Origin of the sequence: Bradyrhizobium sp. Tv2a-2 (genome assembly GCF_000472425.1) — a bacterium.
GTDB lineage: Bacteria > Pseudomonadota > Alphaproteobacteria > Rhizobiales > Xanthobacteraceae > Bradyrhizobium.
In genome coordinates this window covers 168,966-224,914 of record NZ_AXAI01000005.1, presented here as the reverse complement: position 1 = coordinate 224,914, position 55,949 = coordinate 168,966, and the positions used below count along the sequence as shown (strand labels likewise).

The window sequence follows — 55,949 nt, the reverse complement described above, 5'->3', positions numbered from 1 at the left end:
CCGGGGGGCGCTGCCGCGCACAGCCATGCGGAGCACCAGCATGAACACGCAGCGGGAGCCTGGGGGCCGCAGGACGGGTTGGAGCGGAATGCTTACACCGCGGCGGCGAATGTCCTGACAGCGATCGGTTTCTCGCTGCTGCTCGCCGCCATATTCGCCATGCGCAGCGGCAATGCGGCTGGCCGTGTGTCATGGCACGAGGGTCTCACATGGGGACTTGCGGGCTTTGCGGTGTTCACGCTTGCGCCCGGCCTGGGCCTGCCGCCTGAACTGCCCGGCGTGCCGGCTGCGCCCCTGTTGTCGCGGCAGATCTGGTGGGTTCTGGCGGCCGCGGCGACTGCTGGAGGCTTGAGCCTGATTTTCTTTCGCCGCTCCGTGCCCGCGTCGATCGCGGGGCTGCTCCTCATCGTGCTGCCCCATATCGTCGGAGCGCCGGAGCTGGAGCACATCGAAACCAATGTGCCGGCCTCGCTGTCACACCAGTTCGTCGTGGCGGTGACGCTGACGAGCCTGATCTTCTGGTTCATCCTGGGCGGCGTGACCAGCGTGGCGTTCGCGCATTTCGACCGCGCGAATCCGGACGCTGCGCCGACTTGACCAAGATCGTCCTGGAGAAACGTTGGGGCGCCTCCAGCTATGCGCCATTTGCCTCCCTCTGCCGGACCGAGTGTCCCAACTGACACACGCACGTAATCTCCGTGTCAGGAAAGACCGACGCCGCTTGACTCCCTTCGGAACCCTATTCAGTCTAAAGCCCGGTAGTGCCCGAAGGGCTAATCAAGGGAATGCGGTGCGTCCGTTAACACGGACAATGCCGCAGCTGCCCCCGCAACTGTAAGCGGCGAGCCGACGACCATTTAATGCCACTGGGATCATGTCGGTCCTGGGAAGGTGGTCCGAAGCAGCGACCCGCGAGCCAGGAGACCTGCTACCAGCAATGGTCATGCGCGAACGCGTCGGGCGGGGTGCTCCGAAGCGTTAGGAGTGCCGTGCGGGTCTGCTGCATCAAGGGCGAAGGGCAGATTGTCGCGGCCAGCGTGTGACGGGTCTATTGTTCGCTGTCGGGCACAATCGTGTCGATTTCAAAAATCTCTGTCTGGCATACGCCAGTACACATTTCTGCGCGTTCTCTTCACTTGGCTTCATCAAAAAGGCGCTGGCTGTCCGGCTCCGCGCTGCCGCTCGGAATCCTTCTGGGCCTTGCTGCGGCATCGAAACCTGTGTCTGCACAGACCTCGCAACCGCTCAATCCCGTCATTGTCGCGCCACCTCCTCCGAAGAGCAACGTCACGCGACGCGGCCCCGAGACCCGCGGCGCGCCAAAACGCGTGCAGCGGACGGCGCGGCAGGTCCCGCCCAAGCCGGTGCCGGTGCCGGTGCCGGCCACGCCGGCGCCAACGCCGCTCAACAGCAATGTGGTGGCAGGCAGCGCAAGTCATCTCGGCCTGACCGCGTATCAGATGCCCGCGAGTGTGGAAGTCGTCAGCCAACCACAGATGCAGGAGCAGGGCTACCGCACCACCACCGAAACCGCGCAAGGCGCGGTCGGCGTGCTCTCCGGTGACGCCGGCGGGGCGCCGGCAGGATTTTCCATGCGCGGCTTCACCGGCAGCCAAGTGAACGTGCTCTACAATGGCATCTGGATCGGCCCGCAGGCCATCACCTCGCGTGTGATGGACACGGCCAATCTGCAGCAGGTCGAGTACCTCAAAGGGCCGTCCTCGATCATGTCCGGCCTCGGAGCGATCGGCGGCGCCGTCAATTTCGTCAGCAATCAGCCGGCCACCGGACCGATCAGGAGCGAGCTCGACGGCTCGATCGACTCGCTCGGCACCTACCGCACCCATTTCGGCTCCGGCGGCAGCACCAATATCTCGGGACTCGATTACCGCTTCGATATCAGCTCTTCGAAGGTCAACAGCTTCATCGACGGCGACTACGAGAATCTCAACAACGTCTCGGGGCAGCTCAATTACCGCCTCACCGACTCGTTCAAGGTCTTCGGCGCCATCGATTACAAGCGCGATGACGGCCACGTCTATTGGGGCACGCCGCTGACGACGACGACGTTTTCCGGACCGTTCTCCACGCATAGCGTCGTGGCAGGGTCGGCGATCAACACTTTCGACGGCTCGGTTATCGCGCCCGTGACCGTGGACTCCCGGACGCTCACGACCAGCTACAACGTCGCCGACAATTCCATCGGCGCACATGAATTGTGGCTGCGCGGCGGCTTCGAATGGAACGTCAACGAGGACATCACGATCAAGAACCAGGCCTATGATTACGGCGCCAAGCGTCACTGGTTCGACAGTGAAACCTATGCTTTCAATACCGGCACGTCGTTGATTGATCGCGACCGCTTTTTTGTAAATCACAAGCAGCAGGTCATTGGCGACAATACCGACCTGATCTGGAATTCGTCCTTCTACGGCATGGAAAACCGCTTCGTGACGCAATTGTCGGTGAGCCGGAACGAGATCCAATTCGCCCAGGAACAAAACCCAGACGATTATCCGTTCGACTCCGTGACCGTGGTCAACCCGGACCCAGGGCTTTACAGCATGACCCCGGAGCCAGGCATCCGTAACAGCCGTCTGGATGACGCCGCGATCACGGTCGAGGACCGTCTGAAGATCACCCCGATTCTTGCATTGATCGGCGGCGTCCGTGTCGACGATCTGTCGTTGTCACGCGACGGCATCAATTTCGACGGAACGCTGCCCGCCGGCCAACCCTTCACCACGACCTGGAATCCGGTGTCTTACCGCGCCGCCGCAACACTTGAGCCCGTGAAGGGGCTGATGTTCTACGGCATGTACGCGACGGCTTACGATCCGGCCGCGGCGGGCATCTTCTCGGTCACGCCAGGCACTTCGCTGGAATTGACCAGCGCCAGGATCTTCGAGACCGGCGTCAAGGCGCTCTCGGATGACAAGCGAGCCGAATTCACCTTCGCGGCCTATGACATCCAGCTCAAGAACGTCTATGTGGCGCTCACCAATGCAGTCTCCACCCTTGCCGGCGAAGTCCATACCCAGGGTGTCGAGCTCGCGGCGGCAGTCCGACCGGTCGACAACGTCAAGATCTGGGGCAATGTCGCCGTCACGCAGTCGCGATATGGTGATTTCGACGTGTGGACCGGCAACACGCCATCGAACATCGCGCCCATCATCATCAACGCCGGCGCCTCATACCGGTTCGACAATTGGCGTTGGCCGGTCGAGGTCGGCGGATCAGTCCACCATGTCGGGCAGCGCTATCTGTTCGAGGACGATCTCACGGCCATGCTGCCCTATACCACGGCCGACCTCTTCGCGTTCGTCGACATTCCCGGCAGGGATTTATGGTGGCAGGGCGTCGAGAAGATGCGAGTGACATTTCGGGTGCGAAATATCACCAACACGGTCTACGCCGTCTGGTCAGACCCGGGCTATCCAGATCAGGTTTATCTCGGCGCCCCCCGGACGTTCGAACTGTCTGCCTCGGCGAAGTGGTAACGCTGTTGGCCCAGCGGTGCTCTGCTGTCTATTTTTCGACAGCAGTCGTGCAGGATGATCTGCGTTCGTGAACGTGCGCCGCGGTGCTATTCGCCATCAGCCGCGTGAGTGCCCATTCCCGCTCGCTGGATGCGCCGCATAGCGAGCCTCCATCAGGTCGAAGTCCTGCTTGCCGACCAGCCTCTGGCGCTCGGCAAATGATGTGACGGCGCCCTCATCGAGGATGCCGTTCTGCTTCAGCACTGACAGCGTCGACTGCATGCCATGCACGGCTCCCTGCAAGGCGGCATTGGCGTAAAGCACCAGGCTGAAGCCCACTTCGGCCGCCGCTTTCTGATCGATAATGGGTGTCTTGCCACCAAGCACCATGTTGACCAGCTGAGGCGCCTTCAGGCGGCGCGGGATCGCCTTGAGGTCTTCGAGGCTTTGGGGCGCTTCGATGAATGTGACATCCGCGCCCGCCTCGATGTAGCGGCTGGCCCGCTCGATGGCCGCCTCGAATCCTTCGACAGCGCACGCATCAGTGCGAGCGATGACGACCAAGTCCTGGCGTCTTGTGTCCACCGCGGCTCGTATCTTGCCCACCATTTCCTCCGGGCTGACCAACTCCTTGCCATCAAAGTGGCCGCACCGTTTGGGCGCATGCTGGTCTTCGATCTGGATCGCACTGGCGCCTGCTTGCTCCAGAATGCGAACCGTGTGGGTGACGTTGATGGCGTTGCCGAAGCCGGTGTCGATGTCGACGACCAGCGGCAGGTCGATCACACACCGGATGGCCATCACATGATCTGCTACCTGGGTCAGGTCGATGAACCCAAGGTCCGGCAGGCCCAGGTGCATATTGGTAAGTCCGGCCCCGGTCAGATAGACCGCCTTGAAGCCCAGATCGGCGATGATCCGCGCCGCGAGCGCATTTGGTGCGCCGGGCAGAATAACGCCCTTCTCCTCGCGGAGCATGGCTCGAAGCATCTGGATGTGAGAGGTCGACATCGTGTCTCTCCTGTTCGCGGAAGCGGCTGCGGTCCACACCAAATCTGATCCAATATATGATGCATCCGCCTGTCGTCACCGGTGGCCGCAATTTCATCGCCTCGTTTCTTGATGCGCGAGAATGCGGGCCGATGGCTCGGCCGTCATTGCGAGGGGCGAAGCGACGCGGCAATCCAGCGTCGCTTGGCGTGGCTCTGGATTGCTTCGCTTCGCTCGCGATGACGGGGGAGAGAGTTGGGTCGATGACAACGCCCGGCGCTTTTGCCGGGATGCCGGCGCGTCAGGCGCTACCCTCATCCACGCCCGGGTTCTCCAGACTGAACGTCTCCGACTGCTCGTCATAGGCGAACAGCTCGGCGTAGCGGCCCCAGGAAACGATGGTTTTCAGCGTCTCGTCGGCATATTCCTCCGACATGTAGTCTTCCAGCTCGTTGCGGAAGCGTGCGGCGGGCGCGGTGTGGGAGGGACGCTCGTCGAGCACGCGCTTGATCAGGCCCATGACGGGCACGAAGGCGACCAGGTGCTCGGCAAAGAGTTTTTTGCGCGCGTCGGTCTCGAGATTGGCAAAGCGCTTTCCCGCCTCGGTGAGCACGAGATCGCCCTCCTTGAACTGGGCGAAATGCAGAAGCTGCAGCGACTCGCCGAGATGCAGGATCTCGTCGGCCTCGAGCTGCAACTGGCCGGCCAGCACCGGCAGGTCGGCATGGCCGTTATAGGGCTCGGCCGCCAGCGTCTCGATCAGGCCGGACAGCACGTTGGAGGAGACGTGATCGAGCACCAGGCCGACGCCGACATTGGCCTGCATGTTCTCCATGGTCGGCGGTTTCGTCGGGCGCTGGGTCATGCGCTCATAGAGCGTGTCGACGAGCTGGCGGAACACCGGATCGAGCCGGTTGCGGGGATGTGGCAGGTCGACCTTGTATTCGGCGGCGACGCGGCCGGGATTGGACGAGAACACCAGGACGCGGTCGCACATCAGGACCGCTTCCTCGATGTTGTGCGTCACCATCAGCACCGACTTGATCGGCAGGCGGCCGTCGATCCAGAGGTCGACGAGGTCGGTGCGCAGCGTCTCGGCGGTGAGCACGTCGAGCGCCGAGAACGGCTCGTCCATCAACAGCAGGTCCGGATGCACCACCAGCGCGCGCGCAAAGCCGACGCGCTGGCGCATGCCGCCGGACAATTCCTTGGGGAAGGCGGATTCGAAGCCGTCGAGGCCGATCAGGTCGATGGCAGCGATCGCGCGCTTGCGCCGCTCGGCGGCCTCGATGCCGAGCGCCTCCAGGCCAAGCTCCACGTTCTGCAGCACGGTCAGCCAGGGAAACAGCGCGAACGACTGGAACACCATGGCCACGCCGTTCGGCGGGCCCTCGATGGTTTCTCCACGGCAGGTGGCCTTGCCCGAGGAGGGCGCGACCAGGCCGGCGATGATGCGCAACAGCGTCGACTTGCCCGAGCCGGAACGGCCAAGCAGGCCCACGATCTCACCCGAGCGGATGGTAAGGTCGACCTTGTCCAGCACCAGCAGATCCTCGCCGGATCCTTTCGGGAACGAGCGGCTGACGCCACGGATATCGATCAGGGTGGACTGCTGCTTGGTTTGGTCGAGCATGGAGAAGTCCCTCACATCAGCCGAGGCGAAGCCGGCGCTCGCCGAACGCATAGAGCGGGCGCCAGAACAGGCGATTGGTCAACGTGACCAGTATGCACATGATGGTGATGCCGAGCACGACGCGCGGAAAATCGCCGGCCTCTGTCGCCTTAGCGATATAGGCGCCAAGGCCCGTCGCCGACAGGTGGGTGTCGCCCCAGCTCGCGACCTCCGCGACGATGGAGGCGTTCCAGGAGCCGCCTGACGCGGTGATGGCGCCGGTGACGTAATAGGGGAAGATGCCGGGTAGGATCACCTTGATCCACCAGCGCCAGCCGGCGAGATGAAGGCTGGAAGCGGCCTCGCGCAGATCGCTTGGGAAGGCGCTGGCCCCGGCGATCACATTGAACAGGATGTACCACTGCGTGCCCAGGATCATCAGCGGGCTCAGCCAGACGTTGGAGTTGAGGCCGTAGCGGACAATGATGAAGACGAAGACCGGGAATGCGAGATTGGCGGGGAAGGCCGCGAGGAATTGCGCCAGCGGCTGCACCCGCTCGGCGAGCTTCGGACGAAGCCCGATCCAGACGCCGATCGGCACCCAGATCAGCGTGGCCAGCGCAATCAGCACGATCACCCGGAGCAGGGTGATGAGCCCATCCCTGATCGCGTCATAGACATCCGAGGGCTGCAGGCTGGCGGAGAGATAGATGTAGGCCTTGTAGGCCGCATAGCCGGTGGCAATGCCGACGATGGCGAACCACAGCCCGTCGATCACGCGTGACGGCGCAGCACCCGCCTTGGCCGGCAGGCGGAGCGCCCCGGGCCATTCAATGTTGAGGTTGGAGAAGGTGCGGTTGAGCGCCGCAAAGGGCAGGGTCAGTGTCCGCAACGCGCGGGTGCGGCGGAACAGGTCGAGCATCCAGGAGGTCGGCGCATCGCCCGAGGCGGTCTGCTCGAAGCGGAACTTGTCGGCCCAGGCGACGATGGGGCGGAACAGGAGCTGGTCATAGGCAATGATGACGAGCAGCATGGTCAGGATGGCGTAGCCGATTGCAGTGAGGTCGCGCTTCTCGATCGCCGTCGCGACATAGGAGCCGACGCCGGGCAGCGTGACCGTGGTGTTGCCGACGGTGATCGCTTCCGACGCCACGACGAAAAACCAGCCGCCCGACATCGACATCATGGCGTTCCAGATCAGCCCCGGCATCGCGAAGGGCACGTCGAGCCGCCAGAACCGCTGCCAGCCGCTCAAGTGGAAGCTCTTGGTGGCCTCGTCGAGATCCTTCGGCACGTTGCGCATCGACTGGTACATGCTGAAGGTCATGTTCCAGGCCTGGCTGGTGAAGATCGCGAACACGCAGGCAAGCTCGGCGCCGAGCACCTTGCCGGGAAACAGATTGAGGAAAAACACCACGGTAAAGGTGAGGAAGCCGAGGATCGGTACCGACTGCAGGATGTCGAGCAGTGGAATCAGCACCATCTCGGCGCGCCGGCTCTTGGCCGCGACCGCCGCATAGATGAAGGTGAAGACCGTCGAGCAGACGATGGCGAGCAGCATCCGCAGCGTGGTGCGCAGCGCGTAGACGGGCAGGTGCACCGGATCGAGCGAGACGGGTGCGGTCTCCAGCGCCGACAGCGGCAGCGTGGTCTGCTCGCCGCCGTAGACGATCAGCACCATGGCGCCGATCGCCAGGATCAGGGCAACGAGGTCCCAGATATTCGGCCGTGGCGCCTGCGTCAGCACGGCGATGCGAAGATCCTGCAGCGTCATTGGTCGTCCCGTTCAGAATTCGCCGTGCAGGCGGCAGGCGAAGATCGAAACCGGCCCGCGGTCGGCGTTATAGGCAGGATTGTTGACGAACTGGTAGTCCGCGGTCACGGAGAAATTCTTGGTCATCTGGTAGGCGTAGTAGGCCTCGAAGATCTGCTCAGGGCGATAATTGAGCCGTCCGTCTCCGATCAAGAGACCGAGGCCGCCGGCGGCGAGAAAATCGCGATGCCCAGCCGAGAGCCCGTTGACTGCCCCGCCGATGCCGACCGTGTCGTTCGGGCGGCCCCAATAGCTGCCCTTGATCGAGACCCCGCCCGACAGGCTGCGGTCGATATCGGTGAAGGACAGGATTTCGTTCTGGCCATCGTTCCAGCTCGCGCGGGCAAACACGCCGACATCCTTGGCAACCTGCTGCTCCAGATTGGCATAGAAGCCGTATTTCGGATTGACGTGGCGGATGCTCGCCATCACGGTGTTGATGTCCTGGGCCGGGTCGGTCGCCTCGATCGCCAGTGCCTGATTGTAATTCCCTGTCACGCCCTGGTTGCCGAAGGCGCCAACTCTCACTTTGCCGGGTTGGTCGAAAATGGTGTGGCGTTCCTCGAACTCGACAATCGCGCCGCCGGTGTCGAAGGTCAGGATGTCGCTGTTCGGCTGCGACGGCACCTCGACATAGGCGCCGCGGATCGCCCAGTCCTTGCGGTTGAACTCGACATAGGCGCCGCGGGTGTAGCCGGGCAGGTCGGCGGGGAAGTCGTAGGCAGCGGATTCCCACAGTGCCCAGTTCATGAAGTCCGCGCGCGGGTCGTGTGCATAAGTGTTGTTGTCGAAGAAATCGCCGATCGCAAACCGCCCGACCACCAAGGTCACGCGGTCGATGTCGCGTTTGCCCGCGAGCTGGTTCGGACCGTCCGCGACGTCTTCCTGCTCGCCGCCAAGGCCCCAGGTCTGCTTGAAATAGTAGCGCTGCGGGCGAATCTTCGGGAATGCGGCGCCGGCCTTCTGCGCCTCGCCGTTAGGGAAGCCGGCAACGCCGAGCGTACCGTTGAGGCCAAAACCCTGTGCGAGCTCCGGATCGAAATAGAACTCGCCGCCGTCCCACAGCCTCACGCCGAGGAACGCGGTCGTGGTCCATGTCGCCTGCAGCTGCCCGCCGCCGGGAAGGCTGTTCTGCCCCGCATAAGGCGAGCGGAACGCCGGATAGCCCTGCGGCAGGAACGTGGTCTGCGCATGCACGTTCCAGTCGTCGGATTCGGGCAGCCGTGGCTTGGCGTCGCCTGCGGCAGGCTTCCACAGCGTATCGCCGAACTGATAGTTGAGGCCGATCTTGGCGAGATGGATGCGCGGATCGACATTGATGCCCGGCAAGCCGAAGCTGGAGAGGTCGTAGGCCTGGCGGGCGAGGTCGATGTAGTCGTATTCGAGCTTGGCGGTCCAATTGCCGCTGACCGCGAATTCGAGGCCAAGACCGGCGGTCCAGCCGGGCTGATAGTGCCCGGTGATCGCGCCGCTGCCGTCATTGATATCGGCATGGGTGTGGCCCCAGGCGAAGCCGCCGGTGACGTAGGGCATCCAGCGTCCATAGCCGTAGCCGAGCCGGCCGCGCAGCGTGCCGACATAATCGAGCGTGGTGTTGAAGGGCACCTGCGGTGCACGGCCGACCGCGGCCTGGTCCGTCGGACTGGTGAACGACGCATCCGCCTCGACGCCGAGCACGACATGGTTGGCGAGCTCGCGGTTGTAGCCCGTCTGGTAGCCGCCGATCAGGCCGGTCGGGCTGTGCGGGAAGAAGATACTCTCCAGCGGCAGCGGATTGGTGGCGGCGCCGAGGCTGGCGCCGCCGTAACCGAAATGGCCGCCGATATAGAAGCCGGTCCAGTCGTAGACGCGGTTGAGCGCAGGCGCTTTCACGGGCAGGTCGGCGGCGGCCGCGGGCTTTTCGACCGCGAGCATGCCGAGTGCGGCCGAGACAATAGCGTGCTGCCAGCTCAGCCTGCTGCGGTTCATCGGTTGAGCATTCCCAGCGCGAACATTGCGACAGTCTCTTTCGTCATGGCCCCAACATGCCGACGCACCCGATGCCGCCGAAGAACTCAAACCGCCATCCATCGCGCCATGCCGTCAAGACGCGGGAGGGAAGCTGCACAGCTCATTGCTCCTAACTGCAAATCATTCGCAACTGGACCGTATTGCAAACCTCTCGTGATGGGAAGGAGCCGGACCGGCAGACGCACTCAATCGCATCGTCGAGTGACGTACGTGCAACACCCCGCGAACGCTCGAACGTTCACGGTCTTCGCGGATCGGTGCATTCCGGCCGGAAATGCGCCCGCGATCGCGCAAGGCTAGGCCGGTCTCATCCTGATAAGACGGTTGGAAGACCGTTTTGTGAAGCGGTCGTTCGCGCCGCGCCTCTTCGCCCGACTGCGGACTGGGCCCATCGGCGTGGTCGAGCTCCCAGTGGCAGACCGGCCGGCCTGTGTCCGGCGACACCGACCAGCGGCAAACGAGCCGCGGGGCGTGGACGTGTCGGGAGGTGACGGCCCGTGCGTTGCGGCGGTTGTCATTGGCGGGCGCGTTCATACCGTGCGCCGGGCGCCGGGGGGGAAGTACCCGAGGTGGAAGTACTTTGAATGTCGCGATCTTGTTGAACATCGCTTCGCTCCTTCTCCGCGGGTCACGCGGCAGAGGAGTGAGCGGACGAGCCGTCAGCTAGATGCGACGGCCGACGCTCGCGCGGCTGCCGCCGTCGCGGTCGATTCCAGGATGTGGCGGCAACGCGGCGCCGGTTGTCGGCTTGGCGCTGCCTGAGGGGATACTGCCCATGATCTCGTCGTTCGGGTTGATGTCGCGGCGGCAGGCACAAAGGTGCGAGCCATCGCTTCGCGCACATAGGCCTGCGCCAGGCACAAGTCAAGCCTGAGTCGACGACATCCGGTATCCTCCGGGGAGGATCATTGTTATCCTGGTGGGAGGATATGGGAGACATCGATGCCGGACCACCCGCATGCCGCAATAGCCAGCCGCCTGAAACGCGCGACAGGCCACCTCGAGGCGATCATCGAGATGATCGAAAAGGGCAAGCCTTGCACGCAAATCGCGCAGCAATTGCAGGCCGTGGAAGGGGCGATCGAGAACGCCAAGAAGGCGCTGATCCACGATCACATCAGCCACAGCCTCGAGCGCTCGCTCACGGCCGCCGGCACGAGGGGCCGGGCCGCGCTGAAGGATTTCCGGCAGATCGCGAAGTATCTTTGAGGTGAGTTTTTCCCTTCTCCCGTTGTGGCAGAAGGTGGCGCGAAGCCTTGGGTGAGGGGTCTCTCCGCACGGGACATGGCGGGTGAGAGACTTTGTCCTGCGGAACCCTTACCCGAGCTTGCCGGTGTCTACGAGCGGAGCTGCCCTCTCCCCAATGCGAGGGCACATCAATGCGCCGTTCCGCTTACCCCCGCGCGCCCGGTGCGTGCTGGACCTCCACCGTCACGTGAGAGAGGTCGGCAAAGCAGGCCAGGCGCTTTCGGTAGTGCGCGGCCTCGCGGGCGGTGCCCGTAGCGATCGAGACGATGGCGCCGAGGTGGCCCGGGCCGAGGCGCCACAGATGCAGGTCGGTGACGCGGTCGCCCTCGCTTTCGACCGTTGTCCGGATGCTGTCGGCAATACGCCCGTCCGGCATGCGATCGAGGAGGATGCCGCCGGTGTCGCGGATCAGCGCGACCGACCAGTTGGCGATCACGGCGGCACCGATCAGGCCGGCCAGCGGGTCCATCCAGAGCCAGCCAAACGCGCGCGCCAACAACAGTCCGGTGATCACCAGCACCGAGACGGCGGCGTCCGCCAGCACATGGATGATCGCCGCACGCATATTGTTATCACGATGATGGGTGGCGTCGTGCTCGTGGTGGTGGTCATGCCCATGATCGTGCGCGTCATCATGTTCATTCGCATGGCCATGCACGTGATCATGATCATGCCCATGACCGTGATGGTGCCCGCCCGATAGGAGCCAGGCGCTCGCGATGTTCACGGCGAGCCCGAGCACGGCGATCGGGATCGCTTCATTGAAACTGATCGCGACGGGGTGCAGCAGGCGGTCGATCGCCTCGTAGCCGATCAGGAGCGCGATCATCGCGAGCACGATGGCGCTGGTATAGCCGGCGAGGTCGCCGAACTTGCCGGTACCGAAGGTGAAGCTGCGGTCGTGGGCGTATTTGCGCGCATAGGTATAGGCGAGCGCGGCAAGCAGGAGCGCGCCGGCATGGGTCGACATGTGCAGGCCGTCGGCGATCAGCGCCAGCGAACCGAACAGCGCGCCGCCGATGATCTCGGCGACCATCATGATGCTGCACAGCACGATCACCGCCCAGGTGCGGCGCTCGGCCCTCTCGTGATCCTTGCCGAGAAAGACGTGATCATGCGCGCCGAGCTGAAAATCAGTGTCAGCCATGGTCGCTCACCTCAGATAGCTATGGACGACGTCGATCAGTTGCTCGGCAGCATCGGCGTTCAGCGCGCCCGGATTCTTCTGCGGATCGACCAGATGGGTTCGGACGTGGTCCTCGACCACCTCGGCCATCAGGCCGGCGACGCTGCCGCGAATGCCCGCGATCATATGCATGATACGCCCGCACTCCGTCTCCTCTGCAAGTGCGCGCTCCAGCGCCTCGACCTGGCCGCGGATACGGCCGACCCGGGCCAGGAGCTTCTTCTTCTCTTTGACGGTATGGCTCATCAAATACTTATAGGATACCCCCCTATACTATGTCAATTCAAAGCATGGGAGAGTCAAAGCAAGGTGACCCGCACGGGGGGACGGCCGGACGGGTCGAGGAACGACACAGAGCGGACGAGGCGCCCGTGTCGGACGCGAGAATCCACCACAAGTGAGAGGCCGGGGTCGGGTCCAGGTGCGAACAGCGCCGATGTAATTGCCGAAGGCGTCTGCCGACGATGGCGGCGCCGACAAGGGTTCTGGCGCTCGGCGCTGCTGGCTCTTTAACTCGTGATTCCAGCAGGTTAGGCTGCTCGCGGATTAAGCCCCGGGGCCTTTGGCGAGCTGTTTCACATCAAAATTATCGACGTCGGCGAGAAGCTCGCAGAACGCGCGGGCACCGTGCGCAAGCAGTTGCTCGCCCTTCTCGCACGTGGCCAGGGTCGCGTTGCCGACGGCGCCGCTCGGATGGAGGTCTTGCGCCTGCCAGGCAAACGGCGCCGGCCGTTGCGTCGACAGCCAGCGATGGCGCTTTTCGATGCCGATGCTCGCAGACCGGAAGTCGGCGATGTTCTCCTCGCGCACCTGATCGGCAAACCGCGCGAGCATGATCGAGGTTTCCACCGCGCCGCCATGGATGCCGTGGCGCAGCTCCTCGTCCGGGAACAGTCCCTGCGGCGTGCCAAAGCGCGACCATGATGTGGTGACGACGAGAAGCCCAAGCGACGCGCGCAGCTCCTGGGCAGCGAGCGACATCGCCGCGCTGTTGCCGCCATGGCTCGTGACCATGACGAGTTTCCTCACGCCCGCGCGCGCCACGCTCTCGCCAAGCGCCATCCATTGCTCGAGCGCCGCCATCGGGGACAGCGTCAACGTTCCCGGAAAATCGATATGCTCGGTGGAGATGCCGACCGGCTGCACGGACAGGAATGTCACCGGCAGATCCGCGGGCAAGAGCTTGCGCACCTCCGCAAGATAGGCCTGTGCGATCATCACGTCGGTCGCGAGCGGCAGATGTGGCCCATGCTGCTCAGTCGCAGCCAGCGGCAGCACCGCGATCCAGCTGCCGGCCGTGGCGGCGTCGATATTCGGCCAGTGAATGTCGTTCCAGTCGCGGGGCGGATTGCGGGTCATTGAGTCAAAGGTTTCATTCAGTGGATTTGCAGGCTAGTTTCGTCATCGTCCAGGTGCGCTATATCGGCGCCATGAGCGTTCCGAACTCTCCCTATCATGGGCCAGAATGACCAACGGAGTCCAACCATGAACCCGGCTCTTTTGCTGCGAGCGTTAACCGGCCTTGTCGCGGCATGGCTAATGGCTTCGCCGGTCTTCGCCCAGTCCAAAGCGCAATCAACTCTCGGGGAGCAGCTGGACAAGGTCTCGTTCGGAACCAACTGGGTTGCGGAAGCCGAGCATGGCGGCTTCTTCCAGGCGGTCGCCGACGGCACGTACAAGAAATACGGCCTCGACGTCACCATCGTTCCAGGTGGACCGAACGTCAACAACCGCATGCTGCTGGTCGCGGGCAAGCTCGATTTCTTCATGGCGGCGAACACGCTGATGTCATTCGACGCGGTCACCAACAAGGTGCCGGTCGTCTCGGTCGCCGCGGTGTTCCAGAAGGACCCGCAGGTGCTGTTGACCCATCCCGAGGTCAAGGCGACCAAGCTCGAGGACCTGAAGCCGCTGACGCTGTTCGTGTCCAAGGAGGGTATCACCACCTATTTCCAGTGGCTGAAGTCCGAATACGGCTTCAATGAAAAAAACGTGAGGCCTTATAATTTCAATCCGCAGCCTTTCATCGCCACCGGGCAAAGCGCGATGCAGGGCTATGTCACCTCCGAGCCCTACTCGGTCGAGAAGAGCGCGGGCTGGAAGCCGACCGTCTTCCTGCTCTCCGATTATGGCTACAATTCCTATTCGACCCTGATCGAGACGCGCCAGGACCTGATCGACAAGAAGCCGGATCTCGTGCAGCGCTTTGTCGATGCCTCCATGGTCGGCTGGTACAATTATCTCTACGGCGACAACGCGGCCGCAAACGCCATGATCAAGCAGCTCAATCCGGAAATGACCGACGAGCTGCTCGCCTACTCGATCAAGACGATGAGGGACTATGGCATCGTCGACTCCGGGGATTCGCTGAAGAACGGCATCGGTGCCATGAGCGATGAACGCGTTGCAAGCTTCTTCGAAAAGATGGTGCGGGCGGGCGTGGTGCGCCCCGACATCGACTACCGCAAGTCCTATACGCTGCGCTTCATCAACAAGGGTGTCGGCCTCGACCTGCGGCCCAAAAATGTGATGAACAAGAATTGATGGATGAAGGCATCATCTTGCCCGGTAGCGGAGCCGATATCGCGGGTATCTCGGTCAGCCTGCAAGGCGTCACCAAGATCTATGACAGCGGGGTTGCGGCGCTAGGCCAGCTCGATCTGAAGGTCCGCAAGGGCGAGTTCGTGGCCCTGGTCGGGCCGTCGGGCTGCGGCAAGTCGACGGCGCTGCGCATCATCGCGGGCCTCAGCGCGCCGACGTCGGGCGAGGTGCGTGTGTCCTATCACGGCGAGGAGGGACGGCCGGGACAAGGCATTTCGGGTCAGGCCATCGGATTCGTATTCCAGGAGCCGACCCTGATGCCCTGGACCAGCGTGCGTGAAAATGTGCGGCTGCCCTTGAAGCTCGCGCGGGTGGCGGCGGCGCAAGCCGATGCGCGCGTCGAAGAGGCGCTGCAGCGCGTGGGCCTTCTGGAATTTGCAAAAAGCTATCCGCGCGAGCTCTCCGGCGGCATGAAGATGCGGGTATCGCTGGCGCGCGCACTCGTCACCGATCCGGACATCCTGCTGATGGACGAACCGTTCGCCGCGCTGGACGAGATCACCCGCTTCCGCCTCAACAATGACCTGCTGGCGCTGTGGCGGAACCTGCGCAAGACCGTCATCTTCGTCACCCACTCGGTGTTCGAATCCGTCTATCTGTCGCAGCGCGTGGTGGTGATGACCTCGCGCCCCGGCCGCATCGCCGCCGAGATCAGCGTCACGGCGCTGGAGCCGCGCGGCGAGGAGTTTCGCACCTCCGCGGCTTACACCGATTATTGCCGCAAGGTCTCGGCCGCGCTCGCGCCCTCTTATTCCGGGCGGTCGGCCTTATGAGCGCGCAGCGCAGCGCCGTCGAGAACAGGCGTGGCTTTCGGCTGTTGCGGATCCTGCTGCCGGCCCTGGTGCTGGTGCTCGGGCTCGCCGCCTGGGAGCTCGTGGTGCGCATCAACAACATCCCGCCCTATGTGCTACCCGGGCCGCTCCTGGTGCTGCGGACCTTGATCAGCGACTGGACGGTGCTGTTCCAATCGCTCCTCACCACGCTGCTCACGACGCTCGAAGGCTTCATCGCGGCCAGCATCGGCGGCATCGCGCTTGCGCTTCTGTTCAACCAGTCGAAGCTCGTCGAATATTCGCTGTTTCCCTATGCGGTGATCCTGCAAGTCACGCCGGTCATCGCGATCGCTCCGCTGCTGCTGATCTATCTGCCGCAGCAGACCGCGGTCGTGGTCTGTGCCTGGATCGTCGGCTTCTTTCCGGTCTTGTCCAACACCACGCTCGGCCTCAATTCGGTGGATCGCAATCTCGCCGGATTGTTCCAGCTCTATGGTGCCTCCCGCCTGCAGAGCCTGCGGCTTCTGAAATTGCCCTCGGCCTTGCCCTACATCCTCGGCGGCCTGCGGATATCCGGAGGATTGTCGCTGATCGGCGCGGTGGTCGCGGAAATCGCCGCCGGCACCGCGGGTGCGGGCTCGGGCCTTGCCTACCGGATCGCCGAATCCGGCTATCGGCTGAACATTCCGCGCATGTTTGCGGCGCTTTTGCTGCTTTCGCTGGCCGGGATTGTCATCTATGGGCTGCTGGCGCTAATTTCCCATCTCGCATTAAGACGCTGGCACGAAAGCGCGCTTGGAAAGGAAAACTAATGGCGGCCGGAACAACTCATTCGGGAAAGATCCACCTGCTGGTTCACGGGCCGCGCAAGCCGATCGTCGAAAAGGGCTTTTCGGACCAGTTCGTGCTGCACAGCTTCGAGACGACTGGCGATCTCGAACGGCTGACGCCCGAGGTCGCCGAAAAAGTGCGCGGCATCGCGATCACCTACAACACCGTTCGCGGCGACGCCAGGACCTTGGCGAGATTCCCCAAGCTCGAGATCGTCTCCTCCTTCGGCGTCGGTTACGACCACGTCGACGCGGCCTATGCGCGCGACCACAACATCATGGTCACCAACACGCCCGACGTGCTGACGGAGGAAGTCGCCGACATCGCCATGGGCCTTTTGATCGCGACGCTGCGCGAGTTCGTCAAGGCCGACAAATATCTGCGCGCGGGGCTGTGGCACAACGGGCAATATCCCTTGAGCGCCGGCTCCCTGCGCGATCGCACGGTCGGCATGGTCGGTATGGGCCGGATCGGACAGGCCATCGCGCGGCGGCTGGAAGCCTCGAAGGTGCCGGTGGTCTATCACACCCGCAACCCCATCAAGGAGCTGCCCAACAAGCACTATCCCGACCTGACGGAGATGGCCAAGGCGGTCGATACGCTGGTCGTGATCGTGCCCGGCGGCCCGGGCACGGCCAAGATGATCAATGCGGAGGTGATGAAGGCGCTCGGCCCTCGCGGCGTCATCATCAATGTCGCCCGCGGCACGGTGGTGGACGAACAGGCCATGATCCAGGCGCTTAAGTCGGGCACGATCCTCGCGGCCGGGCTCGACGTGTTCGAGCGTGAGCCAAATGTGCCGGATGAGCTGAAGGCAATGCAGAATGTCGTCTTGTTGCCACATATCGGTTCAGCTTCCGTGGTAACGCGCAATGCCATGGACCAGCTCGTGGTTGACAATCTCAAGACCTGGTTCGCCGGCAAGCCGCCACTGACCCCGGTCATGGAGACGCCGGCCAAAGCTCGCTGAAGCCCAGGCCCGCGTCATAGGCTCTTCGTAAGGCTGTCGCCGATGAAATCCTGCGCCTTCTCACCATATGCCGCGGCTCTGGCGTTGCTCGTCGCGGCAACGCCGGCGCGGACGCAGGATGCGGCAAGCCTGAAGAAGGACATGATCGGCCAGTGGGAGCTCGCCACCACCGAGCGCAGCAAGACCTGTGTGGTGACGCTGAAGGGCGACACCATCCCGCAAGGCCTGAAGCTCGAGCTTGAGCCGGGCTGCGCGACGGCGCTGCCCTTCACCAAGGATATCAAGGCCTGGAGCATCAAGGGGCTCGACATCGTCCGCCTGCAGGATGCGAGCGGCGAGGCCGTGCTCGACTTCACCCAGGTCGAAACCGGCATTTTCGAAGGCGTGCGCGCCAATGAGGGGGTCTACATCCTGCAGAACCTCGCTGCCGCCCGTTCGATCGCCAAGTCGCAGGATCAAATGATCGGCGACTGGGCGATGGTGCGCGGCAATGGCAACACGGTCTGCGGGTTGACGCTGACCAACAATGACGCCGGCAACGACAATTTCCAGGTGTTCCTGAAGCCGAAATGCGATCCGGCCGTCGCCGCCTTCGCGCCGACGCAATGGCGGCTGGAGCACGGCCAGATCCTGCTGATGTCCGACCGCGGCGAAATCTGGCACTTCGAGGCCGACGACAACGCGCAATGGCGGCTGGTGCCCGACAGCGCCGATCCCCTGATCATGCTGCGGCAGTAAGGCCGCCAACCGGCGGCTTCCTCCGTTGGGGCAGGCCGCGCAGAACCAGCGCAATTTTCTCAAGCATCCTGTCGATTTCTCTGCTCCTCGTTCGTCGTCCCATAAGCGAGCCGAATTTCCGGCCGCGGAACGAGGAGCTTCCCGATGCGCTTCATGTATATCGTGACCAGCCCACAGCCTCAGATCGGGCCGACGCCGGCGCTGCTGGAGGCTGTCGGCAAGCTCGCCGAGCGCGAGATCAAGGCCGGACGGATGCTCGACACCGGCGGGCTAATGCCGCTTGCGGCCGGCGCGCAGGTCCATATCGCCGATGGCAAGCTCTCCGTCACCGATGGGCCCTTTGTGGAGGCCAAGGAAGTCATCGGCGGCTATGCGATCTTCGAGCTGCGCGACAGGGACGAAGCGCTCGCGATGGCAAGGGAGTTCATGCAGCTGCATCTCGAACATCTGCCGGGCTGGAACGGAACCTGCGAGGTGCGTGCGTTCGCGACTCAGGGTCCCCCGCAGGTGCACGATATCGGCTGTAATGCCGCCGCAGGCTGAGATCGAACGCTTGATCCTCGCGACCTGGCGCGTCGAGCAGCCGCGGCTGATGACGTCGCTATCGCGCATGCTGCGCGACGTGCCGGTCGCCGAGGATTTTACCCAGGACGCCCTCGTCGCAGCGCTGCAGCATTGGCCGTCGACCGGTGTGCCGGATAATCCCGGCGCCTGGCTGATGGCGACTGCCAAGCGCCGCGCGTTCGATCATCTGCGCCAGCGCCGGATGATCGCGCGCAAGCACGGCCTCATCGCAGGCGACATGGAGCGGGAGCAGCAGGCGATGCCTGATCCGGATGCAGCGCTCGACGACGAGATCGGCGACGAGATGCTACGGCTGGTCTTCACCGCCTGCCATCCCCTGCTCTCGCGCGAGGCACGTGCGGCGCTGGCGTTGCGGATGATCTGCGGCCTCACCACCGCGGAGATCGCCCGCGCGTTCCTGCTGTCCGACGCAACCGTGGCGCAACGCATCGTGCGCGCCAAGCGGACGCTGTCGGAAGCGGGCCTTCATTACGAAACACCGCGCGGAGAGCAGCTGTCGGTGCGGCTCGCCTCGGTCTGCGAGGTCGTCTACCTCGTCTTCAACGAGGGCTATGTCGCCGCGCACGGCGACGATTGGCATCGTCCGCAGCTCTGCAACGAGGCGCTGCGGATGGGCCGCGTGCTCACGGCGCTGGCTCCGCAGCAGCCGGAGACCCACGGACTGCTTGCGCTGATGGAGCTCAACGCCTCGCGCATGGCCGCCCGCGTCGATGCGCGCGGCGCGCCGGTGCTCCTGATGGACCAGAACCGCGCGCTATGGGACCAGCTGCAGATCAGCCGCGGCTTGCGTGCGCTGGCACGTGCGCGCGCCCTCGGCGGCACCGGATTCTATGCGCTGCAGGCAGCGATCGTGGCCTGCCATGCGCAAGCGAGGGGGCGTGAGGATACCGATTGGCGACGCATCGCCGCGCTCTATGACGAGCTTGCGCGATTGGTCTCCTCGCCCGTGATCGAGCTCAATCGCGCGGTCGCCATCGGCATGGCCGAAGGGGCGGGCGCAGGGCTCGCCATTGTCGAGCGCATCGCTGAATCAGGCGCGCTGAATACCTATCATCTCCTTTCAAGTGTGCGCGGCGATTTCCTGTTCAAGCTGGGCCGCCACTGCGAGGCCCGCGCCGCCTTCGAACAGGCCGCAGGACTCGCCGGCAACAGGCGCGAGGCGGAATTCCTGCTGCGCCGCGCCGCCGAAGCGGCTGCTGCGGCTTCGCCTTGATCGGAACCGAATCCGGGCGAGTGCGTTGGCTCCGCCTGATCTGCTTGCGGGAGCAGCGTTCATGGCCAGGAAAAGGGTGCTCGCAATCGGTATCGATCCCGCCTTCGTGGACTTCTCATCGCTGCCGCAATTTACGCCCGAGATGTTTCGCCACTATATCGACAGCCAGCTCGAGCGGGTGCGTTCCGGCGGCTACGATGTCATCTCCTGCCTGATCGATCGCGGTGACACTGCTGAAGCGGTCATCGCAGCCGCGTTGACCAAGGACAGTTTCGACGCCGTGCTGATCGGCGCGGGGTTGCGGCAGCCGGGAGACGTGCTGTTGTTGTTCGAAAAGGTCGTCAATCTCGTCCACAGGCTCGCGCCTGCGGCCTGCATCTGCTTCAACACCACGCCGGCCGACAGCCTTGAGGCCGTGCAGCGCTGGCTCGATCCGCAAAAGCCTGGATGAGGCCAGTGTCGCCGCTATACGCCGACGCCTGTTTGCCATCAGAGCGCTCAAAAATAGCCTCATTATCCGTGTCTGCACGGTTGTTTGTTCCGCCGCCACCCTGTCGTCGTGACAACTCGCGCTGTCATAAGTGGAATCGTCGGTGCAGTCGGTTCAAAGGCAGGCCAGTGCGGGCGAGGGAATCGTGGTTGACTTCTTCTCGAACCATTGCGAACAAGCGTCGTCGACAAGCCAAATGGAGGAGTTGGAATGTTGAGGAAGTTCGGGACTGCGGCCGTCCTTGCGCTCGCGTTTGCCATGCCGGCTCACGAGGCCTTCGCTCAGGATACGCTGGGCGGCGCGATCTTCGGCGGCGCCGCTGGCGCGATCGTCGGGGGAGCGCTCGGCGGGGGCCGCGGTGCGGCCATCGGCGCAGTCCTCGGTGCTGGCACGGGTGCCGCGATCGCCAGCGAAGGCGAGCGCCGCCGCAACGGCTATTACTATTACCGCGATGGCTGCTACCTGCAGCGTCCTGACGGCTATTGGGTCCGCGCCGCCCCGCGTTTTTGCTATTAGTGAAATTGACTTCGCCGCTGCGCCATCGGGCCGGCGGCGAAGCTTTTTGCGTCAGCGATCGCGCCGGACGTCAATTCGAATTTTGATGCAGGCCAGCCTGTTCACTTGAGCAGGGGCCGGTATGACGCTCAGTTGCTTGATCCAACGCAGACATGTGTCGATCAAATCGGCTCGACTCATTGCGAGCGCCGCGCGCCGCATTTGCTCGCCAACCTTGGTCATCATCGATTCCCTCGCATCCGATGATGAGCTACCCCGCTCATTCGATGATCCACTCTCTCACGCATGGCCGGAATCGCGAAGCGAAGAGTTAATAGATGGTAAATGAGCATCGAGACGCGGCGCACACCGCCGTCCTCACATCAGCTTCATCCCCTTCAAACTCGCATGCCCATTCCTGCCTACGATGATGTGGTCATGCACGGTAATGCCGAGTGGGCCTGCGATGTCCACGATTGATTTGGTCATCCGCACGTCGGCCTGCGACGGCGTCGGATCGCCGCTTGGGTGATTGTGCACCAGGATGATCGCGGTGGCCGAAAGCTCCAGGGCACGCTTCATCACCTCGCGGGGATAGACCGGGGTATGGTCGACCGTGCCGGTCTGCTGCACCTCGTCTGATATGAGCTGGTTGCGCTTGTCCAGGAACAGGATGCGGAACTGCTCCTTGTCGGCAAAGGCCATGCTGGTGCGGCAATAGTCGATGACCTCGTTCCATGAGGAGAGCAGGGTGCGATGCTTCAGCTCTCCCCGCGTGACGCGGGTCGCGGCGGCCGCGATCAGCTTGAGCTGGTCGATACAGGCCTCTCCGATGCCGTCGATCTCGCGCAGAAGCGTTTCCGGCGCATGGATAACCTCGGCAAAGGAGCCGAACCGTTTCAGCAGCGCTTTCGCCAGCGGCTTCATGTCGCGCCGTGGCTGGGCCGCGAACAGCACCAGCTCCAGCAGTTCATAATCGCCGAGTGCAGCGGCGCCGGCGCTGCGGAAACGCTCCCGCAACCGCTGGCGATGGCCGTGATAATGTGGCGGCTCTGCGCGCGCGGGCTTGGGCGGCGTCTTGTCGGGGGCTTCGCTGGTCTCGCTGCTCATGGCCCTACTGTGCAGTGACGACGCATCAATTTGCAACCACGAAGTGCGCTACGTTCTGAGGGGCCGGGCGGCGCGAAATTCCATCTGGGCCTATGCCCATGCCGGCTGGACCTTGGTTGCGGCAATCGGCGGCGCGCTGCTGCGTGCCCCGCGCCGGCGTACTTCGCGACCGAATGAAGCGCGTCATATCGGCGAACGCATCCGCCCGCGATCACGGATGCCGCCGCGCGTTGACATTGATCAACTGAAATGTTACTAAACAGATCTGTTAAATAAGGACCTGCCGATGGTTACCTCACAGGCCCCTCGGCTCGACGGCGTCCTTGCGGCGCTCGCCGACCCGACCCGACGGAAGATCGTCGAGCGGCTGCTCGCCGCAGGCGAGCTCAATGTCGGCGATGTCGCCGCGCCTTTCGCGATCAGCACGCAGGCGATCTCACGGCATCTCCAGGTGCTGGAGCGTGCCGGGCTGATTGAACGGCGGGTCGAGCGCCAATGGCGCTATGTGCGCATGCGCGACAACGCGCTCGAGCCGGTGGAAAGCTGGTTAACGCGGCAGCGGCGGTACTGGACCGCTGCACTGGACCGGCTTGAGACCGTGGCCGCCCAGCAAACGCCGAAGCGGAGGAAGTCGTGAGCGATGACGCCGAGACGACGCTCCGTCTGGAGCGATTGATCCCGATGGATCCCGCGCCGCTGTTCGCGCTGTGGACCGAGCCGGCCCAGCTGGTGAAATGGTGGGCGCCTGACGGCTACGAGGCGTCGGTCGATCGGCTGGATAGCAAGGTCGCCGGACACTGGCGTGTGACGATGCGGAAGCCCGACGGTGATGAGGTTGCGACCAGCGGCGTCTATCGGATCGTCGATCCGCCGCACCGACTCTGCTTTACATGGGCGTGGGAAGGCGCCGGCGGTATCCGCGGCCACGAGACCGAGGTGACGGTCACCTTCGAGGCGGCTCCGGGCGGCACCCGCCTGGTGCTGGTGCAGCAGCGCTTCGATACCAAAGGCGCCCGCGATGGTCACGGCAGTGGCTGGTCCGCGGCGTTCGATCGTATGGCGGCGATGGCCCGCGCGTGAGCTTGAGGAGAGCAAGCGATGAGCAAGCCGGAAATCCTCGGCTCCTTGCGGTCCTCATATACACGCGTCGTGCGCATGGTCTGCGAGGAGAAGGGCATCGACTACGTCCTGACCGAGACGTTGCTCGGCGCGCCGGAGCTTTGTCGCATTCATCCCTTCGGCAAGATGCCGGTGCTGCGCGACGGCGACCTTGAGCTCTGCGAGTCCAAGGCAATCGCGACCTATCTTGATCGCCGCTTCCCGGGACCCCAGCTCATCCCGGACGATGCCCGCCTCGCTGCGCTTACCGAGCAGTGGGTGTCGCTGGTGAACACCGTCATGGATGCGACCCTCGTTCGCACCTATCTCTTCGCCTACGCGGTGCCGAAGACCGCCGATGGCAAGCCAGACCGGAACACGATCGAGGCCGTGACACCGGCGGTTCGCACACAGCTCGAGATTCTCGATCATGCGGTGGCCGCGACCGGTTACCTCGTCGGCGACCAGTTCACCCTGGCCGACATCAACCTGATGCCGATCCTCTACTACGTCAGGCAACTGCCCCTGGGTGCGGCGGCCCTCGGGCCCGAGACAAATCTGGGGCGCTATTACGCGCGTCATGCGGCGCGCGAGAGCTTCACACGGACGATGCCGCCCGCCGGGCCACCGAAGCGTGCCGCGAATTAGCGCGCTCGAAGATTGGCTTCGACGGGTCGCCGCGGTGCGCACCTCTGCCTTCGGGAGGGGTGAACATAGCGGCAACCATCCCATCGCATCATTGCCGGCAACGCCGGCCGTAAACGGTCTGACGAAATCAGACCTGCACGTAGGGCCTCTCATTGTGCCGCTGCGACAGCGTAAAGATCTCGACGCCGTCGGCGGTCACGCCGACCGAATGCTCGAACTGCGCCGACAGCGAGCGGTCGCGCGTCACCGCGGTCCAGCCGTCGGAGAGGATCTTCACATGCGGCTTGCCGAGATTGATCATCGGCTCGATGGTGAAGAACATTCCGGGCTTGAGCAGCACGCCCTCGCCGGGCCGGCCGATATGGATGATGTTGGGCTCGTCGTGGAACATGCGCCCCAATCCATGGCCGCAGAAATCGCGCACCACGCTCATGCCCTGCGGCTCGACAAAGCTCTGGATGGCGTAGCCGATGTCGCCGGTGGTGGCGCCGGGCTTCACCGCAGCGATACCGCGCATCATCGCTTCATAGGTGACCTCGATCAGCCGCTCCGATTTGCGCGCGATCGGCTCGATCGCATACATCCGGCTCGAATCGCCGTACCAGCCGTCGACGATGAAGGTGACGTCGACATTGACGACGTCGCCTTCCTTCAGCGCGCGATCGCCCGGCATGCCGTGGCAGACCACATGGTTGATCGAGGTGCAGGTCGAATAGCGATAGCCGCGATACATCAGCGTCGCCGGGTAGGCGCCATGGCTGAAGGCGAACTCGCGCACGAAATCGTCGATCCTTGAGGTTGGAACCCCGGGTCTCACGATGTCGGTAAGCTCATCGAGGCATTTGGCAACCAGGGCGCCCGCCTTGCGCATACCGACAAAAGCGTTCGACCCGTGCAGCTTGATCTGCCCGGTCTTGCGTAAGGAGGTATCGGTGGCGTCGACGTAGCTCATTCGGAAATCGTCTTCTCTTGGGGGGCTTCACTTCTCGCCGGCGGGGAGGGTCGGATTGCGCAGCAATCCGGGTGAGGGGTCTCGGCTCTCACGAGGGACGGTAACCCCTCACCCGATTTGCTCCGCAAATCGACCCCTCCCTTCGGGAGAGGTGAAGGCCGCGGCTGCAGCTCAATTGGCAATCTGGCTAATTTAATGATTGCGGGGGCTTTCGCAAGTCGCGCCTTTCGGCACGCACTGGCGCCTAGGTTGTCAAATCCGAGGTTTGCACCGGCAGCGCGCCATCGCGGACGCGGATCACGCGCACCGGGTAGGGAACATGGATGTCCTCGCGCTTGAAGGCGTCCCACAACGCCAGCATGACGCCGCTTTTGACACCGTCCATGCCGTCGGGATCGGCAATCCAGAAGGTCAGGGAAAACCGCATGCCGGCATCGGTAAAATCGGTCAGCAGGCAGTTCGGCGGCTTGGATTTCAGCGCGCGCGGCGCGGCGGCGGCGATATCGATCGCGAGCTTGCAGACCTGGTGCGGATCGGCCTCGTAATTGGTCCCGAAGGTCACCTTCACCAGCGTGTTCTTGTCGGTATAAGTCCAGTTGGTCACCTTCTGCGTGACGAGGTCCTCGTTCGGGATCAGGAACTCGCGGCCGTCGCCGGCGGCGACCGAGATGTAGCGGGTCTTCATGGCGCTGATGCGTCCGGAATTGTCGCCAATGGTGACGAGGTCGCCGGGTTTCACCGACTTGTCGACCAGAAGGATAATGCCGCTGATGAAGTTGGCGATGATCTTCTGCAGGCCGAAGCCGATGCCGACGCCGGCCGCGCCGGAGAAGATCGCCAGCGCCGAGAGGTTGATGCCGACCGCACTGACGGCGACCGCAATCGCGGTGATCATCAGCCCCATGCGGATCATCTTGACCAGCAGCACCTGCACCGAGGGCGTGAGGTCGCTGGAACGCGCGATCCAGCCTTCCGCGATGTTGCTCGCGATGTTGGTCAGCCAGAGTGCGACGATCAGCAGCACGCCGAGCTTGATCAGGATCAGCGGCGTCAGTCTGAAGCCGCCGAGCACCACCTCGACCGAGTCGAGCGCCTCGATGGTCGGCTCGAGCTCGCCGATGATGCTGAGTGCGGCGACCACCCAGGCCGAGATCGACAGCACGCGGACGATGAAGGGATTGCGTAAGGTCGAGGTTACCAGGCGAATGGCGATCCACGCCAGCGCGAGCTTGGCGCTGACCATCAGCAGATAGCTGCGGCTCGGCCATGTGCTGTGCCACATGATGATGCGGGCAACGATCACCAGGATCGCGAACACTGCGGTCGGCGCACTGTTGATCAGCACGTGCATGAACAGGCGCAGCGGCAGCGGCCAGCCACTACCGAGCTTGTCCATGTCGACGCGCGAGCGGATGGCGGCGCCGGCGGCGAGCGCAAGTCCGGCCGCTGCCAGGATCAAGCCGAACTGCAGATAGAACCAGGGCGATGTCACCTCGGCGCCGACCGAGCGTGCGCCCGCCAGCAGGAAGTCAGTCAGCTCCTTGAAGTCCATGTCCATCGTCGAGGTCTCGTCCGGTCAGGCAAAGCGGTGTTAGCAAAATTGATTCGAAAGTGGCGCAAAATCCCATGACGAGCCCCGGTTGGGGTCGAAAAATCGGACATATCGACGCGATTTCAGGAAAACCGGTTGGCGTCGAAGTGTGGCGACGATAAGGATTTAAATCCAGCTATTTGCAACGGATTTCACGCGTTCCTTTATGGCCTCTCTGGACTCGGTCTCCATTGCCATTCTGCTTGGCGCTGTGCTGGTGATGGCCGGCATCCTGTCGAGCCTGCTCGCGCTGCGCTTCGGCGCACCGCTGCTCCTCGTGTTCCTTTTGATCGGCATGCTGGCCGGCGATTCCGGCCCCGGTCATATCGAGTTCAACGATGTCCGCACCACCTATCTGGTGGGGTCGGTGGCGCTCGCCCTGATCCTGTTCGACGGTGGCCTGCGCACCCGCTTCCAGACCATCCAGGCAGTGCTCGCCCCCTCGATGATTCTGGCGACCGCCGGCGTGCTGCTGACGGCGCTGATCACCGCGCCCGTCGCGCGATTTGCGCTCGATCTGAACTGGACCGAGTCGCTGCTGGTCGGCGCGGTGGTCGCCTCCACCGATGCCGCGGCGGTGTTCCTTCTGGTCCATGCTCAGGGCCTGCGCTTGCGGCCACGCGTCGGCGCGACGCTGGAGGCGGAATCCGGCAGCAACGATCCCTTCGCCGTGTTCCTGACGCTGATGCTGGTCGAGTTCATCACCGTCGGCCAGAGCTCGCCGGGCCATGTCGTGATGGAGTTTCTGCGCGAAGCCGTGCTCGGCGCCGTCATCGGCGTCATCGGCGGCCGGCTGGTGGTGCTCGCGCTCAATCGCGTCGCGCTGCCGCAGGGTCTGCACGCGCCCTTCGTCACCACGGCGGCGCTGGTGATTTTCGGCGCTGCGCAGATCGGTCACACCTCGGGTTACCTTGCGGTCTATCTCGCTGGCATCATCATCGGCAACCGCCCGACGCGCGCACATAATTCCGTCGTCACCTTCCTCGATGCCGCGACCTGGCTGGCCCAGATCGTGATGTTCGTGCTGCTCGGTCTTCTGGTCTCGCCGCATCGGCTTGCCAGCAGCGCCCTGCCGGCGGTGCTGGTCGCCTTGATGTTGATGTTCGTGGCGCGGCCGGCCGCGGTGTTCCTATGCCTTGCGCCATTCCGCTTCAACTGGCGCGAAAAGACCTTCATCGCCTGGACCGGCTTGCGCGGGGCGGTTGCGATCTTCCTCGCCTCGATCCCGATGCTGGTCGGCCTCTCCAAGGCCTATCTCTATTTCGACGTCGCCTTTGTCGTCGTCATCATCTCGCTGCTTGCCCAGGGCTGGACCTTGGCCGCCGCCGCGCGCCGGCTGCATGTCGCGCTGCCGCGCACCGATCGCGGCCCGCGCCGCGTCGAACTCGATCTGCCGGGTCAGCTCGAGCAGGAGCTGGTCGGCTATCCAGTGCGGCCGAAGAGCCTGTTCTTCCGCCGCGGCCTGATCCCGTCCTGGTCCAAGCCCACGCTCGTCATCCGCAACCAGAACATTCTCTCGCCCGCCGAGGCCGATCCGATCTCGCCGGGCGATTACATCTATCTGCTGGCGCCGCCGGAGAAGGCGGAGGCGCTGGACCGCTTCTTTGTCGACATGCAGCCGAGCTCCGCGCCCGACCCGCATCTGCTCGGCGATTTCATGGTCTCGGGCGAGCACACACTTGGCGAGGTCGCCGAGATCTACGGCATCCAAGCTGCCGATGACGACAAGAAGCTGACGCTGTCGGATTACTTCGACGTCCATCTCGATCACGCGCCGAAGGAGGGCGCAACGGTCGCGCTCGACACCATCGTGCTGGTCGCCCGCAGCATCTCCGGCGGCCGCGTCAATGTGGTGGGCCTGCGCCTGCCCGAGGAGGGAGACGAAAAGGTACCGCCCACGCGGTGGGACAGCATCAAGCACAAGCTCGCTGACGTGTGGGCGCAGGTCGCGGGGATTTAGGGCACGATCCGAACCCGCAAGCGTCGCGGTGCCGCGACATCTGAAGCAATTTTCGTCTGCAGCGGGTGAGGCTGCTGGCCGGCAGCTCACCCGCTTCGCCTGACGTCAATGTCTCCGGGGACGCAAACGATCGCCTCAGGCCGGTGCCTTGCCCGTCACCTCGCCTGTCGGCTCCGGGCTCAGCCACCGGTATAGAAATCCGCCGAGCGCGCCGCCGATCAAGGGCGCCACCCAGAACAGCCAGAGCTGCGCCAGCGCCCAGCCGCCGACGAACAGTGCCGGCCCGGTGCTGCGCGCCGGGTTCACCGACGTATTCGTCACGGGGATGCTGATCAGGTGGATCAGCGTCAGCGCGAGCCCGATGGCGATCGGCGCAAATCCCGCGGGCGCCTTGCCGTGGGTCGAGCCCATGATGACAAACAGAAACATCATGGTCAGCACGATTTCGCTCACAAGACAGGAACCGAGCCCGTATTTGCCGGGCGAGTGATCGCCATAGCCGTTCGCCGCGAAGCTGCCGGCGAGGCTGAAGTCGGGCGCTCCGCTGGCAATCACATACAGCACCGCGGCAGCGACGATTGCGCCGATCACCTGCGCGATGATGTAGGGGACGACGAGGCTGGTCGGAAAGCGCCCGCCGCAGGCGAGCCCCACCGTCACGGCGGGATTGAGGTGGCAGCCGGAAATATGACCGATGGAGTACGCCATCGTCAGCACGGTGAGGCCGAATGCGAGCGCCACGCCGAGCAGCCCGATCCCGACATGGGGAAATCCGGCCGAGATCACCGCGCTGCCGCAGCCGCCAAAGGTCAGCCAGAAGGTCCCGATGGCCTCGGCTGCTAGTTTGTCGCTATTCATCAGAGTCCTCCCTTGTCACGGCCATATGGCGCGTCAGCGAGATTAAGCCGCATGTGAGGAGGGAAAAAGGCGCAGCAGGCAACTTGCGGTTAATGCCCACATGAATCGGTCGTTTCGATTTCAGAAAGCGCGCCGGCTTGGAGTGCTTTTGGCGTGCTGCAGTGCACGGCGTGTCTGTGCTCGGTGCCGAACCGCCTGCTCAGCCCGCCATGACGACACGCTCGGGTATGTCTTGTCCTGCAAGGAAGGCCGTGACCTCGTTCTCGAACGTCTTAAGCGCGGCGTCGATCGCCTGGTGCATGTCGAGATATTTGTAGGAGCCGAGCCGGCCGCCGAAGATGACGTTCGGATACGGCTCCATCATCATGCGATAGCCGTACAGGATCGCGCGGTCGGCGGCGGTGTTGATCGGGTAGTACGGCTCGTCACTGCGCATGGCGAACCGCGCAGGAAGCGACTTCCGCGACCTGACCGATGCCTATCCTCCATGCGGCGCTCGGTGCAGGAGATTTGCGAGGTCGCAACCCAAATGGCCGGCGTCGAGGGCGTCAAACTTCTTCCCTCTCTGCCGTCGCCCGCAGGCGTCTGGAGTCCGCCGAAGCCGGCGACGGTGGCCGCGTGAACCGCACGACCGCGCGTCGAGATCAGGTCGAACTGGCAGCAGCGGAAACTGCGGACTTACACCTCTCCCGCCGGGGAGTGATGAGCTACCTCTCGACCGGCGCGGTGAAGAATTTCTCGCCATAGGCGAAGCGGTTTGGCTTGAGGAAGAAGCCCAGGATCACTGCGCCATTGGGGGCGACCGCCTCGTGCTGGTTGCCGGCCGGCCGCCACACGAACTGGCCGGGCCCGCATTTGCCTTCATGATCTTCGAGCGAGCCCTCGATCACGTAGGTCTGCTCGAGCGCGGTGTGCTCGTGCAACGGCACCACCGCGCCGGGCGCGAGCTTGAACAGGGCGGTGGTGATGCCGCTGTCGTCGGTGTAGAGCACCTTGATCTGTATGCCCGGAAACTTGGTCGCCTCCCAGGGCATGTTCGGCACGTCGAGATAGCGCGCCGCACGCTCCGGCGGATTCTCAGGCTTGATGTCGTGATGCACAAGCACGCGCTCTTGCATGGACGCCTCCTCAAGACGCTGTCCGGCTCTGTGGCCGGTATGGCCACCAGCATACTGCGGGGGCCGGCGTGCTGAAAGGGGAAACCTGAATGAGCGATCGAGCAGCAATCGTAGGATCGGCCCATCCGACGGACTGCATGCAGATGCCGCCGCTCAGTCCTCCTTGATCCATTCCGCGAGCGGCTTGACATCCGGCGGCTCGCCATAGGCGTGGGGCCACATGTCGACCACCCATTCGGTCTTGGTCTCGCGATCGACCAGAACAGCCGTATTGTGCGGCAGCTGCAGGGTCAGGGGATTGCCGCGATAATGGGGATCGCCGACCGTGTGATATTTGAACAGGCCCCACGCCTGCATCACCAGCAGCAGGCTCGTGGTGTTTCGCGTTGTGTCCCAGCAGTCGAAATTGTGCTTGTCGTCGAGCGCGCGGATGTCGGCATTGGCGACGCGCTTGTCGGTGCCGATCACCGGCCCCATGCGGTGATCGAACCAGATCACGGCCTTCTGCACGGCGGCGCGCTCGGCCACAGCCGAGCCGCGTCCCGCGGCGATGATCCGGCTCAAGGCGCTGCGATCCGCGGCCGTGAAGTCCAGCATCTCGCGGCGCCGGCAGACGAAGCCGTAGCATACCGTCATCGAACTGGCGGACGGTGGAAAGATCGATACCGTGGTGTAAAGCGCCGCCTGCGCCGACGTCAGTTCGGCCGTAGCGGCATGCCCAGAGCTCGCAAGCCATATCCATGCAACGGCGGCAAGAGTGCATCGCGAAAAACGTGCGCAGATCGAGCCCGATCGCGCCTTGGTGCCGAGTTCCATTGAGACTGAGTCCCCTCAAGATTTGAACTGAAGCTAGCGCGGCAGACTCGCATTGCCAAGATGAAGCAGCGCTCGCGGCCCCGGCAATCCCACGGTCTTGGGTGAGCGCCGAAGGCTGTCCCAAACGCGCAAGACTGATTTGCCCGACGGGGCTCGGTTGCCAAAACCATGTCAAGCCATGGGTCAGAAAATAATTCTGTTTATCGCAATTCAGATTTGGCGTATGGTGTGCTTGTCCCGCCTCGGCATGAGGGCGTATCGCGGTCGTCACGACACGTGAGGCGGGGTGCGGTGGACGTGAAGGCGCTGACTGACGAGCGGCGATTTCGCGGACGGCGAAATCGTGTGGTCCTGGCGCCCCAAGGTCCGGCGCTCAAGTTCGCGATGATGCTTGCGCATCACGCGGGCGACGGTGGCAAACGGGATGGTTCACCGAGGAGAGCGCGTATAAGCCGTAAACCACTGCGCAGGGAAGGCCGGTGTGATCACCGCCTGTGCCTGTGGTTTTCGCGCTCGCGCAAATTTTTTCTGCGCGAGGGCCCCGGGTGCAGCGGCCACCCGGTCTTCCCTGCGCCCTCGGCTTTTTCGAGGGTGATCATTGGCAAAGCTCGGGCGAAACGCGCCGCGAGAAGGCGGCTTCATGTGCTCTCGGTGTCATGCCCCGCGAAAGCGGGGCATCCAGTATTCCAGAGGCCTCTCAGCAAGAACTCCGGCGTCTCTGGAATACTGGATCGCCCGGCTTGCCGGGCGATGACGGCGGCAGGGATGGTTGTTTGAAATTTGAAAGGGATTGCCTCACCGTAGTTGTCCCGGCCTGCGCCGGAACGGCCGCGGAGTGATTGGCTGTTGAGGAATACGCGGCCGCCCTCTAGTCTCACGCCACCAACCATAACCTCGCGACGGAAACGCAAGGAGCCAAAACGATGTCCGCGCCACAAGATGAACAGTTCGGCTTTGCGCCCGACTATGATTCCCCTGTTCCCTACATGCAGCGGACCCGCGATTATTACGCCGCGATCGGCTACACCACGCCATATCGCTGGGCGCATTATGTGGATGCGCCGTTCCAGCAGCTGACAAAGCCGCTGTCGCAAAGCCGCGTCACCATCATCACCACTGCCGCACCCTATGATCCCGCCAGGGGTGATCAGGGGCCGGGCGCGGCCTATAATGGCGGCGCCAAGTTCTACACGGTCTATGATGGCGATACGTCGAAGCAACACGATTTGCGGATCTCGCATATCGGCTATGACCGCAAGCACACCACGGCGACCGACAGCGGCACCTGGTTTCCGCTGCCGCAGCTTCTGAAGGCGAAGGCCGCGGGCCGGCTCGGCGATGTGGCGCCCCGTTTCTTCGGCGCGCCGACCAACCGCAGTCACCGCGTCACCCTCGACACCGACGCGCCCGAGATCCTGGCCCGCTGCCGCGAGGACAAGGTCGATGTTGCCGTGCTGGTGCCGAACTGCCCGGTCTGCCACCAGACCGCGGCGCTGGTCGCGCGCCATCTCGAAGAGAACGGCATTCCGACCGTCGTGATGGGTTGCGCCAAGGACATTGTCGAGCACGCGGCGGTGCCACGCTTCCTGTTCAGCGATTTCCCGCTCGGCAATTCCGCCGGCAAGCCGCATGACGAGGCATCACAGGCACTGACGCTGGAGCTTGCGCTCCGCGTTCTGGAAAGCGCTGTCGGGGCGCGCACTACCATGCAGTCGCCGCTGCGCTGGAGCGATGATGCCTCCTGGAAGCTCGACTACAACAATGTCGCGCAGATGAGCCCCGAAGAGCTCGCGCGCCGCCGGGCCGAGTTCGACCGGCAGAAGGAGATCGCTCGCGGCAACCGCGCGGCGTGAGATCATCCGCGCCAATAGCAAGAACAATGCCGATCAGGAGGATATCGCGGTGACCCGACCCTTCGAGGGCGTCAAGATCCTCGACTTCACGCAGGTGCTGGCCGGCCCCTATGCGAGCTACCAGCTCGCGCTTTTGGGGGCCGATGTCATCAAGGTCGAGCGGCGCGAGGGCGAGGACATGCGTCGCACGCCGCTGAGCCGCGAATGGGCCGAGCGGGGGCTGGCGCCGGGCTGGCAGGCTATCAATGGCAACAAGCGCAGCCTGACGCTCGATCTGTCGAAGCCGGAGGCGATCGAGATCGTCAGGAAGCTCGCCGCGCAGGCCGACGTGGTGATGGAGAATTTCCGTCCCGGCGTGATGGACAAGCTTGGCATCGGCTACGAAGCGCTGTCCAGGATCAACCCGCGGCTGATTTATTGCGCGGTGTCAGGCTTCGGCCAGACCGGGCCGGAGCGGCTGAGTGCGGGTTATGACGGCAAGATCCAGGCGATGTCGGGGATCATGGCGATCACCGGTCACGAGGAGACGGGGCCGACGCGCGCGGGCTTTGCGGTCTGCGACGTGCTGTCGGGCGCGACTGCGGCATTCGGCGTCTCCAGTGCGCTGTTCCAGCGCAACCATACCGGCAAGGGCCAGCTTGTCGACGTCTCCATGCTGGAGGCGACGTTGGCGTTTCTGTCGGGTCAGATCGCGGATTACTCGGTCGCCGGCCATCGCCAGCAACTGTCAGGCAATCAGGCCGTCAGCCGCAAGGTGACGGCGAACCTGTTCAAGGCGGGCGAGGGCTATCTGCTGCTCGCGGTCAACAACGAGAAGCAATATCGTGCGCTGATGGCGGCGCTCGATTGTGAGGACACGCTGAAGGACCCGCGCTTCGTCGATTGGTTCTCACGGCAGGAGAACGAGACGGCATTGCGCGCCATCATCGAGGACGCACTGTCGAAGAAGGGCGCGCGCGAATGGGAAAGGATTCTCGACGCGGCGGGCGCGCCCTGCGCCTCGATCTGGAAGGTCGAGGAGGTGATCGACCATCCGCAGATTGTCGAACGCGGCGCCATCCAGGAGATCGACACGCCCTACGGCCGCCTGCGCTTTGCCGGCTCCGGCTTCCGCCTGGCGCATGGCGGCGGCCGGCTCGACCGCATGGCGCCGGAGCTCGGCGCCCACACTGACGAGGTGCTTTCATCGCTCGGTTATGGCGAAGGAGAGATCAGGGATTTGCGCACGCGCGAAATCATCTGAACGGCATCGCCTATGGCAGCTTTTTCCCGCAGGAAGATGCCGATCGGAATCGGGTCGACGCCAGCAGCGTCGCACAGGCCACGATCTCCTATCGGCGCTGAATCGGCTTGGCTCCGGAAGTTGGGCAGCAGGCCGTTGTGCAGCCCGCTGGTGGACCGGTGTTCGTCCTGGTCGGCAGCTGATGCTGAAGGGCGGCCAAATGGACCCGAACGACACGTTCGAGCGCCTGGTCTTGGGAACGTCAGGAGCCCGACAGCACCTTGACTCCGCCGAACGAGGTAACGCGCCCGTTTTTCAAGAGCACGATCTGGGTCGCTAGCTGGCGCAATTCGGCCGGGTCGTGGCTGACATAGACCATCGGGATTCGCGCCTCGTCGCGCAACCGGACCAGGTAGGGCAGGATCTCGGCGCGCCGTCCCTCGTCGAGGGCGCCCAGGGGTTCGTCGAGCAGGAGCAGCCGCGGCTTCGACAACAACGCCCGGCCGAGCGCGACGCGCTGACGCTCGCCGCCGGACAATTTGCCGGGACGGCGATCGAGCAGATGGCCGATATCGAGCAGCTCGATGACGCGCTGGCGCTGGGCAGGATCGTCCGCCACGCGGTTCATGCGCCGGCCATAGTCGAGATTTTGCGCGACACCGAGATGCGGAAACAGCCGCGCGTCCTGGAACACATAGCCGATGCGGCGCTGCCAGGCCGGCACGTGGACGCCCTTCTCGGTGTCGTCCATGACCTCGCCGTCGATCGAGATGGTGCCACGGTCGGGCCGCAGCAGGCCTGCGATCATGTTGACCAGCGACGTCTTGCCCGAACCCGACGCGCCGAACAGCCCGGTGACGCGGCCCTGGCTTTCGAAGGCGGCCTGCAGCGCGAACTCGCCAAGCTGCTTGACGATGTCGACGTGCAGCATGGGTCAATTCCCGTGCAGGCGCCGGGTCGCGCGACGCGCAAACCATTCCGCGCCAATCAGCGCAGCGACAGCGATAACGACGGAGACGACAACCAGCCGCAACGCGGCGGCGTCACCGTCCGGCGTCTGGATCAGCGAATAGATCGCCGAGGAAATGGTCTGGGTCTCGCCCGGGATGTTCGAGACGAAAGTAATGGTGGCGCCGAATTCGCCGATTGCCTTGGCAAAGCCAAGCACCATGCCGGCCAGCACACCCGGCAGCGCGAGCGGCAGGGTGACGTTGAAGAAGACGCGCCAGGGTGGTGCGCCCAGCGTTTCCGCGGCCTGCTCGAGCCGGCGGTCGACCGCCTCGATCGACAGCCGCATGGGGCGCACCAGCAGTGGAAACGACATCAAACCACAGGACAGCACCGCGCCGGTCCAGCGGAACGCGAGCACGATGCCGAAATAGTCGGCCAGAAAGGCGCCGATCGGCCCGCGCCGACCAAAGGCGAGCAGCAGCAGATAGCCGGTCACGACCGGCGGCAGCACCAGCGGCAGATGGACCAGCGCATCGAGCAGCGACTTGCCCCAGAAATCGCGCCGCGCCAGCAGGTAAGCCAGCGCGATGCCGGGCGGGGTCGCCATCAGCGTCGCCACGGTGGCGACCCGCAGCGAGAGCAGGATCGCCGTCCATTCGGTGGGCGTGATGTCAAACACGTCGACCGATCAGGACGTCGGCTTGACCAGATAGGTGAAGCCGTACTTCTCCAGCACCGCCTTCGCCGCCGACGAGTGCAGGTAATCGAGATATTCCTTCGCTTCCGGCTTGGCAGTGCTCGTAGCGGCGACCGGATAGATGATCGGAGGATGGGAATCCGTCGGGAAGGTGCCGACGATCTTGACGCCGGGCTCCACCTTGGCGTCGGTCGAATAGACGATGCCAAGCACGGCCTCGCCGCGGGCCACCAGCGTCAGCGCCGCGCGCACGCTCTCGGCCATCGCGAATTTCGGCTCTGCGGCCTGCCAGGCGCCGAGCTTCTCCAGCGCCGCCTTGGCATATTTGCCGACTGGCACCGACTTGACGTCGCCGGTCGCGATCTTCCCGTCGCCGGCGAGCTTGGCGAGATCAAAGCCCTGCCCGATCGCGACGTTGTCGATCTTGGAATCCTTCGGCGCGATCAGCACGATCGAGTTGCCGAGCAGATTGACCCGGGTCGATTCATTGATGGTCTTCTTGCTGACCGCGTAATCCATCCAGTCAGTGTCGGCGGAGACGAAGATGTCGGCAGGTGCACCCTGTTCGATCTGCTTTGCCAGGGTCGAGCTTGCCGCATAGCTTGCGGAGACCTTCACACCGGTTTTGGCGGTGAAGGCTGCGTCGATGTCGTCGAGCGCGTTCTTCATCGAGGCGGCGGCGAAAACAGTGAGAGTCTTGTCCTCGGCTGTCGCGGGGGACGAGGCCGATCCCAACAGGATCACAAAAGCGGCGAAAATTCCGGCAAGACGATACATCGAAGCGCTCCATGCATGTTCGCAGGCGCAAACATTTGCGCGCGCAAATCAGGCGTTGGTTCAGGTCAAGGGGCGACAGCGGAAGTGCCGTTCCGGCCATCCCTTACGACTTACGGCCATAGGGGATGTCGCTGCCCGGGACCATAACAGGCTGGGATTGGGGGTAAAGGCGACGGTTTGTCTACTTTCGCCTATTCCGAGGGCAGGATCGCGATCGAGATCGCATCCTCCTTGGCGCCCGAGACCTGCAGCACGAACGGCGACGCCGCCAGCTCATATTTCATCGTCTTGCGGATGCCGTCGCAATCCGTCGCGCCACTAAAGGCCTTGGGCCTGAGGAAATGGCCGTCCTGCACCACGTCGACCCAGGCGCCGGCTGACAGGCTGATAGTGTAGATTCCGGGCTTCGGCGTCGCCTTGAAACTGGTGAAGCCGGCAAAGGTGCCTTCCTTCGGGGCGCGTTCCGGCGGCGACGGCAGTTTGGCTTCGGACGGTGTGCGCAAGCTCAGGATCACGCCTGTCGATGGTACCGCGGCAACTTCGCTGCCCGAGGTCAGCTTCGTACGGTCCGGTGCCGTGAGCGCGGCGCGCGCTTGGTCGATGCTCCATTTGAACTTGTCACAACCGCTCGGCTCCTCCGCCGCAAAGGCAGGAACGAAGGAGACGAGAACTAAGGCAATCGCCAACGTGCCACGCATCATCAATCCACCGCTTTTATTCTGAGGACCCTTCCACGCACGACGATGCTCGTCACATCGGCAGAGCGGAAATGGGCGGATCAGCAGCCTGATCCGGGAGATGGGTCGCGCTTACGGCGCGTATCCGATCCATCTTAGCGAAAGTTGCAGCGGAAGGAAAACACCGTCACGTTATTGCTTCGCGTTAGGCGCGTTGAGCACCTTCCGGCACTCCGCGGGCATTTGCGCCAGCGTGACGGCGTGAGCAGGCTTCGACGGCTCCTTGGGTGGTTCGGGGTGAATGATGGAATCCTTGAACCAGTAGGCAAGATCGGAAGCGCTGCAGCCGTCACCTCCACCCTGGTCCGGCTGGCCCTTGCATTCCTTGTCGCCGATCGGGCAGCGCAGGCGGATGTGAAAGTGATAGTCATGGCCGTACCAGGGGCGGATCTTGCTGAGCCAGCTGCGCTCGCCCCTGGCGTCGCGACACAGGGCCTTCTTGATCGCGGCATTGACGAAAATGCGCTGCACGGCGGGCTCCTGCGCGGCGTCGCGCAGCACCATCCAGTGGTTGGGAGTCCAGGCCTTGGGATCGATGTCGAGCCGGTCGTCGCGCACTATCATGGTCGCCGACATCTCCTCGCGCTCCTCACGCGATAGCAGATGATCCGGCATCGGCGTGAGCCACACGTCGGCATCGATGCCGAGTTGGTGGCTGGCATGTCCTGAGAGCGCGGGCCCGCCACGCGGCTGGCCGATATCGCCGACCAGGATGCCCGGCCAGCCGGCGTCCTTGTGCGCCTTGACCGACAGTCGCTTGAGCAGCGCGATCATGTCGGGATGGCCCCAATTGCGGTTGCGTGACAACCGCATCACCTGCCAGGTGTCACCCGTGATCGGCATCGCTTCGCCACCAGCCAGGCAGCCTTTCGCATAGGATCCGATCGAGTTGGCCGGGCCGGCGGTCGGCTTGAGTTTGCGGGCGAACAGCTCCTTGGCCGCAAGCTTGGGATCCTTGGGATGATCGAGTGGCGGCAGTGGCTTCGGCTGAAGCGTGCCGAGGTCCTGCGCAAGCGCTGAGAGCGCCGTGGCGCAGACGATACCGAACAAAAGCGGGATCAGAATTGGGCGGGCTGGCATTGCGTCACTCTGTGCGTCGGCAAGCCTAGCATGGAAGCGCCGCAGCGTCCCGACCGCAATTTGGACGATCCTCAGTTTTGCGTGCTGGTGATAGAAAGCTTAGGCGATACACTGAAGATTGAAGGCGGTTGCCGCTCGGCATGAGCACCGATGCCGCAAGGGATCTTCCTCTGCTACGGCCTTGCAATCCACGGCACTGACGACATCGCGTCTCAGCGGTCGGCATCGCAAGGCCGCATCCTGCGCATGCGGCGACCTTGTTCGCGCTAGTGAGCTACAGCGGCACTGCCAACACGCGGATCGAGATTGATCAGGCGCGACGGAAAAGCCTTCTTAACCGCGCGATAACCGTCTTCCCCACTGACCAAATTTCGTGCGCGCGAAGAACAACGCGGGGATTTGCCGCGTAAAGCGCAGGCGCGTGGCCGAGTGATAAGAAGCGGTGGTAGTTTAATATCCACTTCGCTATCACGGGTTGCAATAACAAAAAATCGGCTACTTTTGGCTGACGCGTCGCTCCATCAGAGCCATCACAAGACTGCGAGCAGTCGCGTTGGCGAATGGTCCTACGGGGCTCCGCAGGAGAAAGATACCTTTTCTTTAAGAGACTTGGCCGAAAACAAGGGCGCGCAGAATGCGAGTTGGGGGCGCGCGTATGCCGAATGTCCGGCAAAGGAAAAAGAAGTTGAAGCCTGCGTCCGCGCGCCGCAAGTCGCGCCGCCTTGCCAGCCTCGCTCCGAGATCTGCAAACTCGCGACGCCATCCGACCACCGCGGCCGCCGAGATTGCGCGGACCCGTGCCGAAGCCGAAGCCGCGATCGCGGATGCGCGCAAGTCGCATGAACGGCTGCGCGAAGCGATCGAATTGTTGCCGCAGGGCATCGTGTTTCTCGACGCCGAGGGCCGCTACACCCTCTGGAACAAGCAATACGCCGAGATCTACAGCCGCAGCGCCGATCTGTTCGCACCCGGCGCGCGGCTGGAGGACACGCTTCGCATCGGAGTGGAGCGTGGCGACTACCCCCAGGCTGCTGGGCGCGAAGAGGAATGGATCGCCGAGCGGCTCGCCAAGATGTACCAGCCTGGCGCCCGCCACGAGCAGACGCTCTCCGACGGCCGGGTCATCCTGATCGAGGAGCGGCTAACCGGGGATGGTGGCGTCGTGGGGCTGCGCGTCGATATCACGGAGCTCAAGCAGCGTGAGGCGTCGTTCCGTCTGCTGTTCGACGGCAATCCCGTTCCCATGATCGTCTGCGCGCTGGACGGCGGGAGGATTCTTGCCGTCAACGACGCCGCGGTCGAGCATTACGGCTATGGCCGCACCGAGTTCGAGACGCGCACCATTAGCGGCCTGCAGGCCTTCGACAGCGATCCGCCCTGGGCTACCGACCGCCCCGGCGATGAGCAGGCCGCGCGGACCTGGAAGCATGTCAGGGCCGACGGCTCGTTGATCGACCTCGCGATCTATTCGCGCGAGCTGATCTATGACGAAAAGCCGGCCGTCCTGCTCGCGTTGATGGACATCACCGAACGCAAGCGGGCCGAGGCGCGGATCGCCTTCCTCGCCCAGCATGACGACCTCACCGGCTTGCCGAACCGCAACCTGTTGCGGCAGCAGATGGACGATATTCTCGCGCATGCCCGCCGCAGCAGTGACAAGGTCGCGGTGCTGGTCCTGGGGCTCGACAATTTCAAGGCGGTCAACGATTCGCTCGGCCATAGTGTCGGCGACAAGCTGTTGCGTGCCGTCGCCAAGCGCCTGCGCTCGACCTTGCGCGAGGACGACGCGCTGGCGCGGCTCAATTCCGATGAATTTGCCATGATCCAGGGCGGGCTGACGCGGCCCGAGGACGCGGTCTTGATGTCGCGCCGGCTGCTGGAGGCGATCGGCGATCCCTTCCTGCTCGACGGCCATTCCGTGGTGGTCGGCGTAACCATCGGCATTGCGATGGCGCCCGGCGATGGCGACGATTCCGAGATGCTGCTAAAGAACGCAGATATGGCGCTGTCGCGCGCCAAGAACGATTGCCGTGGCACCTTCTCGTTCTTCGAGGCCGCCATGGATGCGCGTGCCCAGACCCGTCGCAAGATCGAGACCGAGCTGCGCGATGCCGTTCGCGACGAACGCCTACAGCCCTATTATCAGCCGCTGATCGATCTTTCCGCCGGGCGCATCACCGGCTTCGAAGCATTGGTGCGCTGGCCGCATCCCCAACGCGGCATGGTCTCGCCGGGCGAGTTCATCCCGGTCGCGGAGGAAACCGGACTGATCAACGCGGTGGGCGGCTTGATGCTGCGGCGGGCCTGCAAGGACGCGGCGACCTGGCCGGACGAGGTCCGCGTCGCGGTCAATCTGTCGCCGCTGCAGTTTCGCACCGGCAACCTGCTGTCCATCGTGATGGATGCGCTGAAGCAGTCGGGCCTGTCGGCCAAGCGGCTGGAGCTCGAGATCACCGAAACCCTGCTCCTGGAGAAGAGTAGCCAGGTGCTGGCAACCTTGCATGCGCTGCGCGCGCTCGGCGTGCGCATCTCCATGGATGATTTCGGTACCGGCTATTCCAGTCTCAGCTACCTGCGCAGCTTTCCCTTCGACAAGATCAAGATCGACCAGTCCTTTGTGCGCGATCTCGGTGCCAACCGCGAAGCGCAGGCGATTATTCGCTCGATCGTCAGTCTCGGCAAGGGGCTTGGCGTCACCATCACCGCGGAAGGCGTCGAGACCGAGGCCGAGCTGAGCTGCCTGCGCGCGGAAGGCTGCCACGAGGGCCAGGGCTTCCTGTTCAGCCGCGCCCGCCCCAATGAGGAGATCGTCGAGCTGTTGCGTGCCCAGCGTGGTGCGGACGAGCCGGATACGGTGAAGGCGCGCGTCGCGTGAGTTAACGTTTGCGCTTGTTCAAATGATAGGTCAGCGCCAGCGCCACGCAGTGGCGCAAGGCCTGTTTCGGCAGCGCCTTGGATGCGTCGAGCAGAATGCTGCGATTGCCGCCATAGCTGAGCTGCGGATAGAGCTCGCGGAACGTCTCGACCAGACTGGTCTGGCAATGGAAATAGACCGCATATTGGTCGGCGGTCGATTTCACCCGGTCGATGCGGACCGTGCTGCCGCTTCCGGTCTCGCTGGTGAGATAGCTGACCTGACCCCATTTGATGGTTTCGTCGAGGCGGCCGACGCCCTCGGTGGTGCGTGCAGTGTCGAGGATCAGTTGCCGCAGTGCCAGCAGTTTTGTTCGCAGCGGCTCTGGGTGGCTGCTGAAGACTGCTGCCACTTTCGGATCGGACGGGCTTGAACCGTTTTGTGCGTGGGTCTTCTTGGCGGGCTTTGCGGCGGAGCTTGGCATCGCAATCCGGGGAAGCGCAGCGTCGAAATAATCCTAGCGCGCTTATCCGGCATGATGAAGCGGTTTGTTGCGGGTGACGAGATGACTCACGCCGCGTTGCGCAGACCTGCGAGGAATGTATCGACGCTCTCAAACAGTGCCGTCGTCTGGTGGCTGAGCTGGCCGGATGCGGTCATCACGGTGTCGGCCAGCGCGCGGGACCGGTCGGCGGCCTGACTTGCGCCTGCCACGTTCTGCGTGACGTCGCTGGTGCCGGCGGCCGCCTGCTGGACGCTGCGCGCGATCTCGCGCGTTGCAGAATCCTGCTCCTCGACGGCGGCGGCAATGCTGGTGGCAATCCCGCTGATATCGCGGATGGTCTGGCTGATGCCGCCGATGGCGGTCGCGCATTCGGAGGTGGCCGACTGGATGGCGGTGACCTGGCCCGCGATCTCCTCGGTTGCCTTGGCGGTCTGGCTCGCGAGTTCCTTCACCTCGGCGGCAACCACGGCAAAGCCGCGGCCAGCATCGCCCGCGCGCGCCGCCTCGATCGTGGCGTTGAGCGCGAGCAGATTGGTCTGGCTTGCGATGGCGTCGATCAGCCGCAGCACGTCGCCGATGCGCTCGGCGGTGGAGGCGAGGCTGCCCACCATTTCGGTGGTCTTGCCGGCCTTTTCGACCGCGCCATTGGCGACGTTGGAGGAGTGTGCTACCTGCCGGCCGATCTCGGCGACGGAGGAGGCCAATTCCTCGGTCGCGGCGGCCACGGTGCTGACGCTGGTGGAGGCCTGTTCCGAGGCGGCCGCCGCGGCCGCAGCGCGCTGTGAGGTGCCGGTGACGCTTTGGGTGATTTCGTCGGCCACGCGTTGCATGTCCTTGGTCGCCTGCGCCACCTGGGCGACCACGCTCTTGACGTCCGCCTCGAAGCGATCGGCCATCTGTCGCTGCAACGCCTGCTTCTCGGCCTCCGACGCTTGCTTGGCGGCCTCCTGCTGCTCGCGCAGGCCATATGTCTCGATCATGTTGCGGCGGAACACGTCCACGGCTTGCGCCATGGTCCCTACCTCGTCCTTGCGCTCCCCGCCGGGGATGGTCACGGACGTGTCGCCGCTGGAGAGCCGGTTCATCACCGCCGTGATCGCCACAAGCGGACGCGACATGCCGCGGCCAAGCAGGAAGGCGAGCAGTGCCGCGCCGGCCAGGATGGCCAGTGTCGCCAATAACAGCGTCGTCTGGGCGCGGCTCGCGGCGGCCTCATAGGCCGTGGTGTCCTTGATGATCTCGAGCACGGCGAGCGGCTGGCCGGCATAGTTCTTGATCTGTCCGACATAGAGGGCCGCGGGGTGGCCCTGGAACGTCGTGTCACGCTGCTGGGCGGCGCCGTCGAATGCGGATTTCAATTCGGCGGGCGTGGCCACCTCGCCGTCGCCGAAGGTGGACGACAGCCGCTTGAAGCTCGTGCCGTCGAACCAGTGGACGGCGATGTCGATGCCAAAACGCTGCTTGACGCGGTCGACGAATTCCCTGCCGAAGGCGGCGCCGACATCGACATTTGCAAGGCTCTTGCCGTCGCGGATGATCGGCGTCATGCCGAATATGCCGAGGTCCGCTCGCGCCGGCTCGACGCCGACAATAGATTTGCCGGTCCTGATCGCCTCGACCACGGTGTTGCGACGTCCGGTGACGTCGTCCCCGTAGGTTTGCGGGGCATGAACCCGATAGAACGACAGTGCCGGCGGGACCTGGAACGTGATGAGCGGGATGCCCTGCTCCTTCAGCGCCTTCATCGAATTGCCAAGCAACGAGCCCAGTTCCGCGCGGTCCCCCTTGGCGATCGCGTCCGCCACCGGCGGCAGCCCCGCAATCGTCGCGCTGACGGCGAGCGCGGCGCGGCCTTCATAGTCGATCGCCGCCACCACGCTGTCATATTGCAGCTTGAGCTGCTGATCGAGCGCAAGGTGGGTCAGCGACCGCTGTTGCAGGATGGAGAAAGTCCCGAGGATTCCGCAGGCCGCGGCGACCGTGAGCGAGATCGCAAGGATAAGGCGGGCGGCGATCGACTGGAGCTTGAACATCGAAGTATTCCGAAACACGTCATGGGTGGTTCGGAAATACCCAGGATTGATTAATATTGGCTAATGCCACCATGCGTATCCGTCATGGGAGGGAGCTGAACATGCGCGGCACTTCGCCGCTGAGGCGCGCCGCTCAACTTTCGTCTCATCGCGCCGTGGGCGGAGCCTGCAGCTTGCCCGAAAGGATCGCCCGTCCCGCGTCCTCGTAATGGGTGTCGCGAGCCTGGATCTGCTGGGCGATGGTGTGCATGTCGCGAAAGCGCCGCTCGAACGGGTTGGCGGCGAACACAGCGGTCGCACCAGCCATGTGATAGGCGGTGTCGACCACTGACGTCGACTGGTGAATGGTCCAGGTTGCGGCTATGCGCATGGCGATGCGGTGGGCTTCGGTCATGGGGCCGCCGCCCTCGAGATCGCGCCAGACCTCGGCCGCCGTGGAATAGAGATAAGCCCGCGCGGCGCGCAAAGTCGCTTCTGTGCGGCCGATCAATCCCTGGACGGCATTGTTCTCGCGCATGGCCGCGAGCCCTTGCGGCGTCTTCTTGCGTGAGAGGTCGACCGCCGAATCCAGCATGGCGCGCGCGACACCAAGCGAGGTCGCGGCAAAGCCCATGCCAAAGACCATGTTGGTCGAGATCCTATAGATCGGCCCCTTCTCGCGCAGCGCCGTCGGCTCGTCGCGAAGGGCTGCGAATTTTTCTGGGATGAAGAGATCGCTCACCGAATAGGAATCAGTGCCGGTGCCCTTGAGTCCGATGACGTCCCAGACGTCGTGCATGGTCGCGCTGGTGATGGGAAACAGGATGGTGCGGATTTCGGGCGTGCTGTCCGGCTTCTTGCGCGGGGTGCCGTCAGCCTCGACGATCCTGACATGGGCGCCGAGCCAGCTGGCCTGCCGCGAGCCCGAGGCGAACTCCCAGCGCGCGCTGGCCCGGTAGCCGCCGAGAACCGCGCGTACCTCATGGGCGATGGCGCCCCAGGCCAGGATGCCCGGTGGGTTGTTGAAGATTTCGTGGGCGGCGTCATGGTCGAGATACGCCGCAACCATGGCGCACACGCTGCATTGGCCGAGGCACCAGGCGGTGGACGCATCCGCCTTCGCAATCTCCTCCTGCATTTGCATGAAAATGTCGAGTGGCGCCTCGGTTCCCCCGAGGCTTCGCGGCAATAGCGCGCGGTAGAGCCCGTTCTCGATCAGCGCCGCCGTCACAGCGGGCGTGAGCCGCCGCGTGCGCTCGATCTCGTCGGCCTCTTTCGTGATGAGCGGGGCCAACGCGCGGGCGCGCACGACGAGATCGAAGGCGGCAGGCGTGCTCATTGAGTTTCCCTCTTATTTATCGATTTATAAATTAGAGGGGCAATGGTGATCCATCTCGGCCAAGAGGGCAAGATGCCGAGAACGCGACCCCCTCATTCCGTGACGAACGAACCTGGAATCATGCGACACAACCTCTGGATTCTGGGTTCGCGCCTGAAGGCCGGCCTGGGAATGACGGTGGACCTAGATCAGCTATCCACCTTCAGCGCGGCAATGAAGGCTTCCTGCGGGATGTCGACCTTGCCGAACTGCCGCATCTTCTTCTTGCCTTCCTTCTGCTTCTCCAGAAGCTTGCGCTTGCGGGTGATGTCGCCGCCGTAGCACTTTGCGGTGACGTCCTTGCGCAGCGCGCGCACGGTTTCGCGCGCAATCACCTTGCCGCCGATCGCCGCCTGGATCGGGATCTGGAACATGTGCGGCGGGATCAGTTCCTTCATCTTCTCGACCATTGCGCGGCCGCGGCCTTCGGCACGGGTCCGGTGCACCAGCATCGAGAGCGCATCCACCGGCTCACCATTGACCAGGATCTGCATCTTGACCAGATCGGCCGGCTTGTAGTCGGTCAGGTGATAGTCGAACGAAGCGTAGCCTTTGGAGACGGATTTCAGGCGGTCGTAGAAGTCGAACACGACCTCGTTGAGCGGCAGGTCGTACTTCACCATGGCGCGGTTGCCGACGTAGGTGAGCTCCTTTTGCGAGCCGCGCCGGTCCTGGCAAAGTTTCAGGACGCTGCCGAGATATTCGTCCGGGGTGAGGATGGTCGCCTCGATCCACGGCTCCTCGATCTCCGCAATCTTGACGACGTCGGGCATGTCGACGGGATTGTGGATCTCGATGGTCGCGCCGTCGGTCAGATGCATCTTGTAGATCACGCTCGGCGCGGTCGCGATCAGGTTGAGATCGAACTCGCGCGACAGGCGCTCCTGGATGATCTCCAGATGCAAAAGCCCGAGGAAGCCGCAGCGGAAGCCGAAGCCGAGCGCTGCAGACGTCTCCATCTCAAAGGAGAAGCTCGCGTCGTTGAGGCGCAATTTGCCCATCGCCGCGCGCAGCGTTTCGAAATCGTCGGCATCGACCGGGAACAGGCCGCAGAACACCACCGGAATGGCGGGCTTGAAGCCGGGCAGCATGTCCTTCACCGGGTTCTTGTCGTCGGTGATGGTGTCCCCGACCCGGGTGTCGGCAACTTCCTTGATCGCCGCGGTGATGAAGCCGATCTCGCCGGGGCCAAGCTCGTCGACCTGCTGCATTTTCGGCGTGAAGAAGCCGACGCGCTCGACATCATAGGCCGCTTTCGTGCCCATCATGCGGATTCGCTGACCCTTCTTCATCACGCCGTCGACGACGCGGATCAGGACCACGACACCGAGATAGACGTCGTACCAGCTGTCGACCAACAGCGCCTTCAGGGTCGCGTCGCGGTCGCCGTTCGGCGGCGGCAGGCGAGTGACGATCGCCTCCAGCACGTCGGGAATGCCAAGGCCGGTCTTGGCCGAGATCATCACGGCGTCGGACGCGTCGATGCCGATCACGTCCTCGATCTGCTGCTTGATCTTCTCGGGCTCGGCGGCCGGCAGGTCGATCTTGTTCAGGACCGGCACGATCTCGTGGTTGTTGTCGAGCGCCTGGTAGACATTGGCCAGCGTCTGCGCCTCCACGCCCTGGCTCGCGTCGACCACCAGCAGCGAGCCTTCGCAAGCTGCGAGCGAGCGGGAGACTTCATAGGCGAAGTCGACATGGCCCGGCGTGTCCATCAGGTTGAAGATGTAATCCTTGCCATCCTTGGCATGGTAGTTCAGCCGGACCGTCTGCGCCTTGATGGTGATGCCGCGCTCGCGCTCGATATCCATGGAATCGAGCACCTGCTCCTTGCCAGCCATTTCACGATCCGACAGGCCGCCGGTCATCTGGATCAGGCGGTCGGCCAAGGTCGACTTGCCATGGTCGATATGGGCGACGATGGAGAAGTTGCGAATGTTGGAAATGGGGGCGGTCGTCATGGGGCGCGGGATAGCATTGGCCTCCTCAGGCGGCAACCTTATTGCTTGTTTCAACGGGGTTTTGTTCACGCCAAGCTGATTCCACTTGCGCCAAAAAAGCGCTACGCGTGAACCATGACGACTGCATCGATTTTGCCCACGGCCGCTCGCGCACGGCGCTGGCGTAATCTCCTGCGCCGCCCTGCGGCGCGGCTCCTGGCGTGGGTCCGGGATCCCGAGACCGGGCTCTGGCTCGTCATCACCTTTGCCCTTCTGCATGGTCTGATCTGGACCCAAACCATGATCAAGCTGAAGGCGGCCCAGGACGTCCATATGGACGTCGCCGAGGCCTTCGCCTGGGGCCAGAAGTTCCAGTGGGGCTATGGCAAGCATCCGCCGCTGTCGGGCTGGATCGCAGGCCTCTGGTTCAGGTTTTTTCCTGTCGCGGACTGGGCCACGTACCTGCTCGCAATGACGACGCTTGGGGTGGGGCTCGTGCTCTGCTACCTGATCGCGCTTCGCGTGGTCGACCGCCGCCGCGCCTTTTTCACGGTTGTCCTGCTCGCGCTGTACCCGATCTTCAATTTCAAGGGTTTCAAGTACAACCCCGACCTGCTGCAGCTTGTCACACTGCCGCTTTTGGTACTGGCCTATCTTGATGCCTTCAAGAAGCGCACCTGGCTTTCCGGCGTCTGGCTGGGGCTTGCCGGCGCGCTGGCTCTGATGACCAAATACTGGGTGCTGACCATGATCGGCGCCATCGGGCTTGCCGCGCTGATCCATCCCGAGCGGCTGAAATTCCTGCGCTCGCCGGCGCCGTGGGTGGGAATCGCAACCCTTGTGGTCGCGATGATCCCGCATTTCATCTGGCTCAAGAGTGTCGATTTCGTTCCGCTGACTTACGCCGACGACATCTATGGACATCCGACCCGGGCGCTGAGCGCCCGTCTTGTGCTCGGCTATGTCGAGCACAATCTCGGACTGTTGGCCGTGCCGGTGCTGCTCGGGCTGTTGGCGCTGGCCTTCCGGTCGCGTTTTCCTGCCGCGATCTGGTCGCGCGGGCCCAATCCGGCGGTCAATCGCGCGCAGGCGCTCAATGTCTGGATCATCCAGATCATCGTCGCGGTCGGACCGCCGCTCGGCGGCCTTGCGCTCGCGGTCTATATGAAGACCGATTGGGGAATCTCGCTGTTCTTCCTGGTGCCATTGGCGCTGGTCGCGATCCCTCAGCTGCGTGTGCCGGGGCTCGCGCTATTCCGGATCGTCGTGATCTGGCTCGTGCTCTCGATCGCCGCGCTGCTCGCCGCGCCAACCATCGCCGAGCGCGAAATGGCCGACAACCCGAATGGCGCAAACAGCTACGCGGCACGCTCGCAGCTGGCGCGCGAATTGACGCAGGCCTGGCGCATGCGCTTCGGCTCGCGCTGGGCGGTGGTCGCAGGCACCACCGAAATCGGCGAGCCCATGACCTTCTACAGCCCGGATCATCCCGCGCCCCTCACGCCTGGCGAAGTCTGGTCGTCCGGGCTGACCTCGCTGGAGGAGGCAAAGCGGCTCGGCTTCATCGGCATCTGCGATACCACCGACAACCGGCTGCCGGAATGCGAAGCCTGGATGAAGGTCAACGCGCCCAATGCCGAGCAGTTGGTGATGACGACGCAGCGTTTCTTCCAGGGCCACCCAGGCCCGTCGGTCGCGTGGAAGATTTATATTCAGCCGCCTGCAAAATAACGCCGTCGTCCTGGCGTTCGGGACGACGTGGGGATGGACTCAAGCTCCCTCACGTCCCTTCTTCGTTGAACTTGCTTTCGACGAGCTCGGTGATCGCGGCGATGGCGGCGTCGGCTTCGGGGCCCGTCGCTGACACCACGATGGTGGTGCCCGGCGCGGCTGCCAGCATCATCAACCCCATGATCGAGGTCCCGCCGACGGTCTCGCTGCCGCGCGTCACCCACACTTCGGCGTTGAAGCGCTCGACGGTCTGGACGAATTTTGCGGAGGCGCGTGCGTGCAGGCCGCGCTTGTTGACGATCAGAAGCTCTTTGGAAATGGCCCCCTCGGGCACCCGCGGCCCGGGAACGTGCTCCAGCGACGCTTCATCGTCGTCGCTCATTTGCCGGCGAGGACGCGGCTGGCGATAGTGACGTATTTGCGCCCCGCTTCCTGCGCCATTGCGATCGCGTCGGGGAGGGAGCGCTCTTCGCGCACCTTGGCAAGCTTCACCAGCATGGGAAGATTGATGCCTGCAAGCACTTCGACCTTCGGGCGGCTCATGCAGGAAATCGCGAGGTTCGACGGCGTGCCGCCGAACATGTCAGTCAGGATGGCAACACCATCACCGGAATCGACGCGGTTGACCGCTTCGATAATGTCGCTGCGACAGAGATCGGAATCATCTTCGGCGCCGATCGTGACCGCCTCGATTTGTTTTTGCGGACCCATCACATGCTCAAGCGCCGCCTTGAACTCGTCGGCGAGGCGCCCATGGGTCACCAGTACTAGGCCAATCATCGGAAACTCCTCGCGGGTGCCATTCTGGTGCACCGCACGAACGCGCCACTTTGACCATCCAGAGCCCTCGCGCAAGAGGGGATGTTTGCGGTTCTCCCGGAATCTGGCGGCTGGGGAGAGGGGGCCGCGACGGTCTATTCGGTCGCGAGTGTGGGATTGATATGGTTACCAATTCCCTTCACACAATGGCCCGAATGGTTAACGGAAGGTGAACTTGCAGTTGTCGTCAGCGCAGCGACAACCAGCGGGAGGGGGTCGTGCCCGGCTGCGACCGGGATTCGCGGTAGCGAAACACCAAAAAGTGCGATTTGCAGAGATTCCGGAGGCGGTAGCCGCTCGGCGTCGTTGGCCGCCAGATCGACCACCAGCCCTACTCGAGCCGCATTCACATAGTCGCAGCGGCGAATTCCGAGTCCAAAAATCTCGATCAGGCCGGCGAGCTCCGGTATCGTACGGGCCCACAATTCCTTGCCATCTGTGTCCAGCCGGACACGGTCGTCGGCCACCAGGACGGCCGGGGGAAGCTGTCCGGCGCGCCCCGCAAGGATCAGATCGAAGGCGAGGCGCGACTTGCCGGCGCCCGACGGGCCCCGGATCAGGACCGCGTGGCTGCCCACCTTGACGGCGGAGGCGTGCACACTCGGCGGCGTCGCCTGAGCGGTCATAGCGCCGGCAACCTGACAATGAATCGTGCGCCGACGACCGTTGGCTCGCCGTCCTCGTCTGCCGGACCTGAACGGTTCTCGGCCCAGATGCGGCCGCCATGCGCCTCGATGATCTGCTTGGAGATCGATAGCCCCAGGCCCGAGTTCTGGCCGAAGCCCTGGTGCGGACGGTCGGTATAGAAGCGCTCGAACACGCGCTCCAGCGCATCGGGGCGAATGCCGGGGCCGTCGTCATCGACCATGATCTCGATCTCGGAGCGTGGGCGGCGGCAGTTGATGCGCACCTTGTTGCCGGGCTCGGAGAACGACTGCGCATTCGACAACAGGTTGGTGATCACCTGGCCGAGCCGCGAATCATGGCCGAGCACCGCGTAGGTGTCGCTGAAGCTCTTTCCGTCGAAGCGCAACTCGACCCCGACGTCGTGGCCGAGCTTGGTTTCGTTGGCAACGGAGGTGAGCGTCGTCAGAAGCCGCCGGATGTCGACCGGAGCCATGTCCTGCCGCTGCAATTCGGCGTCCAGCCGGCTCGCATCGGAAATGTCCGAGATCAGGCGATCGAGCCGCCTGACGTCATGCTCGATGACACCGAGCAGACGGCCGCGGCTGCTCTCGTTGCGCGCCAAGGGCAGCGTTTCCACCGCGGAGCGCAGCGAGGTGAGCGGGTTCTTCAGCTCATGCGCGACGTCGGCGGCGAACATCTCGATCGCCTCCATGCGGTTATAGAGCGCATCCGTCATGTCGCGCAGCGCGCCGGAGAGATGGCCGATCTCGTCGCGGCGGCGGGTGAAGTCGGGAATTTCGACGCGGGTCTTGATGCGGCGACGGACACGCTCGGCACTGTCGGCGAGCCGCCGGACTGGCCCTGCGATGGTGCTGGCAAGCAGCAGTGACAGCAGCATCATGACCGCGGAGGCGACGCCGCCGACCTTCAGGATCGCCAAGCGTTCCGCTGTTACCATCTGGTCAATGTCGTCGCCCTGCGTCGACAGCATCAGGACGCCGTGGATGGTGCGCGAGCGCTGCACGGGAACCGCGACCGAGACGATCACCTCGCCGCGGGAATTGACCCGCACCATGCTGCGCTTCTGACCCTTGAGCGCGTCCGCGACCTCCTCATAGCTGCCGCCATTGTCATATTCGCGATAGAGCGGCAGGTCGCCGCGGTTGAGCCAGGTGCGCACCGCGGTCGTCGCGCGCTCGGCGAGGCCGGGTTGCGACGGCGGCGGCAGGTCGTAGCGGAGCACGTTTTCGAGGCTGCGGCTGTCGAGGATGATGCCGCCGTTGGGATCATAGATGCGCGCGCGCGTCTTGGTCGGCGAGATCAGCGTGCGCAGCACCGGCGCCACCCGCTCCGGATTGATCGGGAAATCGAGCGGCGAATATTCGTCCGGAGCCCCGATGCTCTCGCCGGGCTTGAGGTCGAGCAGCCGGTCGGGATCGATGGTGATGGTGTTGGTCTGCACAGTCGCGGAGGCCGCGATCGCGCCTGCGATGATCTCCCCCTGCACCAGCAGGCTTTGGGCGCGTGCGTCGATCAGGCCGGCGCGGAATTGCGACAAGTAGAGAATGCTCGCCACCAGTGCGAGCAGGCCGGCGATGTTGAGCGAGACGATGCGCCGGGTCAGGCTCGAGAAGGAGAGCGTGAACAGGAACTGTCCGGCCCGGCTCAGCCAGCCGAGCGGCCGACGCCAACCCATGACCGGTGGCGCATCCGCTTCCGCGGCTTCCATGACCACGGAGGACGGAACGCCCGGATCGTTCAGGCCTGACTCAGGCTGCGTTCGATCAAGCACTGCCGATTGTTTCTCGTCTTAGGTCCCCCGCCATCCTACCCCAGTCCGATGATGGCGTCGCGAAGGCACGTCAAACAAATGCAAATCAGGCTTCTTTGAAACGATAGCCGACGCCATAAAGCGTCTCGATCATCTCGAACTCGTTGTCGACTACCTTGAACTTCTTGCGCAGCCGCTTGATGTGGCTGTCGATGGTCCGGTCGTCGACATAAACCTGATCGTCATAGGCCGCATCCATCAGCGCATTGCGGCTCTTCACGACACCGGGGCGCGTAGCCAGGGCCTGCAGGATCAGAAATTCGGTCACCGTCAGCGTCACCGGCTCGTTCTTCCAGGTGCAGGTATGTCGCTCAGGGTCCATCCGCAGCAGGCCGCGATCGAGCGCCTTGGCATCCTGCTCCTTCGGAGCGGCGGTCGGATCCTTGGGCTGCGAGCGGCGCAGCACGGCTTTGACGCGCTCGACCAGAAGCCGCTGCGAGAACGGCTTGCGTATGAAATCGTCGGCGCCCATCTTGAGGCCGAACAATTCGTCGATCTCTTCATCCTTGGAGGTCAGGAAAATCACCGGCAGATCCGATTTCTGCCGAAGGCGACGCAGCGTCTCCATGCCATCCATGCGCGGCATCTTGATGTCGAGGATGGCGAGATCGGGTTGGGTTGTACGGAAACCGTCAAGCGCGGAAGCACCATCAGTATAAGTCATGATGCGGTAGCCTTCGGCTTCTAGCGCGATCGAGACGGAGGTGAGAATGTTGCGGTCATCGTCGACCAGAGCGATTGTGGGCATGGGCCTGCTTTCAGTTTCAGGTTGGCTGAACGGCGGGCGATCCAGGTGATGCGCCGCATAGATGGGTTTCGAACGTGGCCAGCGAGCAATGCAAGCTGGGCTGAAGTGTGACCGAGTTCCCGGGAGACGACTCGCGTCCCGACCCACCTGAAAGCCTTTAGCCGAAAAAAGGGCATCATTGCAATAACATGACGAGTTAAATTCGATGCGACCGACCGTTGATTTCGACCCATCCAAAGTTACCCGCTCGCTGCTCCGCCGCCGCCGCGAGGGAGCACTCGCGACCCTGATGGCCGGAACGGGCGATCCTTACTGCTCCCTGGTCAACCTGGCGAGCCACCCCGATGGTACGTCCATCCTGCTGATTTCCCGGCTTGCCCTGCATACCCGCAATATCCTGGCGGATTCGCGCGTTTCCCTCATGCTGGACGAGCGCGCCCCCGGCGATCCGCTGGAGGGCGCGCGGGTCATGTTGCAGGGCCGGGCGGAGCCGGTCGCCGGGGAACAGCTGGAACTGGTGCGCCGGCGCTATCTGGCGGCCCATCCGAGCGCGGCAGACTTTGTCGACTTCGCGGACTTTTCCTTCTTCCGGATCGTGCCCAGCGGTGCCCACCTGGTGGCCGGATTTGGCCGGATCCTCGACCTGAAGCCGGAACAGTTCCTGACCGACATCAGTGATGCGCAGGGTTTGACCGAGGCGGAGGCTGGCGCGGTCGCGCATATGAACACTGATCACCGTGACGCGCTCGGTCTCTATGCGACCAAATTGCTTGGCGCCGCAGGCGGCGACTGGCAGTGCACCTCGATCGACCCTGACGGCATCGATCTGCAGGCTGGGGAAGTGACGCTGCGGCTCGATTTTCCCGAGCGCGTCACGAGCCCCGGCGAATTGCGCAAGATGCTCGTGAGGCTTGCCGAACAGGCGCGCGCCGTGACTTGACGAACGATCGCAGCCGTAGGCGCGACCAAAGGCAGGGCTGGCCTTGTTGTGCGCGGACGGTGATGAAGCCTGTTTGTCGAGCGGGCATCTCGCTGTCGTTCGCGCTCGACGCGGGTCTTGTCCACAATACCGTGGCGCCGGCACAGGGCGAACAATCTCGCCCAGCTCTATGGCGAGGTGGCCCGCGATGCCGAGGCCGAGCCGATCTTTCAAGCGCGAGATCGCCGTCATGGAGAAGGCCGGCGGCTGGACAACGATTTCGATTTTCGGTCGCTTGAAGGCCGATCCGAAACTCGGGCGCGCGGAAAGTGCGAATCCTCGCCACGCAATGCCCATCCGGCGATCTGGAGGCGGATCGGGATGGGCGCGGCACGATAAATCGTTGTGCGCCGCAAAATCTGCTCATATCGCGGGCCGTCGCGGCCATTGTCGCCCATCCGTGCAGTAAATTCATGCCGCATCGTCGTAAGCACTCGAGGAGCGCCAGAGACCGCGCGGAATAAACCAATCAGGCGGGATCGGCTTGGCAAGCCCGGCGTTCATCAGTAATAGGTCGCCGGACCTAGGCCGGTGGGGCTATAGTGGTGCCACCGCAAAAAGCGGCGCGTCGAGCAAGACGCTGCGTAATTGCGGGATCGAGGAGGAGCCTTCGTGCAAGAAACAGGCGTGCGTAACGGTGCCTTCGGCGCCGACAAATTCGGTTTAAGAAATCTCAAGCAGGTGCACTGGAACCTCGGCGCGCCGCAGCTTTACCAATATTCATTGGCGGCCGGCGAAGCGATGCTGTCGGCCGATGGCGCGTTATGCGCCGATACCGGCGAGTTCACCGGGCGCAGCCCGAAGGACAAGTTCACGGTCCGCGATGCGACCACCGACAAGAAGATGTGGTGGGCCGGCAACCAGTCGATATCAGCTGAGCAGTTCGAGGCGCTCTACCAGGACTTCCTGAAGCATGCCGAAGGCAAGCGGCTGTTCGCGCAGGATCTCTACGGCGGCGCCGATCCGACCTACCGGATCAAGACCCGCGTCTTCACCGAGCTTGCCTGGCACTCGCTGTTCATCCGCACCCTGCTGATCCGCCCGCAAGCGATCGAGCTCTCGACCTTCGTACCCGAGCTTACCATCATCGACATGCCGAGCTTCAAGGCCGATCCGAAGCGCCATGGCGTGCGTTCGGAGAATGTCGTGGCCATCGATTTCGCCCGCAAGATCGTCCTGATCGGCGGGTCTTATTATGCCGGCGAGATGAAGAAGAGCGTGTTCACGACGCTCAACTATTATCTGCCAGAGCGCGGCGTGATGCCGATGCACTGCTCGGCCAATGTCGGCCCGAAGGGCGACAGCGCGATCTTCTTCGGCCTCTCCGGCACCGGCAAGACCACGTTGTCGGCCGATCCGAACCGCACGCTGATCGGCGACGATGAGCACGGCTGGGGTCCGGACGGCATCTTCAATTTCGAAGGCGGCTGCTACGCCAAGTGCATCAAGCTGTCGCAGGAAGCCGAGCCGCAGATTTACGCGGCTTCCAACCGCTTCGGCGCGGTGCTTGAAAACTGCGTGCTCGACGAGGATACCCGCGCCGTCGATTTCAACGACGGCTCCAAGACCGAGAACACCCGCTCGGCCTATCCGCTCGACTTCATCCCCAACGCCTCGCACACCGGGCGCGCGTCGCATCCGAAGAACGTGGTGATGCTGGCTGCCGACGCCTTCGGCGTGCTGCCGCCGATCGCGAAGCTGTCGCCGGCGCAGGCGATGTATCACTTCCTGTCGGGCTATACGGCCAAGGTCGCCGGCACCGAGCGCGGTCTCGGCAACGAGCCGCAGCCGGAGTTCTCCACCTGCTTCGGTTCGCCGTTCCTGCCGCTCGATCCCTCGGTCTACGGCAACATGCTGCGTGAGCTGATTGCCAATCACAATGTCGACTGCTGGCTGGTCAACACTGGATGGACCGGCGGTAAATTTGGCACCGGCAGCCGCATGCCGATCCAGGTCACGCGTGCGCTGTTGACCGCGGCGCTCGACGGCTCCTTGCGCAATGTCGAATTCCGCACCGACAAAT

51 protein-coding genes and 1 riboswitch (2 of these 52 cut by a window edge) are annotated in these 55,949 nt (G+C 63.8%); of the genes, 22 read left to right on the top strand and 29 right to left on the bottom strand.

All coding sequences use genetic code 11. The features are described from left to right. On the top strand, positions 1 to 597 hold the 3' portion of the coding sequence (locus A3AI_RS0112360; RefSeq protein ID WP_024515872.1) for a CbtA family protein. Its footprint begins 165 nt before the window's first position; the window shows 597 of its 762 coding nt (coding positions 166–762); the start codon falls outside the window, past its left edge; it ends in the stop codon at positions 595 to 597. 145 nt (positions 598 to 742) lie between these two features. Beyond that, positions 743 to 947, top strand: a riboswitch (cobalamin riboswitch). Positions 948 to 1,220: 273 nt separating this feature from the next. Continuing rightward, positions 1,221 to 3,500 (top strand): TonB-dependent receptor, encoded by a 2,280-nt coding sequence (locus tag A3AI_RS0112355; RefSeq protein ID WP_245286874.1) that lies wholly within the window; start codon positions 1,221 to 1,223, stop codon positions 3,498 to 3,500. A 96-nt stretch (positions 3,501 to 3,596) separates the two neighbouring features. Here A3AI_RS0112355 and A3AI_RS0112350 read toward each other — a convergent pair whose 3' ends face one another. From A3AI_RS0112350 to A3AI_RS0112335, 4 genes are all read right to left on the bottom strand, one after another. After that, a complete protein-coding gene (locus A3AI_RS0112350; RefSeq protein ID WP_024515870.1) occupies positions 3,597 to 4,490 on the bottom strand; it encodes an isocitrate lyase/PEP mutase family protein in 894 nt (297 codons plus the stop codon). 280 nt (positions 4,491 to 4,770) lie between these two features. Then, on the bottom strand, positions 4,771 to 6,102 hold the full coding sequence (locus A3AI_RS0112345) for an ABC transporter ATP-binding protein (RefSeq protein ID WP_024515869.1): 1,332 nt from the start codon (positions 6,100 to 6,102) through the stop codon (positions 4,771 to 4,773). A gap of 16 nt (positions 6,103 to 6,118) precedes the next feature. Further along, complete coding sequence (locus tag A3AI_RS0112340; RefSeq protein WP_024515868.1) at positions 6,119 to 7,855, bottom strand: ABC transporter permease; 1,737 nt, start codon at positions 7,853 to 7,855, stop codon at positions 6,119 to 6,121. 12 nt (positions 7,856 to 7,867) lie between these two features. After that, positions 7,868 to 9,862, bottom strand: a complete 1,995-nt coding sequence (locus A3AI_RS0112335) for a carbohydrate porin (protein WP_024515867.1) — start codon at positions 9,860 to 9,862, stop codon at positions 7,868 to 7,870. A 984-nt stretch (positions 9,863 to 10,846) separates the two neighbouring features. Here A3AI_RS0112335 and A3AI_RS0112325 point away from each other — a divergent pair. Next, the gene (locus A3AI_RS0112325; protein ID WP_024515865.1) at positions 10,847 to 11,113 is read left to right on the top strand and encodes a metal-sensing transcriptional repressor; all 267 of its coding nucleotides are present in this window, start codon (positions 10,847 to 10,849) and stop codon (positions 11,111 to 11,113) included. A gap of 184 nt (positions 11,114 to 11,297) precedes the next feature. On the opposite strand, the gene dmeF is transcribed toward A3AI_RS0112325, so the two are convergent. From dmeF to A3AI_RS0112310, 3 genes are all read right to left on the bottom strand, one after another. Then, positions 11,298 to 12,299 carry a CDF family Co(II)/Ni(II) efflux transporter DmeF gene (dmeF, locus tag A3AI_RS0112320; protein WP_024515864.1) on the bottom strand — a complete coding sequence of 334 codons (1,002 nt, stop codon included), beginning with the start codon at positions 12,297 to 12,299 and terminating at the stop codon, positions 11,298 to 11,300. A 6-nt stretch (positions 12,300 to 12,305) separates the two neighbouring features. Further along, positions 12,306 to 12,584 carry a metal/formaldehyde-sensitive transcriptional repressor gene (locus A3AI_RS0112315; RefSeq protein ID WP_024515863.1) on the bottom strand — a complete coding sequence of 93 codons (279 nt, stop codon included), beginning with the start codon at positions 12,582 to 12,584 and terminating at the stop codon, positions 12,306 to 12,308. A gap of 300 nt (positions 12,585 to 12,884) precedes the next feature. Beyond that, positions 12,885 to 13,697 (bottom strand): creatininase family protein, encoded by an 813-nt coding sequence (locus A3AI_RS0112310; RefSeq protein WP_024515862.1) that lies wholly within the window; start codon positions 13,695 to 13,697, stop codon positions 12,885 to 12,887. Positions 13,698 to 13,823: 126 nt separating this feature from the next. On the opposite strand from A3AI_RS0112310, the gene A3AI_RS0112305 reads away from it, so the two are divergent. From A3AI_RS0112305 to A3AI_RS0112265, 9 genes are all read left to right on the top strand, one after another. Next, positions 13,824 to 14,882 (top strand): ABC transporter substrate-binding protein, encoded by a 1,059-nt coding sequence (locus A3AI_RS0112305; protein ID WP_024515861.1) that lies wholly within the window; start codon positions 13,824 to 13,826, stop codon positions 14,880 to 14,882. Beyond that, entirely contained in the window at positions 14,882 to 15,712 is an 831-nt protein-coding gene (locus A3AI_RS0112300; RefSeq protein ID WP_024515860.1) for an ABC transporter ATP-binding protein, read from the top strand. The genes A3AI_RS0112305 and A3AI_RS0112300 overlap by 1 nt, the downstream gene beginning before the upstream one ends. Next, positions 15,709 to 16,524: an ABC transporter permease gene (locus A3AI_RS0112295; RefSeq protein WP_024515859.1), complete on the top strand. Its 816-nt coding sequence runs from the start codon at positions 15,709 to 15,711 to the stop codon at positions 16,522 to 16,524. Before A3AI_RS0112300 ends, A3AI_RS0112295 begins: the two co-directional genes overlap by 4 nt. Continuing rightward, positions 16,524 to 17,513 (top strand): 2-hydroxyacid dehydrogenase, encoded by a 990-nt coding sequence (locus A3AI_RS0112290; protein ID WP_024515858.1) that lies wholly within the window; start codon positions 16,524 to 16,526, stop codon positions 17,511 to 17,513. Before A3AI_RS0112295 ends, A3AI_RS0112290 begins: the two co-directional genes overlap by 1 nt. A 42-nt stretch (positions 17,514 to 17,555) precedes the next feature. Then, complete coding sequence (locus tag A3AI_RS0112285) at positions 17,556 to 18,251, top strand: AprI/Inh family metalloprotease inhibitor (RefSeq protein ID WP_024515857.1); 696 nt, start codon at positions 17,556 to 17,558, stop codon at positions 18,249 to 18,251. A 144-nt stretch (positions 18,252 to 18,395) separates the two neighbouring features. Further along, complete coding sequence (locus A3AI_RS0112280) at positions 18,396 to 18,794, top strand: YciI family protein (RefSeq protein WP_024515856.1); 399 nt, start codon at positions 18,396 to 18,398, stop codon at positions 18,792 to 18,794. Next, positions 18,778 to 20,049: an RNA polymerase sigma factor gene (locus tag A3AI_RS0112275; protein WP_024515855.1), complete on the top strand. Its 1,272-nt coding sequence runs from the start codon at positions 18,778 to 18,780 to the stop codon at positions 20,047 to 20,049. Before A3AI_RS0112280 ends, A3AI_RS0112275 begins: the two co-directional genes overlap by 17 nt. Before the next feature lie 61 nt (positions 20,050 to 20,110). Next, complete coding sequence (locus tag A3AI_RS0112270; protein ID WP_024515854.1) at positions 20,111 to 20,500, top strand: hypothetical protein; 390 nt, start codon at positions 20,111 to 20,113, stop codon at positions 20,498 to 20,500. A gap of 249 nt (positions 20,501 to 20,749) precedes the next feature. Further along, positions 20,750 to 21,055: a YMGG-like glycine zipper-containing protein gene (locus A3AI_RS0112265; protein ID WP_024515853.1), complete on the top strand. Its 306-nt coding sequence runs from the start codon at positions 20,750 to 20,752 to the stop codon at positions 21,053 to 21,055. Positions 21,056 to 21,106: 51 nt separating this feature from the next. On the opposite strand, the gene A3AI_RS47470 is transcribed toward A3AI_RS0112265, so the two are convergent. Continuing rightward, entirely contained in the window at positions 21,107 to 21,280 is a 174-nt protein-coding gene (locus tag A3AI_RS47470; protein WP_156927745.1) for a hypothetical protein, read from the bottom strand. A gap of 132 nt (positions 21,281 to 21,412) precedes the next feature. After that, positions 21,413 to 22,144, bottom strand: coding sequence for a RadC family protein (gene radC / locus A3AI_RS0112255; RefSeq protein WP_024515852.1), 732 nt, complete (start codon positions 22,142 to 22,144; stop codon positions 21,413 to 21,415). 286 nt (positions 22,145 to 22,430) lie between these two features. Between radC and A3AI_RS0112245 the strand changes: the two genes are divergently transcribed. From A3AI_RS0112245 to A3AI_RS42605, 3 genes are read left to right on the top strand one after another with little or no spacing between them, the layout of a single operon-like run. Then, entirely contained in the window at positions 22,431 to 22,781 is a 351-nt protein-coding gene (locus A3AI_RS0112245; RefSeq protein WP_024515850.1) for an ArsR/SmtB family transcription factor, read from the top strand. Continuing rightward, positions 22,778 to 23,224, top strand: coding sequence for an SRPBCC family protein (locus A3AI_RS0112240; protein WP_051382373.1), 447 nt, complete (start codon positions 22,778 to 22,780; stop codon positions 23,222 to 23,224). Before A3AI_RS0112245 ends, A3AI_RS0112240 begins: the two co-directional genes overlap by 4 nt. Positions 23,225 to 23,242: 18 nt before the next feature. After that, the gene (locus tag A3AI_RS42605; protein WP_024515848.1) at positions 23,243 to 23,890 is read left to right on the top strand and encodes a glutathione S-transferase family protein; all 648 of its coding nucleotides are present in this window, start codon (positions 23,243 to 23,245) and stop codon (positions 23,888 to 23,890) included. 127 nt (positions 23,891 to 24,017) lie between these two features. Here the strand turns inward: A3AI_RS42605 and map are convergent, their stop codons facing one another. Then, complete coding sequence (gene map, locus A3AI_RS0112230; protein WP_024515847.1) at positions 24,018 to 24,842, bottom strand: type I methionyl aminopeptidase; 825 nt, start codon at positions 24,840 to 24,842, stop codon at positions 24,018 to 24,020. 244 nt (positions 24,843 to 25,086) lie between these two features. Further along, positions 25,087 to 26,400, bottom strand: a complete 1,314-nt coding sequence (locus A3AI_RS0112225) for a mechanosensitive ion channel family protein (RefSeq protein WP_024515846.1) — start codon at positions 26,398 to 26,400, stop codon at positions 25,087 to 25,089. A 199-nt stretch (positions 26,401 to 26,599) separates the two neighbouring features. Between A3AI_RS0112225 and A3AI_RS0112220 the strand changes: the two genes are divergently transcribed. Beyond that, complete coding sequence (locus A3AI_RS0112220) at positions 26,600 to 28,393, top strand: potassium/proton antiporter (protein WP_024515845.1); 1,794 nt, start codon at positions 26,600 to 26,602, stop codon at positions 28,391 to 28,393. Between the two features lie 135 nt (positions 28,394 to 28,528). Here the strand turns inward: A3AI_RS0112220 and aqpZ are convergent, their stop codons facing one another. The 4 genes from aqpZ to A3AI_RS0112195 all read right to left on the bottom strand — a co-directional run bounded on the left by aqpZ (position 28,529) and on the right by A3AI_RS0112195 (position 31,185). After that, positions 28,529 to 29,251, bottom strand: a complete 723-nt coding sequence (aqpZ, locus tag A3AI_RS0112215; RefSeq protein WP_024515844.1) for an aquaporin Z — start codon at positions 29,249 to 29,251, stop codon at positions 28,529 to 28,531. A 199-nt stretch (positions 29,252 to 29,450) separates the two neighbouring features. Beyond that, a complete protein-coding gene (locus A3AI_RS0112210; protein ID WP_024515843.1) occupies positions 29,451 to 29,687 on the bottom strand; it encodes a UDP-galactopyranose mutase in 237 nt (78 codons plus the stop codon). A gap of 271 nt (positions 29,688 to 29,958) precedes the next feature. Continuing rightward, positions 29,959 to 30,369 (bottom strand): cupin domain-containing protein, encoded by a 411-nt coding sequence (locus A3AI_RS0112200; protein WP_024515842.1) that lies wholly within the window; start codon positions 30,367 to 30,369, stop codon positions 29,959 to 29,961. Positions 30,370 to 30,522: 153 nt separating this feature from the next. Then, positions 30,523 to 31,185, bottom strand: coding sequence for a hypothetical protein (locus A3AI_RS0112195; protein WP_024515841.1), 663 nt, complete (start codon positions 31,183 to 31,185; stop codon positions 30,523 to 30,525). Positions 31,186 to 32,108: 923 nt separating this feature from the next. On the opposite strand from A3AI_RS0112195, the gene A3AI_RS0112190 reads away from it, so the two are divergent. Together A3AI_RS0112190 and A3AI_RS0112185 are read left to right on the top strand one after the other, a co-directional pair. Next, the gene (locus A3AI_RS0112190; RefSeq protein ID WP_024515840.1) at positions 32,109 to 33,038 is read left to right on the top strand and encodes a glycine reductase; all 930 of its coding nucleotides are present in this window, start codon (positions 32,109 to 32,111) and stop codon (positions 33,036 to 33,038) included. A gap of 49 nt (positions 33,039 to 33,087) precedes the next feature. Next, on the top strand, positions 33,088 to 34,281 hold the full coding sequence (locus tag A3AI_RS0112185) for a CaiB/BaiF CoA transferase family protein (RefSeq protein ID WP_024515839.1): 1,194 nt from the start codon (positions 33,088 to 33,090) through the stop codon (positions 34,279 to 34,281). Between the two features lie 241 nt (positions 34,282 to 34,522). Here the strand turns inward: A3AI_RS0112185 and modC are convergent, their stop codons facing one another. The 5 genes from modC to mepA all read right to left on the bottom strand — a co-directional run bounded on the left by modC (position 34,523) and on the right by mepA (position 38,502). Further along, positions 34,523 to 35,191 (bottom strand): molybdenum ABC transporter ATP-binding protein, encoded by a 669-nt coding sequence (modC, locus tag A3AI_RS0112180; RefSeq protein ID WP_024515838.1) that lies wholly within the window; start codon positions 35,189 to 35,191, stop codon positions 34,523 to 34,525. A 3-nt stretch (positions 35,192 to 35,194) separates the two neighbouring features. Beyond that, on the bottom strand, positions 35,195 to 35,890 hold the full coding sequence (gene modB, locus A3AI_RS0112175; RefSeq protein ID WP_024515837.1) for a molybdate ABC transporter permease subunit: 696 nt from the start codon (positions 35,888 to 35,890) through the stop codon (positions 35,195 to 35,197). A gap of 9 nt (positions 35,891 to 35,899) precedes the next feature. Further along, positions 35,900 to 36,685 carry a molybdate ABC transporter substrate-binding protein gene (gene modA / locus A3AI_RS0112170; RefSeq protein ID WP_024515836.1) on the bottom strand — a complete coding sequence of 262 codons (786 nt, stop codon included), beginning with the start codon at positions 36,683 to 36,685 and terminating at the stop codon, positions 35,900 to 35,902. Between the two features lie 191 nt (positions 36,686 to 36,876). Continuing rightward, entirely contained in the window at positions 36,877 to 37,386 is a 510-nt protein-coding gene (locus A3AI_RS0112165; protein ID WP_156927744.1) for a hypothetical protein, read from the bottom strand. A 168-nt stretch (positions 37,387 to 37,554) separates the two neighbouring features. Then, positions 37,555 to 38,502 carry a penicillin-insensitive murein endopeptidase gene (gene mepA, locus A3AI_RS0112160; protein WP_024515834.1) on the bottom strand — a complete coding sequence of 316 codons (948 nt, stop codon included), beginning with the start codon at positions 38,500 to 38,502 and terminating at the stop codon, positions 37,555 to 37,557. Between the two features lie 655 nt (positions 38,503 to 39,157). On the opposite strand from mepA, the gene A3AI_RS0112155 reads away from it, so the two are divergent. Then, positions 39,158 to 41,377 carry a putative bifunctional diguanylate cyclase/phosphodiesterase gene (locus A3AI_RS0112155; RefSeq protein WP_024515833.1) on the top strand — a complete coding sequence of 740 codons (2,220 nt, stop codon included), beginning with the start codon at positions 39,158 to 39,160 and terminating at the stop codon, positions 41,375 to 41,377. Position 41,378: 1 nt separating this feature from the next. Here the strand turns inward: A3AI_RS0112155 and A3AI_RS0112150 are convergent, their stop codons facing one another. From A3AI_RS0112150 to lepA, 4 genes are all read right to left on the bottom strand, one after another. Then, positions 41,379 to 41,768: a DUF1801 domain-containing protein gene (locus A3AI_RS0112150; protein ID WP_036048155.1), complete on the bottom strand. Its 390-nt coding sequence runs from the start codon at positions 41,766 to 41,768 to the stop codon at positions 41,379 to 41,381. 158 nt (positions 41,769 to 41,926) lie between these two features. Then, a complete protein-coding gene (locus tag A3AI_RS0112145; protein WP_024515831.1) occupies positions 41,927 to 43,894 on the bottom strand; it encodes a methyl-accepting chemotaxis protein in 1,968 nt (655 codons plus the stop codon). Between the two features lie 145 nt (positions 43,895 to 44,039). Then, complete coding sequence (locus A3AI_RS0112140) at positions 44,040 to 45,212, bottom strand: acyl-CoA dehydrogenase family protein (RefSeq protein ID WP_024515830.1); 1,173 nt, start codon at positions 45,210 to 45,212, stop codon at positions 44,040 to 44,042. Positions 45,213 to 45,400: 188 nt separating this feature from the next. Next, positions 45,401 to 47,212, bottom strand: coding sequence for a translation elongation factor 4 (lepA, locus tag A3AI_RS0112135; RefSeq protein WP_024515829.1), 1,812 nt, complete (start codon positions 47,210 to 47,212; stop codon positions 45,401 to 45,403). 114 nt (positions 47,213 to 47,326) lie between these two features. On the opposite strand from lepA, the gene A3AI_RS0112130 reads away from it, so the two are divergent. Beyond that, entirely contained in the window at positions 47,327 to 48,922 is a 1,596-nt protein-coding gene (locus tag A3AI_RS0112130; protein WP_024515828.1) for a glycosyltransferase family 39 protein, read from the top strand. Positions 48,923 to 48,971: 49 nt separating this feature from the next. On the opposite strand, the gene A3AI_RS0112125 is transcribed toward A3AI_RS0112130, so the two are convergent. The 5 genes from A3AI_RS0112125 to A3AI_RS0112105 form a co-directional block, all read right to left on the bottom strand. Then, the gene (locus A3AI_RS0112125) at positions 48,972 to 49,304 is read right to left on the bottom strand and encodes an HPr family phosphocarrier protein (protein WP_024515827.1); all 333 of its coding nucleotides are present in this window, start codon (positions 49,302 to 49,304) and stop codon (positions 48,972 to 48,974) included. After that, a complete protein-coding gene (locus A3AI_RS0112120) occupies positions 49,301 to 49,702 on the bottom strand; it encodes a PTS sugar transporter subunit IIA (protein ID WP_024509305.1) in 402 nt (133 codons plus the stop codon). The genes A3AI_RS0112125 and A3AI_RS0112120 overlap by 4 nt, the downstream gene beginning before the upstream one ends. Positions 49,703 to 49,836: 134 nt before the next feature. Further along, entirely contained in the window at positions 49,837 to 50,367 is a 531-nt protein-coding gene (locus A3AI_RS0112115) for an HPr kinase/phosphorylase (protein WP_024515826.1), read from the bottom strand. Continuing rightward, positions 50,364 to 52,160, bottom strand: coding sequence for a sensor histidine kinase (locus tag A3AI_RS0112110; protein WP_024515825.1), 1,797 nt, complete (start codon positions 52,158 to 52,160; stop codon positions 50,364 to 50,366). Before A3AI_RS0112110 ends, A3AI_RS0112115 begins: the two co-directional genes overlap by 4 nt. A gap of 85 nt (positions 52,161 to 52,245) precedes the next feature. Continuing rightward, positions 52,246 to 52,947, bottom strand: coding sequence for a response regulator transcription factor (locus A3AI_RS0112105; RefSeq protein ID WP_024515824.1), 702 nt, complete (start codon positions 52,945 to 52,947; stop codon positions 52,246 to 52,248). A gap of 205 nt (positions 52,948 to 53,152) precedes the next feature. On the opposite strand from A3AI_RS0112105, the gene A3AI_RS0112100 reads away from it, so the two are divergent. Both A3AI_RS0112100 and A3AI_RS0112090 read left to right on the top strand, forming a co-directional pair. Beyond that, positions 53,153 to 53,887, top strand: coding sequence for a HugZ family pyridoxamine 5'-phosphate oxidase (locus A3AI_RS0112100; RefSeq protein ID WP_024515823.1), 735 nt, complete (start codon positions 53,153 to 53,155; stop codon positions 53,885 to 53,887). Positions 53,888 to 54,538: 651 nt separating this feature from the next. Continuing rightward, positions 54,539 to 55,949, top strand: the 5' portion of a protein-coding gene (locus A3AI_RS0112090; RefSeq protein WP_024515821.1) for a phosphoenolpyruvate carboxykinase. Its footprint extends 206 nt past the window's final position; only the first 1,411 of its 1,617 coding nucleotides appear in the window; it begins with the start codon at positions 54,539 to 54,541; its stop codon lies beyond the right edge, outside the window.

What these genes read in the sequence shown, in the direction of transcription:
- A3AI_RS0112350 (WP_024515870.1), bottom strand. Translation starts at nt 4,490, where the DNA reads ATGTCGACCTCTCACATCCAGATGCTTCGAGCCATGCTCCGCGAGGAG.
- A3AI_RS0112345 (WP_024515869.1), bottom strand. Translation starts at nt 6,102, where the DNA reads ATGCTCGACCAAACCAAGCAGCAGTCCACCCTGATCGATATCCGTGGC.
- A3AI_RS0112340 (WP_024515868.1), bottom strand. Translation starts at nt 7,855, where the DNA reads ATGACGCTGCAGGATCTTCGCATCGCCGTGCTGACGCAGGCGCCACGG.
- A3AI_RS0112335 (WP_024515867.1), bottom strand. Translation starts at nt 9,862, where the DNA reads ATGAACCGCAGCAGGCTGAGCTGGCAGCACGCTATTGTCTCGGCCGCA.
- A3AI_RS0112325 (WP_024515865.1), top strand. Translation starts at nt 10,847, where the DNA reads ATGCCGGACCACCCGCATGCCGCAATAGCCAGCCGCCTGAAACGCGCG.
- dmeF (WP_024515864.1), bottom strand. Translation starts at nt 12,299, where the DNA reads ATGGCTGACACTGATTTTCAGCTCGGCGCGCATGATCACGTCTTTCTC.
- A3AI_RS0112315 (WP_024515863.1), bottom strand. Translation starts at nt 12,584, where the DNA reads ATGAGCCATACCGTCAAAGAGAAGAAGAAGCTCCTGGCCCGGGTCGGC.
- A3AI_RS0112310 (WP_024515862.1), bottom strand. Translation starts at nt 13,697, where the DNA reads ATGACCCGCAATCCGCCCCGCGACTGGAACGACATTCACTGGCCGAAT.
- A3AI_RS0112305 (WP_024515861.1), top strand. Translation starts at nt 13,824, where the DNA reads ATGAACCCGGCTCTTTTGCTGCGAGCGTTAACCGGCCTTGTCGCGGCA.
- A3AI_RS0112300 (WP_024515860.1), top strand. Translation starts at nt 14,882, where the DNA reads ATGGATGAAGGCATCATCTTGCCCGGTAGCGGAGCCGATATCGCGGGT.
- A3AI_RS0112295 (WP_024515859.1), top strand. Translation starts at nt 15,709, where the DNA reads ATGAGCGCGCAGCGCAGCGCCGTCGAGAACAGGCGTGGCTTTCGGCTG.
- A3AI_RS0112290 (WP_024515858.1), top strand. Translation starts at nt 16,524, where the DNA reads ATGGCGGCCGGAACAACTCATTCGGGAAAGATCCACCTGCTGGTTCAC.
- A3AI_RS0112285 (WP_024515857.1), top strand. Translation starts at nt 17,556, where the DNA reads ATGAAATCCTGCGCCTTCTCACCATATGCCGCGGCTCTGGCGTTGCTC.
- A3AI_RS0112280 (WP_024515856.1), top strand. Translation starts at nt 18,396, where the DNA reads ATGCGCTTCATGTATATCGTGACCAGCCCACAGCCTCAGATCGGGCCG.
- A3AI_RS0112275 (WP_024515855.1), top strand. Translation starts at nt 18,778, where the DNA reads ATGCCGCCGCAGGCTGAGATCGAACGCTTGATCCTCGCGACCTGGCGC.
- A3AI_RS0112270 (WP_024515854.1), top strand. Translation starts at nt 20,111, where the DNA reads ATGGCCAGGAAAAGGGTGCTCGCAATCGGTATCGATCCCGCCTTCGTG.
- A3AI_RS0112265 (WP_024515853.1), top strand. Translation starts at nt 20,750, where the DNA reads ATGTTGAGGAAGTTCGGGACTGCGGCCGTCCTTGCGCTCGCGTTTGCC.
- A3AI_RS47470 (WP_156927745.1), bottom strand. Translation starts at nt 21,280, where the DNA reads ATGATGACCAAGGTTGGCGAGCAAATGCGGCGCGCGGCGCTCGCAATG.
- radC (WP_024515852.1), bottom strand. Translation starts at nt 22,144, where the DNA reads ATGAGCAGCGAGACCAGCGAAGCCCCCGACAAGACGCCGCCCAAGCCC.
- A3AI_RS0112245 (WP_024515850.1), top strand. Translation starts at nt 22,431, where the DNA reads ATGGTTACCTCACAGGCCCCTCGGCTCGACGGCGTCCTTGCGGCGCTC.
- A3AI_RS42605 (WP_024515848.1), top strand. Translation starts at nt 23,243, where the DNA reads ATGAGCAAGCCGGAAATCCTCGGCTCCTTGCGGTCCTCATATACACGC.
- map (WP_024515847.1), bottom strand. Translation starts at nt 24,842, where the DNA reads ATGAGCTACGTCGACGCCACCGATACCTCCTTACGCAAGACCGGGCAG.
- A3AI_RS0112225 (WP_024515846.1), bottom strand. Translation starts at nt 26,400, where the DNA reads ATGGACATGGACTTCAAGGAGCTGACTGACTTCCTGCTGGCGGGCGCA.
- A3AI_RS0112220 (WP_024515845.1), top strand. Translation starts at nt 26,600, where the DNA reads ATGGCCTCTCTGGACTCGGTCTCCATTGCCATTCTGCTTGGCGCTGTG.
- aqpZ (WP_024515844.1), bottom strand. Translation starts at nt 29,251, where the DNA reads ATGAATAGCGACAAACTAGCAGCCGAGGCCATCGGGACCTTCTGGCTG.
- A3AI_RS0112210 (WP_024515843.1), bottom strand. Translation starts at nt 29,687, where the DNA reads ATGCGCAGTGACGAGCCGTACTACCCGATCAACACCGCCGCCGACCGC.
- A3AI_RS0112200 (WP_024515842.1), bottom strand. Translation starts at nt 30,369, where the DNA reads ATGCAAGAGCGCGTGCTTGTGCATCACGACATCAAGCCTGAGAATCCG.
- A3AI_RS0112195 (WP_024515841.1), bottom strand. Translation starts at nt 31,185, where the DNA reads ATGGAACTCGGCACCAAGGCGCGATCGGGCTCGATCTGCGCACGTTTT.
- A3AI_RS0112190 (WP_024515840.1), top strand. Translation starts at nt 32,109, where the DNA reads ATGTCCGCGCCACAAGATGAACAGTTCGGCTTTGCGCCCGACTATGAT.
- modC (WP_024515838.1), bottom strand. Translation starts at nt 35,191, where the DNA reads ATGCTGCACGTCGACATCGTCAAGCAGCTTGGCGAGTTCGCGCTGCAG.
- modA (WP_024515836.1), bottom strand. Translation starts at nt 36,685, where the DNA reads ATGTATCGTCTTGCCGGAATTTTCGCCGCTTTTGTGATCCTGTTGGGA.
- A3AI_RS0112165 (WP_156927744.1), bottom strand. Translation starts at nt 37,386, where the DNA reads ATGATGCGTGGCACGTTGGCGATTGCCTTAGTTCTCGTCTCCTTCGTT.
- mepA (WP_024515834.1), bottom strand. Translation starts at nt 38,502, where the DNA reads ATGCCAGCCCGCCCAATTCTGATCCCGCTTTTGTTCGGTATCGTCTGC.
- A3AI_RS0112155 (WP_024515833.1), top strand. Translation starts at nt 39,158, where the DNA reads ATGCCGAATGTCCGGCAAAGGAAAAAGAAGTTGAAGCCTGCGTCCGCG.
- A3AI_RS0112145 (WP_024515831.1), bottom strand. Translation starts at nt 43,894, where the DNA reads ATGTTCAAGCTCCAGTCGATCGCCGCCCGCCTTATCCTTGCGATCTCG.
- A3AI_RS0112140 (WP_024515830.1), bottom strand. Translation starts at nt 45,212, where the DNA reads ATGAGCACGCCTGCCGCCTTCGATCTCGTCGTGCGCGCCCGCGCGTTG.
- lepA (WP_024515829.1), bottom strand. Translation starts at nt 47,212, where the DNA reads ATGACGACCGCCCCCATTTCCAACATTCGCAACTTCTCCATCGTCGCC.
- A3AI_RS0112130 (WP_024515828.1), top strand. Translation starts at nt 47,327, where the DNA reads ATGACGACTGCATCGATTTTGCCCACGGCCGCTCGCGCACGGCGCTGG.
- A3AI_RS0112125 (WP_024515827.1), bottom strand. Translation starts at nt 49,304, where the DNA reads ATGAGCGACGACGATGAAGCGTCGCTGGAGCACGTTCCCGGGCCGCGG.
- A3AI_RS0112120 (WP_024509305.1), bottom strand. Translation starts at nt 49,702, where the DNA reads ATGATTGGCCTAGTACTGGTGACCCATGGGCGCCTCGCCGACGAGTTC.
- A3AI_RS0112115 (WP_024515826.1), bottom strand. Translation starts at nt 50,367, where the DNA reads ATGACCGCTCAGGCGACGCCGCCGAGTGTGCACGCCTCCGCCGTCAAG.
- A3AI_RS0112105 (WP_024515824.1), bottom strand. Translation starts at nt 52,947, where the DNA reads ATGCCCACAATCGCTCTGGTCGACGATGACCGCAACATTCTCACCTCC.
- A3AI_RS0112100 (WP_024515823.1), top strand. Translation starts at nt 53,153, where the DNA reads ATGCGACCGACCGTTGATTTCGACCCATCCAAAGTTACCCGCTCGCTG.